The organism is Maribacter sp. ACAM166 (assembly GCF_005771495.1).
Taxonomy (GTDB): Bacteria; Bacteroidota; Bacteroidia; order Flavobacteriales; family Flavobacteriaceae; genus Maribacter.
In genome coordinates this window covers 1-56645 of the sequence record NZ_VAUW01000002.1, presented here as the reverse complement: position 1 = coordinate 56645, position 56645 = coordinate 1, and the positions used below count along the sequence as shown (strand labels likewise).

Below are 56645 nucleotides of genomic sequence, written 5' to 3'. Positions count from 1 at the left end.
TTTTTGAAAAGAATTTAATAAGTAATAATTAATACAAATAAATATGTCTGGGTTAATAGGAAAGAAAGTAGGCATGACCAGTATTTTTGACGAGAATGGAAAGAATATCCCATGTACCGTTATTCAAGCTGGACCATGTGTAGTTACCCAAGTCAGAACCGAAGAGGTCGACGGGTACAGTGCCCTTCAACTTGGTTTCGATGACAAGGCAGAAAGTCGTGCTAATAAGGCTGAGTTAGGCCATTTTAAAAAAGCAGGTGCTTCTCCTAAGAAAAAAGTCGTTGAGTTCCAAGATTTTGAAGGTGAGTTTAAATTGGGTGACACCGTAGGTGTTGATGTTTTTGTTGAAGGTGAATTCGTAGATGTTATTGGAACTTCTAAGGGTAAAGGTTTTCAAGGTGTTGTAAAGCGTCACGGTTTTGCTGGGGTTGGTCAAGCAACACATGGTCAGCACAATAGACTTAGAGCTCCTGGCTCTATTGGTGCGGCATCGTATCCGGCAAGGGTATTTAAGGGCATGAAGATGGCTGGTAGAATGGGGACGGATCGTGTTACGGTTCAGAATCTTAGAGTTTTAAAAGTAGTTCCAGAAAAGAATCTTTTAGTAGTAAAAGGTTGTGTTCCGGGCCATAAGAATGCTTATGTAACTATACAAAGGTGGATGTAATGAAAATAGCAGTTTTAGATATTAAAGGAAAAGACACAGGTAGAAAGGCAAACCTTTCTGATGATGTTTTCGCTATAGAGCCTAACGATCACGCGGTTTATTTGGATGTTAAGCAATATTTGGCACACCAAAGACAGGGAACGCACAAGGCTAAAGAAAGGGCCGAAATTGCGGGAAGTACTAGAAAGATTAAAAAACAAAAGGGTACGGGTACAGCAAGAGCTGGTAGTATTAAATCACCAATCTTTAGAGGTGGTGGTAGAATATTTGGACCTAGACCTAAAGATTATAGCCAAAAATTGAATAAGAATTTGAAGCGTTTGGCTAGAAAATCTGCACTTACTTTGAAGTCAAAAGAAAATGCAATTATAGTAGTTGAAGATTTTGATTTTGATACTCCAAACACTAAAGATTTTATTGGAGTTTTAAAGACTTTCGGTCTTGAAAACAAAAAATCTTTAATTGTGTTGGGTGATTCAAATAAAGGTGTATATTTGTCTTCGCGTAATTTCAAAGGGTCTGAGGTTATAACTAACTCAGAATTAAGCACTTACAAAATACTTAATGCAAATAGCGTTGTATTGTTGGAAGGCTCTCTAGAAGGAATCGAATCGAATTTAAATAAACAATAATAGCATGAGTGTGTTGATAAAACCAATTATAACGGAGAAAATGACTGCTGATAGCGAGTTGAATAACCGATATGGTTTCGTAGTTAACCCTAAGGCCAACAAGTTGCAGATTAAAGATGCAGTTGAGGCTACTTATGGTGTTTCAGTTAAAAAGGTTCGTACTATGAATTACGGACCCACCAGAAAATCCAGATTTACAAAAACTGGGGTGCAGCATGGTAAGACAAATGCTATTAAAAAAGCAATTGTTGATGTTGTTGAAGGTGATATCATCGATTTTTACAGTAATCTATAAAGACAAGAAATGTCAATTAGAAAATTAAAACCAATCACTCCTGGACAGCGTTTTAGAGTAGTAAACGGATTTGACGCCATTACTGCTGATAAGCCGGAAAAAAGCTTGCTTGCTCCGTTAAAAAAGTCGGGAGGCAGAAACAGTCAGGGAAAGATGACAATACGCCAAAAAGGTGGAGGTCATAAGAGAAGGTATCGTGTAATAGATTTTAAAAGAGATAAGCAAGGTGTGCTTGGAACTGTAAAATCTATTGAATACGATCCAAACAGAACAGCATTTATTGCTCTTTTAGAGTATGCTGATGGTGAAAAGCGATATGTTATTGCTCAAAATGGGTTACAAGTTGATCAGCAAGTTGTCTCTGGAAGCGCTATAGCTACCGAGATAGGTAATGCGATGCCTTTGAGTGAGGTTCCTTTGGGAACTATTATATCGTGTATTGAATTAAGACCAGGGCAAGGCGCTGTAATGGCAAGAAGTGCTGGTACGTTCGCTCAGTTAATGGCTAAAGATGGTAAGTTTGTTACTGTTAAGATGCCGTCTGGGGAAACAAGGTTAGTGCTTTCAGGTTGTTTAGCAACTATAGGAGCTATATCGAATTCTGATCATCAATTATTGGTTTCTGGTAAAGCTGGTAGAAGTAGATGGTTGGGTAGAAGACCTAGAACAAGACCAGTAGCAATGAACCCTGTCGATCACCCAATGGGTGGTGGTGAAGGTAGAGCTTCTGGTGGTCATCCAAGATCGAGAAATGGTATACCTGCGAAAGGATTCAGGACTCGTTCTAAGACCAAGAGCACCAATAAGTATATAATAGAACGTAGAAAGAAATAAAAAAGTAGAAAGAAATGGCACGTTCACTAAAAAAAGGACCATACGTTCACTATAGTTTGGAGAAAAAAATCCAACAGAGTGCATCATCCGGTAAGAAATCCGTAATCAAAACTTGGTCAAGGGCATCTATGATAACTCCTGATTTTGTAGGAATGACTATAGCGGTTCACAACGGAAAACAATTTGTACCAGTTTTTGTAACCGAAAATATGGTTGGACATAAACTTGGAGAATTTTCACCAACTAGATCTTTTAGGGGTCATATAGGTGCGAAAAACAAAGGAAAAAAGTAAGCTATGGGAGTTCGTAAAAAACAGATGGCCGAAAGAATAAAGGCTGAGAAAAAGAAGGTAGCCTTCGCTAAGTTAAATAATTGTCCTACTTCGCCAAGAAAAATGCGACTTGTTGCTGACTTGATTAGGGGGGAGAAAGTAGAAAAAGCTTTAGCGATATTGAGGTTCAATTCAAAGGAGGCCTCTAGAAAGTTGGAAAAGTTGCTATTGTCTGCTTTAACTAATTGGCAAACGAAGAATGAAGATGCAAATTTAGAAGATGCAGATTTGGTTGTTGCTGAAATTAGAGTTGATGGTGGTGCAATGTTAAAAAGATTGCGTCCTGCTCCACAGGGTAGAGCGCATAGAATTAGAAAACGTTCAAACCATGTAACTTTGGTTTTAGGGTCTAAAAATATAACAGAAAACTAGAATGGGACAGAAAACAAATCCAATAGGAAATCGTTTAGGAATCATCAGAGGTTGGGAGTCTAACTGGTACGGTGGAAACGATTATGGGGATAAATTGGCTGAGGATGATAAAATACGAAAGTATATTCACGCCAGACTTTCTAAAGCTAGTGTTTCTAGAGTTATTATAGAACGAACACTTAAATTGATAACTGTAACTGTAACCACTGCTAGGCCAGGTATTATTATTGGTAAAGGTGGTCAGGAAGTAGATAAGTTAAAAGAAGAGTTAAAGAAAATCACCAATAAGGAGGTTCAAATTAACATCTTTGAAATAAAAAGACCTGAGCTCGATGCGAATTTGGTTGGTGCAAGTGTTGCTCGTCAGATAGAAAGTAGAATTTCTTTTAGAAGAGCTATTAAAATGGCAGTCACTGCGGCAATGCGTATGAATGCTGAAGGTATTAAGATTCAAATCTCTGGTAGATTGAACGGTGCTGAAATGGCGCGCTCTGAGACTTATAAAGATGGTAGAATACCATTGTCCACTTTTAGAGCTGATATCGATTATGCTATACAGGAAGCTCAAACAACATATGGTAAACTTGGAATTAAAGTTTGGATTATGAAAGGTGAGGTTTATGGTAAAAGAGATTTATCACCTTTGGTAGGAATGCAAAAAGGGGATTCTTCTAAAGGAGGTAAGCAAGAAGGTGGTAGAAAACAACGTCGTAGAAAGTAATTTTTTAAAGAACTAAAGTAATGTTACAACCGAAAAGAACGAAGTTCCGTAAAATGCAGAAAGGCCGTATGAAAGGTCTAGCAGGAAGAGGACACCAACTTTCAAATGGTATGTTCGGTATAAAGAATGTTGATGATGCAACATTCTTGACTTCACGCCAAATAGAGGCTGCTCGTATTGCTGCAACAAGATTTATGAAGAGGGAAGGCCAGTTGTGGATAAAAATATTTCCAGATAAGCCTATTACTAAGAAACCTTTAGAGGTTCGTATGGGTAAAGGTAAAGGTGCTCCCGAGTATTTCGTAGCCGTGGTTAAGCCAGGCAGAATAATGTTCGAAGTAGCTGGTGTTCCAATGGAAGTAGCAAAAGAAGCTTTAAGATTAGCGGCGCAAAAACTTCCTGTTAAAACAAAATTTATTGTAGCTCGAGATTACGAGGCCAAAAATTAAACGTAAGGAATAATGAAAAAACAAGAGATTAAGGAATTGTCTGTCGAAGGACTTACGGATAAATTTGCCGAGTACAAAAAGCAGCATGATGATTTGAAAATGGCACATTTTGTAACTCCGTTAGAAAATCCACTTCAGATTAGAAAAGTAAGGAGAACGGTAGCAAGATTAGCCACTGAATTAACTAATAGGGAAAACCAATAATTGGTTCGGCTTTATGGAGAAAAGAAACTTAAGAAAAGAGAGAGTAGGAGTTGTCACAAGTAATAAAATGGAGAAATCTATTGTTGTTGCCGAGGTGAATAGAGTAAAGCATCCTATGTACGGTAAATTCGTTTTGAAGACAAAGAAGTATGTTGCGCATGACGAAAAAAACGATTGCAATATTGGTGATAAAGTAAAAATCATGGAGACTCGTCCTATGAGTAAAACCAAATGTTGGAGATTAGTAGAAATCTTAGAAAGAGCTAAATAAGTTATGTTACAGCAAGAATCTAGATTAAAGGTAGCGGATAACACAGGAGCAAAGGAAGTATTGACTATCCGTGTTCTTGGTGGTACCAAAAGAAGATATGCATCTATAGGTGACAAGATTGTTGTTACTGTTAAAGATGCGGCTCCTAACGGAGGTATCAAAAAGGGAGCGGTTTCAACTGCTGTCGTTGTACGTACTAAAAAGGAAATCAGAAGACCTGATGGGTCATATATTAGATTTGACGACAATGCTTGTGTTTTATTGAATCCTACCGGTGAAATGAGGGGAACCCGTGTTTTTGGGCCCGTCGCAAGGGAGCTTAGGGATAAGCAATTCATGAAGATTGTATCATTAGCCCCAGAGGTATTATAATATAACGACAAGATGAAAAAGTTAAAGATAAAAACAGGAGATACAGTAAGAATTATCGCTGGTGACCATAAGGGAACTGAGGGTAAGGTAATGCGTGTTAATCTTGAAAAGAATAAAGCCATTGTTGAAGGTGCTAATATGGTATCTAAACATGAGAAGCCAAGTGCAAAAAATCCTCAAGGTGGTATTGTAAAAAAAGAAGCTTTAATCGATATCTCTAACCTATCTTTAATCGACGTTAAATCCGGAGATAATACAAGAGTTGGGTACGAGGTAAAGGATGGTAAAAAAGTTAGGGTTTCCAAAAAATCCAAAGAAGTAATTTAGTTATGGCATACGTTACAAGATTAAAGAAAGAGTATAAAGAGCGGATCGTTACTGCACTTACGGAAGAATTTGGTTACAGTAATGTAATGCAGGTTCCTAAGTTAGAGAAAATAGTGATGAGTAGAGGAGTAGGTGCTGCTGTCGCTGACAAAAAGCTTATTGATCATGCGCTTGATGAAATGACGATGATTACCGGTCAAAAAGCAGTCCCTACGTTATCTAAAAAAGATGTTGCTGCCTTTAAGTTAAGAAAAGGTATGCCAATTGGTGCAAAAGTAACCCTTAGAGGGGAGCGTATGTATGAATTTTTAGATCGTTTGGTTACTTCTGCTTTACCACGAGTACGTGATTTTCAAGGCATTAAGGCTACTGGTTTTGATGGTCGCGGAAATTACAATTTGGGAGTAACAGAGCAAATTATATTTCCTGAAGTTAATATTGATAAAATTAATAGAATTAACGGTATGGATATTACTTTTGTAACTTCAGCAGAAACTGATAAAGAAGCAAAATCATTATTAACGGAATTAGGTTTACCTTTTAAAAAGAACTAGTATGGCTAAGGAATCAATGAAAGCCCGAGAAAGAAAAAGGGAAAGAACTGTAGCAATTTATGCTGAAAGACGTAAGGCTTTGAAAGAAGCCGGAGATTATGAGGGCTTGCAGAAATTGCCTAAAAATGCATCTCCTGTTCGTTTACATAATAGATGTAAACTTACTGGAAGACCTAAAGGTTACATGAGAACTTTTGGTATTTCTAGGGTAACGTTTAGAGAGATGGCGAACGCAGGGTTAATACCAGGTGTTAGAAAAGCGAGTTGGTAAAAAATTGAATTTTTAATGGTCTCAGGTTTAGCTAAAAGTTAAAAACCGTCACCGAATTATATATAAATGGTAACAGATACTATAGCAGATTACCTAACGAGAGTTAGAAACGCAAGTAGAGCGGGTCACAGGGTTGTTGAAATTCCTGCGTCAAATCTAAAAAAAGAGATAACTAAAATATTATTCGATCAAGGGTATATTTTAAGTTATAAATTTGAAGACAATAAGGTTCAAGGTTCTATTAAGATAGCTTTGAAGTATGACAAGCTTACAAAGGAGCCTGTTATCAAGAAAATACAGCGTATAAGTAAGCCTGGCCTTAGAAAATATACAGGTAATGAAGATTTGCCACGTGTATTGAATGGTTTGGGTATTGCTATTGTGTCTACATCGCATGGTGTAATGACTAGTAAGCAAGCAAAGGCAGAAAAAGTTGGTGGTGAAGTTTTGTGCTACGTTTATTAATTGATTAAAGAATTAGAAAATGTCTAGAATAGGTAATAATCCAATCGCAATTCCTGAAGGAGTTACAATTGAAATCAGTGACAATATCATTTCCGTAAAAGGAAAGTTAGGGGAATTGACTCAAGAGTTTTCTGGTGTAGCGATTAAAATAGAAGACGAGCAGGCTTGGGTGACAAGACCATCGGATTCTAATGAGCATAAAGCAAAACACGGTTTATATAGGTCTCTTATAGTTAACATGGTTGAAGGTGTTTCGAAAGGATGGACCAAAGAGTTAGAATTAGTAGGGGTAGGCTATAGGGCTATTAATCAAGGTCAAAAACTTGAGTTAGCTTTAGGGTTTTCACATAATATTGTTTTTAATTTAGCCTCTGAGGTTAAAGTGGAAACAATTTCTGTAAAAGGTAAGAACCCTATAGTAAAGCTAACATCTCATGACAAACAATTGGTAGGTCATATTGCTGCAAAGATTAGATCATTCCGTAGACCTGAACCGTACAAAGGAAAAGGTATTAAGTTTGTAGGTGAAATATTAAGAAGAAAAGCTGGTAAGTCAGCTTAATATAAGTGTATTATGGGATTATCAAAAACACAAAGAAAAATTAGAATCCGACGTAGAATTCGTAAGGTTTCTTCAGGAACTGCAGCAAAACCAAGGTTATCTGTTTTTAGAAGTAATAGTGGGATTTACGCACAGGTTATAGATGACGTTAGCGGAGTTACTTTAGTATCAGCTTGTTCAAGAGATAAGGATATCGCAAAAGTAAAAGGAAATAAAACAGAGATTGCGGCTTTAGTTGGTAAGACAATTGCAGAAAAATCTGTTAAAGCAGGTTTAGATAAAGTTGCATTTGATAGAGGAGGAAATTTGTATCATGGAAGAGTGAAATCTTTAGCAGATGGTGCAAGAGAAGCAGGATTAAAATTCTAATAAACTAGTATGTTCCAAAAATATAAAAACGTAGAAACTGTTAAACCTGGTGGTTTAGATTTAAAAGATAAATTAGTTGGTATTCAACGCGTAACCAAAGTAACAAAAGGTGGTAGAGCATTTGGTTTTTCTGCTATTGTTGTTGTTGGTGATGAAAATGGCGTTGTTGGTCACGGTTTAGGTAAATCAAAGGAAGTTGCTACTGCAATTGCAAAGGCAATTGAAGATGGTAAAAAGAATTTAGTTCGAATTCCTTTGAATAAGGGAACTCTTCCGCACGAACAAAAAGGTAAATTTGGTGGAGCAAGGGTGTACATTCAACCTGCTTCCCATGGTACCGGTGTTATTGCTGGTGGTGCTGTTAGATCGGTTTTAGAATCTGTAGGAGTGCAAGATGTACTTTCTAAATCACAAGGTTCTTCAAATCCACATAATGTTGTAAAGGCAACTTTTGATGCTCTTTTACAACTTAGGGATGCAAAAACAATTGCAAAGCAAAGAGGTGTTTCTTTAGAAAAAGTATTTAAAGGCTAAGAACAGAATTATGGCAAAAATTAAAGTTACACAATTGAAAAGTGGAATTAAGAAACCTCAAAATCAGAAAAGAACACTTGAGGCTCTTGGTTTAAAAAGAATTGGACAGGTAGTAGAACATAACAATACTCCTAACATTCTTGGAATGATAAATAAAGTTAAACATTTAGTTTCCACAGAGGAAGCTTAAAGAAAGAATATAATGGGTTTACATAATCTACAGCCTGCAGAAGGTTCAGTGAATAGAGACGGTAAGCGTCTTGGAAGAGGTCAAGGTTCTGGAAAAGGAGGAACTGCTGCAAGAGGACATAATGGAGCAAAATCAAGATCTGGATATTCGAAGAAAATAGGGTTCGAAGGTGGTCAAATGCCTTTGCAACGCCGTGTTCCTAAATTTGGTTTCACCAATATAAATCGTAAGGATTATAAAGGTATCAATATTGAAAAGCTACAGGAGCTAGTTGATAATAAGGTTATTTCAAATGAAGTTTCTTTAGACCTTTTGATTGAAAATGGGTTGGTTGGTAAAAATGATTTAGTGAAAATTTTAGGCAATGGTGAGTTGAAGTCACCACTAAAAATTTCAGTACATAAATTTACAGCTTCTGCCAAAGCAGCTATTGAGGCAGCAGGTGGTGAAGCAATAAGTTTGTAAGCATAAACGAGAGCATGAAGAAATTTATTGATACATTATCCAATATTTGGAAGATAGAAGAGCTAAGGAATAGAATTCTTATTACTTTGGGTCTTTTGTTGGTTTACCGTTTTGGTTGCCAAATTGTACTTCCAGGTATAGATTCAACTCAGTTAGGTGGATTGGCTGATAGTACCGACCAAGGTATTTTTGGTCTTTTAAATGCATTTACGGGTGGGGCGTTTGCAAATGCCTCTGTTTTTGCATTAGGTATTATGCCTTATATTTCTGCTTCAATTGTAGTGCAATTAATGGGTATTGCAATACCATACCTTCAAAAATTACAGAAAGAAGGAGAAAGCGGGCGTAAAACTATAAATCAAATTACTAGATGGTTAACAATTGGTATTTGTATAGTTCAAGCTCCAGCTTACTTGTATGGTTTAGAGGCTTTTGGTGTAAGAGATAGTGCTTTTATATTGGGTAAAGGATTGGATTTCATGGTTCCTGCCGTAATTATATTGGTGACCGGTACTGTTTTTGCAATGTGGCTCGGTGAAAAAATCACTGATAAAGGTATTGGCAATGGTATTTCTTTGTTGATTATGATTGGAATAATCGCAACAATGCCGCAATCTTTTGTTCAAGAATTTATTTCAAGAACTACCGATAACAATGGAGGTCTAATGTTTATCCTTATTGAAGTGATTATTTGGTTCTTAGTGATATTGGCTTGTATCCTTTTGGTTATGGCAACACGACAGATACCTGTTCAATATGCAAGACGTACAGCTTCTGGTGGTTATGAAAAGAACATCATGGGGTCTAGACAATATATACCGTTGAAGTTAAATGCTTCTGGTGTAATGCCAATTATTTTTGCCCAAGCTATAATGTTTGTTCCTGGAATGATTGGTGGTGCTTTTGATGATACAGCATTCGGTCAATGGATGCAGGTTCAGTTTAGCGATATTTTTGGCTGGGCGTATAATTTACTATTTGCCTTATTGATTATCATCTTCACTTATTTTTATACAGCAATCACTGTTCCAACTAATAAAATGGCAGATGACCTTAAAAGAAGCGGAGGTTTTATACCGGGAGTTCGTCCAGGGAAAGAAACTGGGGATTTTTTAGATAAGATTATGTCATTAATAACATTACCTGGATCAATTTTCTTAGCTTTGCTCGCTATTTTGCCAGCTATTGTAGTTAAGTTGATGGATGTTCAGGCTGGATGGGCCTTGTTTTATGGAGGTACATCGTTGTTAATTATGGTAGGTGTAGCCATTGATACTGTGCAACAGGTAAATTCTTATTTGTTGAATAGGCATTATGATGGTTTAATGAAAAGCGGTAAAAATAGAAAAGTAGCATAATTTATGGCTAAGCAGGCAGCAATAGAACAAGATGGGTCTATCATAGAAGCATTGTCAAATGCAATGTTTCGGGTGGAATTAGAGAATGGGCATGTAGTAACAGCACATATTTCAGGTAAGATGCGTATGCACTACATTAAATTATTACCTGGAGATAAGGTTAAACTGGAAATGAGTCCGTATGACCTTACGAAAGCAAGAATTACATATAGATACTAAGATACAAGATGAAAGTAAGAGCATCAGTTAAAAAAAGAAGTGCCGACTGCAAGATTGTTCGCAGAAAAGGCAGGTTGTACGTAATCAACAAAAAGAATCCTAGATTTAAACAAAGACAAGGGTAATTATGGCAAGAATCGCAGGTATTGATATACCAAAACAGAAGAGAGGCGTAATTGCCTTAACCTACATTTTTGGAATAGGAAGAAGTAGGGCTCAAGAAATTTTGAGTAAAGCCCAGGTTAGTGAAGATACAAAGGTTTCTGATTGGAATGATGATGAAATAGGTCGTATCAGGGAAGCTGCATCTGGTTTTGTGATAGAAGGAGAATTACGTTCCGAAACTCAATTGAACATTAAGCGTTTAATGGATATTGGATGTTATAGAGGTATACGTCATAGGTCAGGTTTGCCTTTAAGAGGTCAACGTACTAAGAATAACTCTAGAACTAGAAAAGGGAAGCGTAAAACAGTTGCGAACAAGAAGAAAGCAACTAAATAAAAATTAGGTATGGCAAAGGCAAGTTCTAAAGTTACCAAGAAGCGTAAAGTAATAGTTGATTCAGTTGGAGAAGCACACATTAGTGCCTCTTTCAATAATATCATTATCTCTTTGACAAATAAAAGAGGAGATGTTATTTCTTGGTCGTCTGCAGGTAAATTAGGTTTCAGAGGGTCTAAGAAAAACACCCCTTACGCTGCTCAAGTTGCAGCTGAAGATTGTTCTAAGGTTGCTCATGAAGCAGGTTTAAGAAAAGTTAAGGTATACGTAAAAGGGCCAGGTAATGGTAGAGAATCTGCCATTAGGTCATTGCATAATGCTGGTATTGAAGTAACAGAAATTATTGATGTTACACCTATGCCACACAATGGTTGTAGACCTCCTAAAAGAAGAAGAGTTTAATTAAGTACTAATATATTTCACCGAGGGTGTAGTTACGATTATCGAAGGATAAGCCTTAATTCATAATCTCACCTTCAAATTAAAAGAAAATGGCAAGATATACAGGACCAAAATCAAAAATCGCCCGTAAGTTTGGCGAAGCAATTTTCGGAGATGACAAGTCTTTTGAAAAGAAAAATTACCCACCAGGACAACACGGTAACAATAGACGTAGAGGTAAAAAATCTGAATACTCTGTTCAATTGATGGAGAAGCAAAAAGCTAAGTATACCTATGGTATTTTAGAAAAGCAATTCAGAAATTTGTTTGCAACTGCTAAAAGAAAAGAAGGAGTAGCTGGTGAAATTTTACTTCAATTATGTGAATCACGTTTAGATAATGTTGTCTACAGAATGGGAGTATCACCTACTAGAAGTGGTGCTAGACAGTTAGTATCGCACAGGCACATAACAGTTAATGGTGAGTTGGTAAACATACCATCGTATTCATTAAAAGCTGGAGATGTTGTTGGTGTAAGGGAAAAGTCTAAATCACTGCAAAGCATACAAGATTCATTAACTGCCAGTAGTGCGGTTTATGAATGGATTTCTTGGAATACTGAGAAGAAGGAAGGTACTTATGTATCGATTCCTGAAAGATTACAGATTCCAGAAAACATCAAAGAACAATTAATCGTGGAGTTATACTCTAAATAAACAATACCGATCTAATTATGGCATTATTTAATTTTCAGAAACCCGATAAAGTAATAATGATCGATTCCTCTGATTTCGAAGGGAAGTTTGAATTTCGCCCTTTGGAACCTGGTTATGGATTAACTATTGGGAATGCATTAAGACGTGTATTGCTATCTTCATTAGAAGGGCATGCTATCACGTCTGTTAGGATAGATAAGGTTGAGCATGAATTCTCGGTTATTTCGGGCGTTGTAGAAGATGTTACTGAAATAATTTTGAATTTGAAACAAGTACGTTTTAAAAAACAAATTGAAGATTCTGAGGCGGAAGTTGTTTCGATTTCTGTGAGTGGTAAGAACCAATTGACGGCTGGTGATTTCCAGAAATTTATTTCTGGTTATCAGGTGTTAAATCCGGATTTAGTTATTTGTAATATGGATGCTAAAGTAAGCATCAATATGGAAATTACTATTGAAAAGGGTAGGGGTTATGTGCCTGCAGAGGAAAACAAAAAATCTGGTACTCCATTAGGAACAATAGCTGTAGATTCTATTTTTACACCTATTAAGAATGTAAAATATAGTATTGAAAACTTTCGTGTAGAGCAAAAGACCGATTATGAGAAATTGGTTTTTGAAATTTCTTCAGATGGTTCAATTCATCCTAAAGATGCATTAACTGAAGCGGCAAAAGTTCTTATACATCACTTTATGTTATTCTCTGATGAACGTATAACATTAGAAGCAGATGAAATTGCACAAACTGAGACGTACGATGAGGAGTCTTTACACATGAGGCAATTGTTGAAAACTAAATTGGTAGATATGGACCTTTCGGTTCGTGCGCTCAACTGTTTAAAAGCAGCTGAAGTCGATACTTTAGGAGATTTGGTTTCATTCAATAAAAATGACTTAATGAAATTCAGAAACTTCGGTAAAAAGTCATTGATAGAGCTTGAGGAACTTGTTATCAATAAGGGTTTAAGTTTTGGAATGGATTTATCAAAATACAAATTAGATAAAGATTAAATAATCATATTTTGCTCCTCGGTCTAACGAGTTTGGTAGCAAGATGATAAAATTGAAATATGAGACACGGTAAAAAAGTCAATCACTTAGGTAGGAAAACGGCGCATAGAAAAGCTATGTTAGCGAACATGGCTTGTTCTTTAATTGAGCACAAAAGAATCAATACTACGGTTGCTAAAGCGAAAGCTTTAAAGCAATTTATTGAACCTTTGGTTACTAAATCAAAAGCAGAAAATAATAAAACTGTTGAGAAAGGAACTCATAATAGACGTGTGGTTTTTAGAAATCTACGGGACAAATATGCTATAACTGAATTGTTCAGTGTAGTTTCTGATAAGGTTGCTGATAGACCAGGAGGTTATACTAGAATTATCAAATTAGGTAATCGTTTAGGGGATAACGCAGATATGGCTATGATTGAGTTGGTTGATTTCAACGAACTGTACAACGCCGGTAGTAGTAAGCCTAAGAAGAAATCTACTAGACGTAGTAGGAGGTCCGGTGGTAGTGAAGCTGAGTCTGAAACTGCAGAAGTGGAAGTTAAGAAAACTGAGGGTGTAGAGGAATCTAAGCCAGAAACTGAAGCACAATCTGATAATGAGGTTAAGACAGATGATTCTAAGGAGTAAATTGTCAATACATAGGTATAATTATAAAGGGATAAGCTTTTTAGCTTATCCCTTTTTTATGTTTTTTAGTTAATGAATAAATTTTAGGTAAAATGAAATATCAAGCAAAGAGAAGAGCTTTAATATTACTTGCAGATGGGACTATTTTTCACGGTAAATCTGTTGGAGACAAAGAGGGAACTGCCTTTGGTGAAGTTTGTTTTAATACTGGTATGACCGGTTATCAAGAGATATTTACAGACCCATCATACTTTGGGCAAATATTGGTAACTACAAATGCTCATATCGGTAATTATGGTATAAACAAGGAAGAGGTAGAATCTGAATCAATTAAAATAGCGGGCCTAGTTTGTAAAAATTTCAGCTATGAATATTCTAGACCCTTAGCTAATGATAGTCTACAAGGTTTTTTGAATGATAATAATCTTTTTGCAATATCAGATGTAGATACAAGAGCTCTTGTTGGCTATATTAGAGATAATGGCTCCATGAACGCAGTAATTTCTACCGACGTTGATAATATAGAGAATCTTAAGAAACGTTTAGGTGAGGTGCCAAGTATGGAGGGGTTAGAATTGGCTTCAAAAGTATCCACTAGTGAAGCATACTTTATTGGGAATGAAAATGCTTTAATTAAAATAGCGGCACTTGATATTGGTATTAAAAAGAATATTCTCCGAAACTTGGTGAAGCGTGATGCTTACGTAAAGGTATTCCCATATAACACCAAATTTGAAGAAATAGCTGCTTGGGATCCTGATGCTTATTTTATTTCAAATGGACCTGGAGACCCAGAACCTTTGGTTGATGCTATTGCAACTGCTAAAAAAATGATTGAAACCGATAAACCACTTTTTGGTATCTGTCTTGGTCATCAAGTATTAGCATTAGCCAATGGAGTATCGACGTATAAAATGCATAATGGACACCGTGGTATTAACCATCCAATACTCAACTTACTAACTGGTAAAGGTGAGATTACTTCCCAGAATCATGGTTTTGCTATTAATAAAGAAGAGACGGAGGCCAATGAAAATTTAGAGATAACCCACGTACATCTAAATGACAAGACAGTTGCAGGAATTCGGATGAAGAATAAAGATGTATTTTCAGTTCAATACCATCCAGAAGCAAGTCCTGGACCTCATGATGCGGATTATCTTTTCGATGATTTCTTTAAATTAATTGAGAAAAATAAAAAACATAACGTAATAGTTTAAATAAACATTAATTAATTGGAAATGTAAAGAGCAAACAAACCTTGTGAAAACTTGGTTTTGTATCTTTACTTTTTTATTATCAATCTAAAAAAAATAAATTAAATGAGTATCATATTAAATGTCCACGCAAGACAAATATTAGATTCAAGAGGTAACCCAACCGTTGAAGTAGATGTAGTTACCGAAAATGGGGTTATGGGAAGAGCTGCTGTACCTTCTGGTGCTTCAACTGGAGAGCATGAGGCTGTTGAGCTTCGTGATGGAGGTAAGGCCTTCATGGGAAAAGGTGTCAGCAAAGCGGTAGACAATGTAAATAATATTATTGCTGAAGAGATTTTAGGAATGTCAGTTTTTGATCAGAATCTTTTAGATCAAACTATGATAGATTTAGATGGTACGCCAAATAAATCTAAATTAGGAGCCAATGCTATTCTTGGGGTTTCATTAGCTGCTGCGAAAGCTGCTGCGAATGAACTAGGTCTTTCACTTTTTAGATATGTTGGAGGGGTGAGTGCAAATACACTTCCTGTACCTATGATGAATATTATCAATGGTGGTTCTCACTCAGATGCGCCAATAGCTTTTCAAGAATTTATGGTAATGCCTGTTAAAGCGAAGAGTTTTTCTCATGCTATGCAAATGGGTACAGAGATTTTCCATAATCTAAAAAAGGTATTACATGACCGTGGTCTTAGCACTGCAGTTGGTGATGAAGGAGGTTTTGCGCCTAACTTGGCCGGAGGTACAGAAGATGCTTTAGAAACAATAGCTATTGCTGTAGAAAAGGCTGGGTATACGTTGGGTGATGATGTTATGATTGCATTAGACTGTGCTGCGGCGGAGTTCTTTGTAAACGGAAAATATGATTATACTAAATTTGAGGGAGATAAAGGTGTTATTAGAACATCAGAGGAACAAGCTCAATATTTAGCTGATTTAAGTGCCAAATATCCTATTATCTCAATTGAAGATGGTATGGATGAAAATGATTGGGATGGTTGGAAATCATTGACTGATAAAATTGGAGATAAAGTTCAATTAGTTGGTGATGATTTATTTGTAACCAATGTTGAGCGTTTAGCTACAGGAATTGAAAAGGGTATAGCGAATTCAATATTGATTAAAGTAAATCAAATTGGTACGTTAACTGAAACTATAGCGGCAGTAAACATGGCGAAAAATGCAGGTTATACTTCTGTAATGTCTCATCGATCAGGTGAAACAGAAGATAATACTATTGCAGATTTGGCAGTTGCTTTGAATACTGGTCAAATAAAGACGGGTTCTGCATCTAGATCAGATCGTATGGCTAAATACAATCAACTACTACGTATTGAAGAGGAATTGGGCAGCATGGCTTACTATCCACAAGAAAAAGCCTTTAACATCAAGTAGTTTTTATAAGAAAATTTTAAAAAAGCCCTTCCATTTGGAGGGGCTTTTTTTTTTGGCTTACTCCTAAACTTTAACTATCTTTTGTGAATATTCAATTAATAAACCCACTTTATTAGCATATGAGTAATTTTCTTTTCGTTTCCGCAGAAAATGATGCCATCCCAGATTGTAAAGCGGGGGGAATGGGCGATGTAGTTAGAGATGTGCCTCGGGAAATTTCCAAACGTGATGATATCGTGCATGTGGTAGTGCCTGCATATTCCAGGTTACATAAAAACGGAATATTTAAGACTAAACTAGAATTTAGTCTTAGGGGAGTGCCTTATACGGCAGAATTATATGAGGTCATTCCGAAGAAGGTTTACAAGAATATTACGCATTATGTTATTCATCATCCAGAGATAATCGAAGGTGGAATTGCGCATATTTATCATGATGATCCAACAGAGCCTTTCTACAATGATTTTGTGAAATTCATAATTTTCTGTACTGCAACAGCAGAAGCTATAAAGATTGGTGCTTTTGGGGAATTGGATATAGTGCATATGCATGATTGGCATTCGGCTGCGCTTTTATTTATCAAAAAATATCACCCTCAGTATCAAGATTTAAAAAAGATGCGCTACGTGTATACGATACATAATTTGGCTATTCAAGGTATTCGGCCTTTTTATAATAATCATGCATCAGTCAATAATTGGTTTCCAGAGGTACAATTAGATCATAAGGCCTTAATGGATTCCCGATATCAAGATTGTATAAATCTTATGGCAGTTGGCATACGATTAGCAGATGCAGTTCATACGGTTTCTCCTTCTTATAAAGATGACGTTCTTTTACCGAGTAGGAGGCCTGAATTTATTGGTGGAGAGGGTTTAGAGCATGATTTACAAAAAGCTGATGACGAAGGAAGGTTGTTCGGTATTTTAAATGCCAGTAATTATGATAACATTCGCGTAGCAGAAAAGGGATTGCTTTACAGGAATACTGTTAAGGCTCTTTTTAGATGGCTTCAAGATACTTCAAAGAAATATAAGGCTGACTTTTTAGCACATACCGGAGAAAAAATAATGCAGTATGTTGGTAATAGGCCAAAGTTCATAGTTTCTAGTGTAGCGAGGTTAACGGAACAGAAATTTTATTTCTTAATGCGTTCACCTGAGGCTTTCGGGAAAATGCTTGCTCGTTTAGATGAAATTGAGGGTATTTTTATGTTGTTAGGAACTGGTGACCCAGATTATGAAGAGTTTTTTCGTGAAATGAGTTACAAGCATAAGAACTTTATTTTTACCAATGGGCAATCGGAAGATTTAATAGATTCGATGTATTTGGAGACCGATCTTTATTTTATGCCTAGTTTATTTGAACCTTGTGGTATAAGTCAAATGTTGGCTATGAGAAATGGTAATCCATGTTTAGTTCATCATACAGGCGGTCTGAAAGATACGGTCGAGCATATGAAGACTGGGTTTGCTTTTGATGGAGAAACGTACGATATGCAAATCAAAAACATGGTAGAGCGTTTTGATGAAGCTTTAACCGTTTGGGAAAAGGATAAGCCTACTTGGAAGAAAATTCAAACCAATGCCAAGAAAGCACGTTTTACGTGGGATAAATCATTAGATGAATATTACAAATCTTTATATATGTTGTAAGTGATGTAATTAACAGTACTTATTGTTAATTTTAGGCCAAACAGAATTTTGAAATTGTTAAAACAAACCTGTTTTGTTAACTTTACGAGGAGTATTAAAACGTAAAAATTAAAAATGTCAGATAAAGCTACTTTAGAATATAATGGTGAAAAATATGAGTTTCCTGTAATTAAGGGAACAGAGGATGAACTTGCGATTGATATTAAATCTTTGCGTTCAATAACCAAAGGAATTATTACGATAGACCCAGGTTTTAAAAATACAGGTTCATGTGAAAGTGCGATTACTTTTTTGGACGGGGAGAAAGGAATATTACGATATAGGGGGTATTCTATAGAGGAGTTAGCTGAAAAAGCAGATTTTCTAGAGGTAGCATATTTATTGATTTTTGGAAATTTACCGAATACTGATGAGCTTGCAAAATTCCACAAAGACATTAAAGATGAATCTCATGTAGATGAGGAAATGAAAAAGATTTTGGATGGTTTTCCGAAGTCAGCACACCCTATGGGTGTTTTATCTTCCTTAACTAGTGCATTGATTGCATTTAACCCATCGACGGTAGATGTCAGTTCAGATGCAGATATGTATCATTCAATTGTACGCATTTTAGCAAAATTCCCTGTTTTAGTAGCTTGGACTTTACGTAAAAAGAAAGGATTGCCGTTAGATTATGGCGATGATAGCTTGGGTTATGTTGAAAACATTCATAAAATGATGTTTAAACGTCCTAATCAAGAATACAAGAAGAATAAAATGGTTATAGATGCTTTGGACAAGCTGCTAATACTCCATGCGGATCATGAACAAAATTGCTCAACGAGTACGGTTCGTATCGTAGGTTCTTCTCATGCTGGTCTTTTTGCATCTTTGTCTGCTGGTATTTCGGCACTTTGGGGTCCACTTCATGGTGGAGCAAACCAAGCTGTTCTTGAAATGCTAGAGGCTATAGAAGCAGATGGTGGTGATACTAAAAAGTACATGGCAAAAGCAAAGGACAAATCAGACCCATTTAGGTTGATGGGATTTGGACATAGAGTTTATAAAAACTTTGATCCTCGAGCAAAGATTATCAAAAAGGCGGCCGATGATGTGTTAGCTGATTTGGGTATAGATGATCCTATTTTGGAAATTGCCAAAGGTTTGGAGAAAGAAGCACTTGAGGATCAATATTTTGTTGATAGAAAATTATACCCCAATGTTGATTTTTATTCAGGTATTATTTATAGAGCGTTGGGTATACCAACCGAAATGTTTACTGTAATGTTTGCATTAGGAAGATTACCAGGATGGATAGCTCAATGGAGAGAAATGCGTTTGAATGGAGAACCTATTGGGAGACCAAGACAAGTTTATATTGGAGAAAAATTAAGATCTTTTGTCGAACTGGACAAAAGGTAGATTGCTACCGATAATAAAAAAAACAAAAAGCTCTTTTAATTTTTAAAGGAGCTTTTTTTTTATACCAATTTTTAAATCTTTATTTAAACCGAGACGTATGTTACACTTGAATATTAATAACGAAATAGCACCATTAAAAGCTGTTGTGTTAGGTATTGCTGAAAGTTCTGGACCAGTCCCAACACCACAAGAAGCATATGACCCAAAATCGCTAGAGCATATTTTGGCGGGTACATATCCTAAAGAATCTGATATGATTTTGGAAATGGAAGCTTTTAGAAAAGTATTTGAGAAATATGATGTAAAGGTTTTTAGACCTGAGGTGTTAGAAAATTGTAATCAAATATTTTCTAGAGATATTGCTTTTGTAATAGGGAATAAATTGATAAAGGCAAATATATTACCAGATAGAGAAAAGGAAGTTGATGCCATATTACATGTACTTGATAAGATAGATGATGACCAGATTCTTCAACCTCCTGCAGAAGTACATGTAGAGGGAGGGGATGTAATGCCTTGGAATGAATATATATTTGTTGGTACGTACTCAGCATCCGATTATCCTAATTATATTACTGCTAGGACGAATAAAGCTGCAGTGGAGTATTTAACACAGCAGTTTCCAGATAAAAAGATAAAATCATTTGAACTTCGAAAGTCAAATACGATAGCCAAGAATAATGCCCTGCATTTAGATTGTTGTTTTCAGCCATTAGGAAGGGGCAAGGCTATTTTACACAAGAATGGATTTTTAGTAGAAGACGAATATCAATGGTTGGTAAATTATTTTGGCAAGGAAAATATATTTGAAATTGATGCACTTGAAATGTATACCATGTTTAGTAATGTGTTTTCAATTTCTCCGAATGTTGTTGTTTCTGAACGTAATTTCACCCGTTTAAATAAATGGTTGCGTGAACAAGGTTTCACGGTAGAGGAAATTCCGTATGCAGAAATTTCGAAACAAGAAGGGCTTCTTCGTTGTAGTACATTACCACTTATAAGAGAATAAGTAATAAGTTTTAATATTTAGGGATAAACGCATTAAATCATAACGCTGCTATGCAAATCACCAATACGATACTCATGATTCGTCCCGTATCATTTAGGATGAATGAACAGACCGCTGTCAATAACTATTTTATGGAAACTATTGATATGAAGAATCATGCCATTAATCAAAAGGCGCAAGAGGAATTTGATACCTTTGTATCCATATTAAAAGATGTAGGTGTTACCGTAATTGTTGTTGAAGACACCAAAGAGCCGGATACTCCTGATAGTATCTTCCCGAATAATTGGATATCCTTTCATTTAGACGGTTCCGTTGGTATATATCCTATGTTCGCTGAAAATAGAAGGAATGAACGTAGGGAGAATATTTTAGAAATATTAGAAGAAAACGGTTTTCAAATTGAAACGGTAGTAGATTATACTACTGCAGAAGAGGAGGGTGTGTTTTTAGAAGGTACAGGAAGTATTCTGATGGATCGGGTGAACAAAAAAGCGTATTGTGCTTTATCTCAAAGAGCAGACGAAGGTTTATTTATAGAATTTTGTGAGGATTTTGATTATTTTCCTGTAATTTTTACAGCGAATCAATCCGTAGGTGGAAAAAGAATGCCTATTTATCATACGAATGTTATGATGGCATTAGCAGAGGATTTTGCAATAATCTGTACAGATTCTATAGATGATAAGAAGGAACGTAAAAATGTAGTAGACCATCTTAAAAAAGATGGGAGGCAAATTATTAAGATTACTGAAAATCAAATGCATCACTTTGCAGGCAATATGCTGCAGGTATTGGGAAGTAAGGACAAAAGGTATATGGTTATGAGTACTGCTGCTTTTACTAGTCTCACGTCAGAGCAGATAGTACATATTGAAAATCACTGTCAAATATTGCATAGTTCTTTAAGCACTATTGAAACATGTGGAGGCGGTAGCGCACGATGTATGATGGCTGAAGTATTTCTTCCGAATTTGTCATGACTACATTACAACGGTTGATTAAGCGCATAAACAGTTCTAATGGATTAACATAATTGTAAGGCATTTATTATCTTCAGGAAGATATATGATTCTAATAGTAGAATCTTAATGAAGAAAGATGAAACTCAAGACTATCTATACTCTTTTGGCCATCAGCACAGTGGGTTTAATGCTTGCATTGGGCAAGAGCCCTAACGTGTCTAGTTATGTAGTATTGAATATGCCGGAATCCAAGATGATTGAATCTGAGGAAGCGTATGGTCAAATGATGGACGTGCTTACCCATCAACGATGCATGAATTGTCATCCTAATGATAATATTCCTAAGCAAGGAGATGATCGTCATGCACATTATTTTGGACTGGCGAGAGGCAAAGATGATACGGGGTTCGAGGCAACTAACTGTACTACTTGTCATCAATCTGAAAATAATGATTACTCAGGTGTACCGGGAGCGCCACATTGGTCCCTGGCGCCAGCTTCAATGGGTTGGGAAGGACTAACTAGAACGGAAATAGCCGAACGTCTTTTGGATAAAAGCACAAATGGAAATAGAAGCCATGAAGAGCTTGTGGAACATATGACCGAAGATGAATTGGTTCTTTGGGCTTGGACTCCAGGAGTAGATGCCAATGGTGAACCACGTGAATTACCACCAGTTTCAAAAGATAAGTTTAAAAAAGCCGTCAAATCTTGGTTCGAAAACGGAGCGGTAGTCCCAACTAAATAATAAAGTATATGGAAATTTCCTTTACAGTAAACGGAACTTCTCAATCGGTAGAGGTAGCAGATGAAAACACACCTTTACTTTGGGTCATTAGGGACGTTCTTGATTTAAAAGGGACAAAATTTGGCTGTGGTAAAGCGGCATGTGGAGCATGTACATTACTTGTTGATGGAGAAGCGGTTCGTTCTTGTTCTTATCCTGTAAAATTTGCTATTGGAAAGAAGATTACCACTATTGAAGGTTTGGGTACCCAAGATAATCCTCACCCTGTTCAACAGGCTTGGATAGATGAGGTAGTTCCGCAATGTGGCTATTGCCAACCAGGATTTATGATGGCGACGGCCGCACTTCTAAACAAAGTGCCAAACCCAACGGATGATGATATAGATGAAAATATTATCAATATATGTAGATGCGGAACATATTATCGCATGCGTAAAGCCATACACAAAGCAGCGAAGTTGCGTGCCGAAAGTGAAATGAATATATCGGAAAAAGTTTAATTCATGGCAGAAGAAGACAATCATTCTAAACAGGTATCTAGACGTAAATTTCTAGTGAGAGGAGGATTGGGAACTATAGGTGTGCTAGCTATAGGAACCTATATTTTTAGAAATAATATCCGTAGGGAGTTATTGCGTATGGTAAATACTCTAGAAATGCCTTATGCTGATAATACTGACAAACCAATGATTTGGTTTGAGGTAACCTCTGAAAACACGATACTCTTACACTCTCCTAAGGTTGAGATGGGGCAAGGAACATTTACAGGTATTGCCCAAATGGCTGCAGACGAACTTTCTGTATCAATGGACCAAATTTATGTTGTTCATGCAGCTTCTGCTACTGGAAATGTTGATAGTGTTGCTACGGGGGGTAGCACTTCTATAGCAAGTTTGTGGCAACCCTTAAGGGAGCTTGCTGCTTTATTACGTGAAATGTTATTAGAGGAAGCAGCACGTAAAATGAATGTAGCAGTTAATCAGCTTACAATAGAAGACGGTGTTATTTCTGGTGGCGGAAAATCATTGACGTATGCCCAAACAACAGAGGGCGTTGAGGAATGGAAAGTTCCTGACAAACCCGTTCTCAAAAATCTCAAGGAGTATAAATATGTAGGAAAACCTATAGCGAGGGTAGATTTAAAAGCTAAGGTTTATGGTGACCCCATTTTTGGGATGGATGTGCAAATGCCAGGTATGTTATATGGCGCTGTTGTGAGGCCTACTAAAATAGGCGCTTCATTTATAAGTGCAGACACTACAGATGCAGAGAATATGCCCGGTGTGGTGAAAATTATTAGCGAAGATGATTTTGTAGGTGTCGTAGCTCATTCCATGATTGAAGCAGAAAATGCAAAAGAGGCCATTAAAGTAACTTGGGAAATTTCTAATGAAATAAATACGGGAGCAATTATTGAAATGATGACCGTCGGTAATGGTAAATCTACTGTGATACAAAAAAGTGGAGAAGCGCTTGAAGTTGAAGATGACTTTGTTTCCTTAGAATTTAGAAGTCCAATCGGGGCACATGCCCAGATTGAACCAAATGGCGTTGTAGCTTCTGTTGAAGGAGATAGTGCAATTATAAAAATTTCTACTCAGGTCATAGGCATAACGAGAAAAGAAGTAGCGAAACGATTAGGTTTTGATGTTGAAAAGGTGAATGTCGTACCCACATATTTAGGTGGAGGTTTTGGACGAAGACTTCATACACCACATGCCGTACAGGCAGCTGTAATGTCTAAAGCAGTAGGAAAACCGGTAAAATATTTTTTTACGAGAAAAGAAGAGTTTCAGCATGATATGTTTCGACCACCAACGCATCATGTAGTTAAAGGAAAGCTAAGTACTGAAGGTTGGTTAACAGACTTGGAACACCATTTTGTAAGTGGAGATGTTGGTAATAATTCTGCACTAATTCCTGGGTTTCTTCCTCCAATAATAGGGGCGGACATTGGGGCAATTCGTGGTGGATTTATTCAATATACAAAGGTTCCAAATTATAGGTCTGTTTATTGGCATGTCGATTTACCATTCGCTACAAGTTGGTGGCGTAGTCTTGGTCTGTTGGCCAATACTTTTGCTATGGAAAGTTTTATTGATGAAATGGCTTTAAAGGCTGGTAAAGATGCGGTTGATTTTAGACTACAGCAAATAGGAGATGAAGTAATAGATGTCCGTTTAAAAAATGTAATTAAGGCTGCTGCAGAGAAAGCGAATTATTCGGAAGAAATTACCAATGGCAGAGCTATGGGCTTTGCGGCTTCTATAGATGCAGGAACACCATGTGCTCAAGTTGCTGAGGTTTCAATTGTAGATAATGAAATTGTAGTACACAAGGTGACCGTTTCATTAGATCCGGGTTTAGCTGTAAATCCTGATCAGATACGTGCTCAGTGCGAAGGTTGTGTAATTATGGGTTTGAGCGCAGTGCTATATGAACAGATGTTCATTGAAAATGGAGAATTATTACCTACCATTTATGGACCTTATCAAATGGCTTTAATGAAGAATGCGCCTAAAGAAATAGACGTAATTTTGCTTCAAGGTAAAGATACGCCTGGTGCGGTAGGGGAGCCGCCACTTGGGCCTATTGGAGCAGCAATCGCAAATGCTGTAAGACGATTGACAGGAGAAAGGCTGGCTGAACTTCCTTTAAAGCTTCCAAAAACCACATAGATTTAATATGATATTTGTCTACTTAAAGATTTTTTATACTTCATTCAAATCAGAAGTTGATACCTATGATTAAATCAAGATATAGCATCTTATTAGTACGTTTTGAAAATGAAACTCTGTTTATGAAATCTCAGTTTATTGATTGGCTATATTCTTAATCATACCCCCGAATATAAAGTAATGTAAGGGGACTATACTATACCAATAAAGCCTTCCGCTTAAGCCTCGCGGCCTAAATGTAGCGGTTTGGTGAAGTATGTTATTTTCATCAATCTTGAATTCTAGCCAAGCTTCACCAGGAAGCTTCATTTCAGCAAAAAGTAATAAACGTTTTGCTTTTTTATCAGCTAAAAGAACTCTCCAGAAGTCCAACGCATCACCGGCAAATATACGGTCAGGATTTGTTCGACCACGTCTAAGACCTACACCTCCAGAAAGCTTATCCAAAAATCCGCGAATTTTCCAGAGCCAATTGCCATAGTACCACCCAGTTTCTCCGCCAATACTCCAGATACGTTCTAGAACTTCATCAGGATTATTGATTTTAAGTTGTTTAGAATCCTTTAGCACCCCGTATTTAGGTACTTGAATATGTTTTTCTAAATTCTCATTGAACCTACCACTAATCAAACTGTCTTTCCAGCTACTGATGACTAAATTTTGCTCTATTTTTTTAAAAGCCATGTCAATAGCCTCCTTGTAGGTATGGGGTTCAATATGTAATAATTCTTGTAATCGAGTATCTTTCGCTATCACCTCAATTTTCATGCTATCTACCAAATTTAAAGCTAATTTATACGAGGTTGAGGTGACAAAATATAACCAATACGACGATAGCTTTGGGGTCATTATGGGTACGGTCAAAATCCAATTTTTAAAACCTCGGGCTTTCGCATATTGGTGAAGCATTTCTTTATACGTCAGCACATTAGGTCCGGCAATATCAAATGAATCATTGTACGTTCTTTCATCACCTAACACCTTGGTCAGGAATGTAATGACATCACGAATAGCAATTGGCTGTGTTTTGGTCAACACCCATTTTGGCGTAATCATAAAGGGTAGTTTTTCGCATAAATCACGAATAATCTCAAAAGAGGAACTTCCTGATCCAACAATAATTCCTGCTCTTAAAACGGTTAGTTTAAAATTTCCTTTATAGAGTATGTCTTCAACATTCTTTCGGGATTTAAGATGTTTTGAAAGGTTCTCGTCATTTACGATTCCGCTTAAATAAATTACCTGTTGAATAGTAGTGTCGGCTACGTATGCATTAAAATTACGTGCGGTTGTAGCCTCCATTTCATCAAAATCGTGAGTGGAAGTACTCATGGAATGTATTAAAAAATAGGCAGCATCAATATCTCGTGGAAGTTTATTAGCTATGGGTTCTTCTAAGAAATCAATTTCTATCACCTCAATCTGTGACCTCGTCTCTTTGTCAACAGATAGTCTAGTTTCATCACGTACGGCACAGATTACACTATGGCCCATTTCTAAAAGAAGGGGCAGTATACGCATGCCTATATAGCCATTTGCACCAGTGAGTAGTATTTTCATAAATCTTCTATAGCGGTTGGAGTAGTATCGGCCTTATAGCCTAATATTTTTTTAAAAAATTTCTGAACAGCTTTTGTATCCGACTCGACTTTAATAAAATGATGGTCACGATAAATGGAATATACAGAGGCTTCACCTTTGTAAAGTGATAATTTATAATAGGGTATGACCAAAGCAAACGTTTCTAATAAGGAGCGAAATCGCACAATAATTCCTTTGGGCCGTAATTCAATATTGCAGGTATCCCGGTTGATATCTAGAATTAATAAATTTCTGATTTCGATACTAGTTTCTGTGATGATAAGTTTAGGTGAACCAATTCCATCCAATGCCCATCGTTCTTTAAGCGTGAACGGTTTGCCAACCTGATCATCTATTTTTCTAGTGATATCTTTATTAGTATAGGAGACGTTTACGAGCATAATCGCTTTATTCAGCAGTTTTGATTAAAGTTAATCAAATCAAAAATGAATGCCGAATCTGTTTACTCTTAAAGTCTAAAAAATGATTAGTTTTGCAAGCTTAATTAAACGTTTTGATGAATATTCAAGAGGTACTATTACATAAAGTTAAAGAAGCAGTACATACGATCTATGGTCAAGAGTTACCATCAGTAGAATTTCAACCTACCCGAAAGGATTTTGAGGGCGATGTTACTATTGTGGTATTTCCCATGTTGCGTGTAATAAAAGGTAATCCTGTGCAAATAGGAGAACAAATTGGTGCTTTCTTAAAAGAACATGTTGATGAGGTATCAGACTTCAATGTTATTAAAGGCTTCTTGAACATTGTGCTAGATGATAACTTCTATTTAAGTTTTTTCAATTCGATTAAATCGGAAAGTAACTTTGGTTTCTTAAAGGAATCAACCGATGCGATTATGGTCGAGTATTCTTCACCGAATACCAATAAGCCATTGCACCTCGGACATATTAGAAATAATTTATTAGGCTATTCAGTTGCTGAGATTTTAAAGGCTTCTGGGAGAAAAGTATATAAAACCCAAATTATAAATGATCGTGGAATTCATATTTGTAAAAGTATGGTTGCATGGCAGAAGTTTGGAAATGGAGAAACACCATCAAGTACTGGTTTGAAGGGGGATAAGCTTGTAGGTAATTATTATGTTGCTTTTGACAAGATTTACAAAGAGCAAATAGCTCAACGTATAGCCTCTGGGATTGATTTTAAAGATGCAGAAAAAGAAGCTCCGATTTTATTGGAAGCTAAAAAAATGCTTTTAAAATGGGAAGCTGGCGATGCTGAAACTGTTGCGCTTTGGAAAACCATGAATGGTTGGGTGTATAAGGGTTTTGAGGTTACCTATAAAAACTTAGGAGTTGATTTTGACACGCTTTATTATGAGAGTGATACGTATCTGTTAGGAAAGAATGTTGTTGCTGAAGGACTTGAAAAGGGAGTATTCTTTAAGAAAGAAGATGGCAGTGTTTGGATTGATTTAACCGAAGATGGTTTAGATGAAAAAATAGTGCTTCGTTCTGATGGAACGGCTGTTTATATGACCCAAGATATCGGTACTGCTATTCAGCGCGTTAAGGACCACCCAGATGTAAACGGAATGGTATATACCGTTGGTAACGAACAAGACTATCACTTTAAAGTGCTTTTTCTTATTCTTAAAAAACTTGGATTTTCTTGGTCAGATAAATTGTACCATCTTAGTTATGGTATGGTAGATTTACCTAGCGGTAAAATGAAAAGTAGAGAAGGTACCGTTGTTGATGCTGATGACCTTATGGCTGATATGACTCAAACGGCTGCCACGATTTCTGAGGAGTTAGGTAAATTGGAGGAATATACAGATGAGGAAAAGGGAGCCTTATACCAAATGATTGGGTTGGGAGCGTTGAAATATTATATCCTAAAAGTTGACCCTAAAAAACGAATTTTGTTCGACCCTGAAGAGTCTGTGGATTTTCAAGGAAATACAGGTCCTTTTATTCAATATACTTACGCAAGAATTCAATCTATTTTGAGAAAAGCAGATAGTATGGGTATTGATATTTCTGAGTCTACCGCCTCTGTAGAACTTCATATTAAGGAAAAGGAACTGATTAAACAAATTCAATTGTTCCCAGACACCATACAATTGGCGGCTGAAAATTACAGTCCGGCATTAATTGCCAACTACACGTATGATTTGGTGAAAGAATTTAATTCTTTTTACCAGCAGGTTTCTATACTTGGAGAAGCCAATGAAGAAAAGCGCATACTACGGGTGCAACTATCTAAAAAGGTGGCTGATGTGATTCAAGATGCTTTTAGGCTCTTAGGTATTGAAGTGCCTGAGCGTATGTAATAAGAAAAGACCGCCGAAGCGATCTTTTCTATAAGCAACTGTACTAATTAACCAACTAAATTAGGTTGCTAAAAGGTTATGCAGTTTTCTTAGCCGCAACAGCTGCACCATATACAACGAGTCCAAATCCAATTTTGTTAATGGCGTCTCCGATGTTGTAAATAACATCCATATTAAGACCTAAATCTCCAAGTCCTTCATACCAGCCAGGTGTGCCTGCCATATATCCTAATGGGTAAATCGCCCATCCTACGAGTACGAACCAACATAGTGTCTTGTGTGCTGTTAAAACGGCTCCACCTGCTTTTTCTGCTAGTTTTTTTGCGGTTCCAAACCATATTTCATAAACAATGTAGAAATATGCCAATCCTGAAATTAAACCCCAAACCGCTGGTCCACTTCCAGTATTGTAGATAGCTTCTCCAAAGTACCCAGTTACTAACATTACCACAGATGCAAAAATTAGTTTCCACATGAGGGATTTTTTTGCGCCAGCTACTTTTAGAATAAGGTAAAATTCAACACACATTAAAGGAACTGTGAGTACCCAGTCTACATATCTAAAGAAGGTTGGAGATTCACCTACCGTTGCCCAATAATCTCGCATATACCAATAATGGACTGCAGCAATAAAGGTGATAAGTCCAGATACCAGAATAGAGGTTTTCCATTTAGTATCAAAATCGTTCATAGATAGGAAAAAGAAAGCAGAAGCCGCCATCATAGCCATGCATCCTACAAAGAATGTGAATCCTACATAGTCATTGGATGCCATTTTGGTGACCAATGAGATTGAAGTAATAAAATGTTCCATAGTACAAGTTTTTATAAATTGTTTAAGTAAATTTACAAATAGTTAAACAATGTTTGTTTAATTTATTTGTTAAAATATTGAACAAAATAAAAAATAGGTATATTGATTTTGTGAAGTTGGAAAGCGTGATCCTTGTGGGTACCTTCTTTTCCCTATGGTTGGCTGTCATTTTTGAAGATGTGATAGAGCAGTATATAGCCTATGTATTTATTCTTTCTTTTGGAATTTTACATGGAGCAAATGACCTTACGCTTCTTCAAAAGACTGAAGCTAAAAACAAATCGACTAGAAATTACCTAAATATTCTGTTGTATTATATACTTTTTGTGTTGGGTAGTGTATTGGTTTTTCACCTAGTACCAAGCTTAGCATTGGTCATGTTTGTGCTATTTAGTGGATATCATTTTGGGGAACAACATTTTATTTCCAAGACTAGTATATCATCTTTAAAAACTAGTGGGCTTTATATTGCATACGGTATTTTTATTCTCTTTCTTCTTTTTGATGCAAATGCAATGATAACATCTAATATTGTTGAAACCATAATTGGATATTCGATTCCCAAATCTGTATATGAAGTTGGATTACTAATAAGTGGGATACTTACGCTTGTGTTCGGCTTTATTTTGGTTTTGATTAATGATATAAAAATCAATCCTTTAAAGGAGGTGTTTTTTATAGGGGTCTTTTTTGTAGTGTTTAAAACGGCCTCCTTATTATGGGGTTTTGCCATTTATTTTATATTATGGCACTCCATTCCCTCTTTATATGACCAAATATTTTATTTGCATGGACATATTAATAAAGGCTCCTTCAAATCATTTTTGATGGCTTCACTTCCCTATTGGTTAATTTCTGTTCTAGGATTTCTAGTGTTACTTTTTGTGTTCAGGGATAACTTGGAAACATCATTGGCATTCTTTTTTTCATTTTTGGCCGCTATTACTTTTCCCCATGTTTTGGTAATCAAAAAACTGAACCAAGGTCAGAAATGAATTCTAAAACTAGCATTTGGAGTAACGCCTAATGAAACACGTTCAATAGTTTCTATGGTATTATCTTCTTGTATTCTATAATAGGTATTTAAAGTATTCTTTCTATCTGTAATATTAAGAATTGATGCGCCTATTGTTCCCTTGGTACTTTCACCCAATCTAAACGTGTAAATTGCGGAGGCGTCTGCCCTTATGTATTCGGGTAATCGACTACTATTCGGGTTTTCGTAATTTATTTCGTTTGGGAATACAGCAGTATCAATTGGTTTATTTTCATCTGGTTTGGTGTACGGTTTCCCAGATGTATAATTAAGTCCAGCTCCTAATTTTAGATTGCCAATTGTATAATTCGCAGCTAGGGTTACCGAATTTCTTATATCTAAATTATTAGGGAACGATGCTGGTATCAATGCATCAAACGTATACTCATTCTTATTATAAGTGTAACTAAGCCAAGCACTATAATCGTTGTTCTTTGTGTTGATTAAAAATTCCAATCCTTTCACGGCATATGAGCCGATTTCGCCATCAAATTGATTCTGATTCTGAAAACCTTGGGTATATACGTTAATTCCATTTATCGTTTTGTAAAATCCTTCTACGCTTAGGTATAACTTAGAAGTGTCATAATTAAACCCTACAGAACCTTGTTTGCTTTTTGTTATAGGTAAGGTAGTACCATCTGATAGAATCCATCTTCTTTTTTCAATGCCAAGAAAGTTTTGTTCTAGGTCTATAATCTGATTTGTGACCTGACTTTTAAATTCTCCTAAAATCTCAGTTTTAAAATTTGATAACAGTTCATATGAAAGATTGATTCGTGGTTCAAAAATTAACTCTTTGAACGTGTCGAGATTTTCAACATAATTTAATCGACCACCGAATAGACCAAAGAATTTATTGTTTTCTGAAGTAAATTGCACTTCAGAAAATAGGGCATGTTTACGAATAACGCCCTTTATGTTGCTAATAAATGGAGGTTGATTAATATTGGTTCTGTTTTCTATACCGGTTTCCGTAAGTTCATAACCATTTCTCCAATCTAAATTTTCCTTCAGTTTATAAGTAGTAATCAGTTTTATACTTGATTCCTTTACTAAATTTTCTTGCTTTAATTGTTGTGTTTCGTTATTTGAAATAGTTAAGGCATCAAGGCTGTATTGCGTATAATAAAAGTGTAAATCAGAACTGAAGCTATCGGTCCAATCGCTTTTTAGTTGGGCTCCTACGGAAATATTATCTTGGTTTAAATTACTTCGGTTTGGGGAATTATTACCTTCTTTAGTTTCCAAGTAATTTAGGTTATTACTCATGTTGACCAAGCTGATGTGAAGATTTTGATCAGGATTGATTTCGTAGATAAGCTTTGCCGTAAAATCATAAAAATAGAAGTCACTTTCACTATTGACTTGGCTATCTTGAAAAGCCTTTTCAGAAAATACTGTGTAAGTAGGTGTACTTAAAAAATCGGTATAAGACCTGCGAGCAGAAACTTGTAATGCTAAATTTTTCTGAATTGGAATTTGCCCAAAAACATCCCCAGATATTAAATTGAAACCTGCACCACCGTTAAAAGTTAAGGGAATATGATTTGATGTTTGTAAATCTAATGTTCCACTGAGTCCGCCGCCATACACTGCAGAAGTACCATTTTTTACAACCTTTACTTTTTCCGTTATATACGGATTGAAGGCAGAAATTAAACCAAAAAAGTGTCCTGTTTGATACATTTTAATACCGTCCCAAAGAATAAGATTCTGGTCATTTGTACCACCTCTAATATTGATGTCTGATACAGTTTCATCAACACTTTTTATGCCGGGAAGTGCTTGTACAGTCTGTAATATATCTGGTTCGCTTATTCCCGGTAATATTCCAAACTTAGCCAGATTGAGTTCGATACTGGCATCAATTGATTTATTTAGGCCTGTGGTCAAAAATTGAGAAACGATAACTTCATCTAATTTTTGATAGCTTAGTCCCATCGCAATTGTTTTGCATTCTGCAGCATTGGCCAATTCTTTAGCTTCAATAAATAAGGGTTTGAAACCTAAATGTTTTATGAGGATTAAAGAAGTTTTGGGTACGTTATCAAAATAAAATTCACCGTTCAAATTGGTGATACGTGCGGTATTTGATTCTATAATTTCTACCGTCGCTCCTGGAATGGTGTTGTTTTCAAAATTATCCAAAACAATACCACAAACCGAAATGGTTGTGGTATTAGTTAACGTGTAATAACGGTTATTTAGTTTTGTGATCGTTAAGTCTGTAGTGCTACGAATATGATCAAGTATAGATTCAAGTGTAGATGACGTTGATTTTATAATTTTTATGTCATTAATATCATTGTCGGCAAACGAAAATTTTACTTCGTACTCCGTTTCCAATTCTAGCAGGTAATTGGATAATACAATCGATTTTTTTGTGACCTGTTGCGCCAAGCCATTTGTACTACAAAACAGCAGTAAAAAACAGATTAGAAAATAATTAATGTGCTTTTTCGTCATAGAATAGCACTTTATCCCCATCTAAATTAAACTTAATTTGTAAAGGAACGCTAATACTCTTAAGCGCAAGTTCTAAATTTTCGTTACTAAAGGAACCAGTGTATAATTGGCCTTTGTCAATGTTTTTCGTGATGATTTTAATATTGAACTGTCGTTGTAACTCGTCCATCACAAAATGTAAGGGTATACTTCTAAACGAACTTTCTTTGGTTAGCCATGAAGGTTTACCGTTGACAGTAGCTTTCGACATCGTACGTTTACCATTAATTGCCAAGAGTGAATTACCTGCTGAGAGTTTTGTTTCTTTTCCGTTAATAGTTACACTTACTAAACCTTCAAAACAAGTGACTTCCAAGTAGTCCTTACGATTCTCTACATTAAATTGAGTTCCCAAAACGGTCACAAGGCCTTGTGCAGTTGCCACCGTAAATTTCTTTCCCTTAGCTACTTTGAAATATGCTTCACCTTCTAGGTTAACATTTCTGTTGTCGTCCCATTGTTTTTCACTGAAAGTCAATTTAGATTCAGCATTCAAGATAACTTCAGAGGTGTCTGGCAGAGTAATAGTTTTATTTTCAGCATATTCAGTAGTAAAGGATTCGTTCAGTGTACTGAGGTAAAAGAATGACCCTGCAAGTAATACTGCTATGACGGCAGCAATTCGTATAAAAGCTTTGAATGGAGTTAAAGTAAATACTTTGGGCTGTTCCTTTGATTTAGTTTGTTCAAGAGAACTCCAAGCTTTATCTATATCAAATTTAGGACCCTCAAGTATTGATGCTGATTCCTTTATTTTTTGATAGGTGGCGAAGTCTTCTGATTTTTTGAACTCAACCATTTCAGCTTCGGTTAATTCATCAGTAAGCCATTTTGCTAAGTAATTTTCTTGCATTTCTTTTCAGCTTTATATAGTAGTAACAATTAAGTTGTAAAATACCCTACTTTAGTATATGTTATTCAGTTGTCGGTTTTCACTAATTTATAATCGTGCAACACTGTTAAGTGAATAATTATTGAAATCTATAACTTTTTACTGCAAACTTAGTGCGTTTTAAGAATAGTCATTTTGTTATGAACCAGCAACCCTTTATATTCCATCAATTCTCTCTCTAAGACTTTTTAGGGCAAGATGCATCCTTTTTTCAATTGCCTTGACGCTTACATTTTCCATTTTTGCAATTTCAGCATATTTTTTACCGTCAATCCTATTTAACAAAAATGTGATACGCTGATTTTCTGGTAGGCTGTTTAATGCGTTGTCCAGCTTTTCCTTGAACTCGGCTTCTTCCATGATAAATTCGGGAGACTCATTAGTGGTCTTCAATGTTTTGTCAGCATACTTTAAACGTACTTTTTCCGCTTTTAAAACATTGAGGTATAAATTGTTGGCTACGGTATATAAATAGGATTTCGCCTTATCCGGACTAACCTTAGCACAGTTTTCCCATAATTTAACAAATGCCTCCTGTACAGCATCATTCGCTTTTTCTTCGTTCCCAAATTTGTAATAGATGTAATTGAAGATAGTTTTTGATGTTTCATTAAAAACCCTTCTGTAAACGGTCTCTTCGCATATATTTTGCTGATGTTCTAAATTCAAGAGGTATATTTTTATCAAGGATATTTTAAAAAAAATAAAAAAGGAGGTAGGGTATTCTGAAAGTAAATTGTTTTAAGGATATAGTAACAAATAACACCAAGTCATTATGAGAAAGTTTCTTAGTTATACCATGTATATTAGCTTGCTAACGATTGTATTAAGTTTTACATCCTGTCAAGATGAATTTGAAGAAATAAATACGGGTGAAGAGCCACAGGCAATTACCGCAAATTCCTCTACTGCAGAATTAATTAAACGTACATCTACCAACGATGGTTCTTATGATAATATCGTAGATGGCACAAGTTGTTTCGATATTAAATTTCCGTATACCGTTGAGGTAAATGGACTGGAACTTACTATAGATTCTCGAGAGGATATTCATCAAATAGAAGAAATCTTTGACGCTATTGATGATGATGTGAATTTCTTGGAAATTTTATTTCCCATAACCATTACTGCCGGCGATTTTACGGAAATTACCATAAACGGATTACAAGATTTAAGGGAATTGGCTGCCGAATGTGAAGAGGGTGGTGATGACGATGATATAGAATGTGTAGACTTTGTATATCCCACGACCTTATATACGTTCAATGTTAGCTTAGAGCAAACAAGTTCTGTAGTTGTCAAAAGTGATCGGGATATGAGAATATTCTTCAAGGAATTAGGGGAGGATAATTTGATCAGTTTTGATTTTCCAATTTCATTAAAATTATATGATGAAACTATTATTACAGTAGCAAGTAATGAAGAATTGGCTGGGACCATTGAAAATGCAAAAGATGATTGTGATGAAGATGATGATGATGACTATAACGATGATGATTTTGACGAAGATGACTTTAATGAAGAATTAGTGGAGTGTGTTTGGTTCGTAAAAGAATTCAAAAGGAATAATATTGATCAGACTGTGCAATACGTAGACTATATCTTAAATTTTAAAGATGATGGTACGGTGGTAACTGGCTTTAGAGGAGCTACAACTATTGAGGGTACTTGGAGTACAACAGTTGGTGACGATGGAGCCAAATTGAACATGGAATTTGATGCTTCTGTAGATTTTAATTTGGAATGGAATGTATATGATGTTGGTGATGATAGAATTAAATTATTTAACGGTGAAAGTAATCGTATCATCATGAAGCAAATCTGTGAAGAAGACCTTCCGGAGATTAATCTAGAAACTATTCGTGAAATTTTAAATGAATGTAGTTGGGTTATCAAAAGAGTGAAGAACAATGGTGAGCAAATCGATAGACTATTAGGAAGTGAATTTGAATTTAAGGCAGGTGGTGTCATTACATTGACTAATGAGAATAATATATCTGAAGGTACTTGGGCAATCACTACAAATGTAGAAGGCCGTTTTATAGTAGCCATAACAATGGGAGATGAACAAGCGGTTAGCTTTGACTGGTTATTGTCAGATCTAAAGGACAGGTTCATTAAGTTTAATGTAGAAGGTACAATGTATGAACTTATGATTGTCAGAAATTGTGGAGATGATGACAATGAGGAAGATACAGTTGATATCAAAAATTTATTCAATGATGTGGAGTGGGACATTGCCTATTTTGCAGAGAATGGAGATGAAACTACAGAAGGATACGTCGATGTAAAACTATATATCGATAATGATGGAAGCTTAGAAATAAGAAACCTTAACGGTGAGGTTTTTAGCACGGGTAGATGGTTTGCCTATAAAAATACATTTAGCGGTCAATTAGAATTGATTATAGCTTTTGCCCCAGGCAGCAATTACTTGCCGTTGGCTAATGATTATCAAATTTTGGAAATCATGGAGAATAGAATCGAACTTAAGCATGAAAACGAAACTGGCGGTTATGATAAATTAATTTTAGAGAAAGAATAAAAATAAAACATCCAGAAATATACTGCCAACAGTAAAGAGTTGGGCCTCGTTGGCGGTATTGATGGAGGTTTTAGTTTGGGAATATATGAAAGTGTAAACCCTTTTTTGCCCCACAAGCAACGTTTGAGCATCCATTTTTAATGGGTGCTCTTTTGTTTTGCAGATTTTGAGATACTTGCGACGGAATTAGCATTGATATTGTTAAATTTGTAACCCCTTTAAAAAGAAAAGAATGTTCGATAATTTAAGCGATAAGCTAGATAAAGCTTTACATGTACTAAAAGGACATGGTCAGATTACAGAAATAAATGTTGCGGAGACCACCAAAGAGGTACGCCGTGCCTTATTGGATGCGGATGTTAACTTTAAAATAGCAAAGGAATTTACCAATAGGGTAAAGGAAAAGGCATTGGGGCAAAATGTTTTAACGACCTTACAGCCAGGTCAGTTAATGGTTAAAATCGTAAAAGATGAGTTGATCCAATTAATGGGCGGTGAATCTGAAGAAATAAACCTGTCTGGAAATCCATCGGTCATCTTAATGTCCGGCTTACAAGGTTCTGGTAAAACTACCTTTTCAGGAAAGCTTGCGAATTACCTAAAAACAAAAAAATCTAAGAATCCATTATTGGTTGCTTGTGATGTGTATCGTCCTGCAGCTATAGACCAGTTACAAATAGTCGGTGATCAGATTGGTGTACCTGTCTATTCGGATCGTGAAAGTACAGATCCTGTTGCTATTGCAAAAGCAGGTGTTGCCAAAGCAAAAGCAGAGGGTCATAATGTGGTAATTATTGATACGGCTGGTCGTTTAGCAGTAGATGATAAAATGATGGCGGAGATATCTGACATTCATAAAGCAATAAAACCACAGGAGACGTTGTTCGTTGTTGATTCCATGACAGGGCAAGATGCGGTAAATACCGCCAAGGCCTTTAATGATATATTAAATTTTGACGGGGTTATACTTACCAAATTAGATGGTGATACCCGAGGTGGTGCAGCGATATCTATTAAGTCTGTAGTTGATAAGCCTATTAAATTCATCGGTACAGGTGAAAAGATGGAGGCGATAGATGTCTTCTATCCGTCGAGAATGGCCGATCGTATTTTGGGTATGGGAGATGTTATTTCTCTAGTAGAACGTGCTCAAGAACAGTTTGATGAAGAGGAAGCTAGGAAAATTCAAAAGAAAATTGCGAAGAACAAATTCGGATTTGATGATTTCTTAAGCCAGATTCAACAAATTAAGAAAATGGGGAATATGAAGGACCTTATGGGGATGATACCTGGTGCAGGTAAAGCTCTAAAAGGGTTGGATATTGATGATGATGCCTTTAAACATATAGAAGCAATAATACATTCGATGACCCCAGAAGAACGTTCCACGCCTTCAAAATTAGATGCAAGTAGAAAAAAGAGAATTGCCAAAGGTGCAGGCAGAGAAGTTCAAGAAGTAAATCAGTTATTAAAGCAGTTTAATCAAATGAGTAAGATGATGAAAATGATGCAAGGTGGTGGTGGTAAAAAGATGATGCAGATGATGGGAGCCATGAAAGGAATGAAGTAGTAAACGATTAACGTTAATTTAAAACATACGGATATGGAATTATTGGATGGTAAAAAAGTATCCAATCAAATAAAGGAGGAAATCAAGGCTGAGGTTGCCAAGATGAGGGAAAGAGGAGAAAAGGTGCCTCATTTAGCGGCTGTAATTGTAGGTAATGATGGCGCAAGTTTAACCTATGTAGGCAGTAAAGTACGTTCTTGCGAGCGTGTAGGATTTGAATCTACCCTTGTGCAAATGCCCAGTACAACTTCTGAACAAGAGTTGTTGAGGAAAATAAACGAGCTGAATAAAGATGATAATATTGATGGCTTTATCGTTCAATTACCGCTACCTGAACAGATAGATACCCAAAAAGTAATCATGGCCGTGCACCCAGATAAGGATGTAGACGGTTTCCACCCTACCAATTTCGGTAAAATGGCTTTGGATATGAGCACCTTTATACCTGCGACCCCATTTGGTATTCTTGAACTTTTGGAACGTTACAAAGTAGATACAAAAGGAAAGCATACGGTGGTAATAGGTCGTAGTCACATTGTAGGTAGGCCAATGAGTATTTTGATGGGTAGAAAAGGGTGGCCAGGGAACTCAACGGTTACGTTAACACATAGCCATACAAAAAATATTACACAAATCATTTCACAGGCAGATATTGTGATATCTGCCCTGGGCGTTCCCAATTTCCTTAAAGCTGAAATGATTAAAGATGATGCCGTTGTTATCGATGTAGGTATTACAAGAGTACCCGATGATACTAAAGAAAAAGGATATTATATTACAGGAGATGTTGATTTTGAAAACGTAAGTAAAAAGGCATCCTTTATAACGCCGGTTCCGGGTGGTGTGGGGCCAATGACAATTGCTATGCTGTTGAAGAATACACTTTTGGCAAGGGAACGTCATAGAAATAGACAATAAAATTCCGAAAGAACTTTTTTTAATTCCTATTTAACTTAAAATATTGTAACATGACCATATCATTCTAGTCTAATGTTGACAAAGATTTAAGCAAACCAATATGAACAAATCAAGGATTTTAAAATTAGTATGCTATCAGTTATCGTGCTAACAACGGCCTGAAATACGGAGACTAAAGAAATTCCAGAAAAAGAATTGATTTCAGGTATCTTAAAGGAATATATGGACACTTCAGTGCATCCGGGTGATGATTTTACGTCGTATATAAATGGTACTTGGGTGAAAAACACAAAAATTACTGCTGATAAATTATCTTATGGGGTAGGGTATATCGTTCACGAGGAATCGGAAGACAATGTTAAAAAGATTGTTGAGGAATCTGCTTCCGGTGATTTTGCTAAAGGTTCGGATGAGCAGAAAGTTGGAGACCTTTTTAAATCCTATATGGATATTGAAAAAAGGAATGAATTAGGAGTTGCTCCTTTAAAGCCAGAGTTTGATAAAATAGATGCCATCAAGAGTTACGATGAGTTGGTAACTTATTTGCTTACGCGAATAAATACGGTATAAACACTCCGCTGGGCCTATTCGTTTACCAAGATTTTAAAGACCCAACGATTTATACGGTATACACGTGGCAAGCCGGATTGGGATTACCCGATAAAGAATATTATCTAAAAAATGATGCTCGTTCAAAAGAAATCTAGAACAAATATGTTGCTCATATAGAAAAAATGTTCGATTTGGCAGGACTTCCTGATGGAACTAAAGCAGCAAAGGCGGTAATGAATTTGGAGACTAAAATAGCTTCAAAGCATTTAGACAAGGAGAAAACAAGAGATTTGTTAGGGTTGTACAACATGTTTCCATTAGATACCTTGTCCACTATTATGCCTAAATTCAATTGGACCAACTTTTTAGCTGAAGCTGGATTGTCTAAGCAGGAAAATTTAGGGGTTTTGATGCTAGACTATACTAAGGATTTGGATGGTATTATTACATCTACAGATTTGAATACGTGGAAAACGTATTTAAAATGGAGTGCTTTAGATGCTAGTGCATCACGTTTAAACGATGCTTTGGATAATCAGAACTGGGAGTTTTACAGCAAAGAATTAAGAGGTACCCAAGAACAACGGCCTATGTGGAGAAGAGGTGTGTCTACCGTAAACGGGACTTTGGGAGAGGTGGTTGGTAAAGTATATGTGAAAAGACACTTTCCGCCAGCAGCGAAGGAACATATGGAAACACTTGTTGAAAATCTACTTAAAGCGTATGAAGTAAGTATTAAGGATTTGGATTGGATGAGTGAAGCAACCAAAGAAGAAGCTTTGGACAAGTTAGGTAAGTTCACACCCAAAATTGGATATCCCGATACATGGAAATCCTATGATTTTGAAATAGAACCAGATGATTTGTATGGTAATCTTCATAGGTCGGCATTAATGGAATATAATAGGGAATTGGCTAAATTAGGGCAGCCCGTAGATAAGGATGAGTGGGGTATGACTCCGCAGACGGTTAATGCCTACTATAATCCGACCTTGAACGAAATCGTATTTCCTGCAGCTATTTTACAACCTCCATTCTTTGATTTAAATGCCGAGGATGCTGTTAACTATGGTGCTATTGGTGCGGTAATCTGACATGAAATAGGATATGGATTTGATGACACGGGTAGCACATTTGATGGGGACGGTGCCATGCGTAATTGGTGGACAGATGCCGATAAGGAAGAGTTTAAAAAGCGAACCGGTGCCTTGGTGGGACAATTTAATGGTTTTGAAGTATTGCCCGATTTGAATGTAAACGGAGAATTTACTCTTGGCGAGAATATTGGTGATTTAGGCGGGCTCACTATAGCACTTAAAGCTTACAGGATGTCTTTGGGAGAAAAGGATGCTCCAGTTATGGATGGCTTTACTGGAGAACAACGCGTATTTATTGGATATGCACAGTCTTGGAGAAATAAAATGCGAGACGAAGCACTGCGAGTACAGATTAGTACGGATTCACATTCGCCAGACAATTTACGCGTTAATGGAATTGTACGCAATATTCCCGAGTTCTATAGCGCTTTTGATGTTAAGAAAATGGACTCACTTTACTTGGCTCCCGAAGAATGGGTTAAGATTTGGCAAGAAAAATAATACGTAGCAAAAAAACCTTCAATCTTACGATTGGAGGTTTTTTTGCTTTGGTTCGTCGGAAATTGTTATTCCCGTTTCGGTAGAATCATTTGGTTTTATAATATCAATATCATTGCTGTCGTCATAATCACAGCTTGATATAGTCGTAATGAGACTTACTATGAATAAAATCAATACAATTTTTTTCATGATACTTTGTTTTGATGTGTTTAATAAAATGGTCCAATACAGGTTATATGTTTAGTAAGGAACGTTTTTATAGTGTAAATGGTATTTTTTTTGTGAAAAACCGTTAGATTTATTTTATGATTCATTCCTATATTAGAGAGAGATTTTGAGGTTGTAAGGATTATTTAAAATACGTGTGAAAAAGTGCTGCCTTTTTTGGTGTAAAAAATACGGACAAATCATTTTGCATCATGAATGAGTTCGTACGTTTTTTAAAATTTTAAATGTGGAATCGTTTATTTGGTAGTGATATTGATTAGAATAAATAAAAACTATGAGCTTAAAGCAATTTTTTGAATCATCTGTAGATATGCTTTGTATAGCAAATTTTGATGGTTATTTTGTTGACGTAAATCCAGCTTTTATAACGTTATTAGGCTATACCAAAGAAGAAATTTTATCAAGGAAAATAAATGATTTTGTATACAAGCACGATAAAAAATCTACCCAAGATATTCGGGAGGGAATTTATAAAAATGAAAGACTTCTTAATTTTAAAAATAGGTACGTAACAAAATCTGGAGAAATCGTTTGGCTTTCATGGAGCGCTGTGCCTGTTGAAGATGATAATATGGTTTATGCTATCGCTAAGGATATTACACAAGAAATGCGACTTAAAGATGAGCATGTAGCAGAGTTCACGAAGCTTAAAAGTGTAAATGAAGATTTAGTTCGGTTAAATTACACCACTTCACATGACTTAAGGGCTCCAGTTAATAATTTGATATCTCTTTTTGATTTATTAGATTTTAACACCATTAATGATGAGGATACCACGCAAATATTACGTTATATGGAAATTTCAGCCAAGGGTGTGAAAGAATCTCTAGAGAACTATTTAGATTTAATCGATAATGCAGGCAAGAACTCCAATAATCTTAGTGAAGTTTTTTTTAATAAGATACTATCTAAAATAGAGAATAATTTGGGGTCTATAGTTAGCGGTTCCAATTCGCAAATTACAAGTGATTTTTCAAAATGTGAAAGTGTGTATTTTGATAATGCCTTTATGGAAAGTATTCTTTTAAACTTAATAACTAACTCCATTAAATATAACCAACCAGGTATTTCTCCGAAAATTGAAATACAAACACAGATTAAGGATGGTCATAAGCAATTACTATATAAAGATTACGGAAAAGGCTTTGATCTAGAAAAAAATGGAGACAAGATATTTGGTCTCAATCAGCGTTTCGATGTATCTCAAGAAGGTAAAGGGGTGGGGCTCTATTTAATTCAAAATCAGTTAAACAGTTTGGGCGGTGTTATATCGGTGGAGAGTGAACCTAATAAAGGAGCAACTTTTTGTATTACATTTCCAGTCTAGTTGATTAGAATTTACAACGCAACTTTTTATTTTAAAATAAACTTTTCTCAAAGTTTAGGATAGCCAAATGAATATTTATCTTTAATGGAATAATCAACATCCATCATGAAAAAACAAATATTCGTTTTAGGACTTCTAAGTTGTCTACTACTTAGTTGTGAAAAGGTAGTTAAACCTGTTTATGATATCAATATCACATTTAATGATGATGTAGATGAAACGCCGAAAGATGGTAGACTTCTATTAATGCTTTCTACAGATGACAGCGATGAACCTCGATTTCAAATCAACGATGGTCTTAATACCCAGCTAATTTTTGGACTTAATGTGAATGATTGGGAACCAAACACTTCAATAACTTTTGATGGGTCAACTTTTGGGTATCCTTATGCCAGTTTAAAAGATGTGCCGCCCGGGGAATACAATGTGCAGGCGCTGTTAAATGTGTATGAAACCTTTAATTTATCAACAGGGCATACCGTTAAATTACCGATGGATAATGGAGAGGGACAACAATGGCAGCGTTCTCCAGGTAATTTGTACAGTAAGCCATTTAAAATAAGGGTAGCAAGCAATGGTATTGAAAATGTTTCAGTAGTTCTTGATCAGGTAATACCACCAATAGCAGAACCAGAGGATACTAAATGGATCAAGCATATAAAAGTAAAGTCTGAAAAATTATCTGAATTTTGGGGACGGGATATTTATTTAGGAGCTCACGTCTTACTTCCTAAAGGGTTCGAAGAGCATCCAGAAGCAAAATACCCTCTTATGGTATTTCAAGGTCATTTTCCATCAGATTTTAGTGGCTTTAGAACAACCCCTCCAGACCCTAAAATGAAACCTGAATATTCAGAACGGTTTAATTTAGAAGGATACAATATCATTCAGCAGCAAGAAGCTTATGATTTTTATAAACGATGGAATGAGCCTGATTTTCCTCGCTTTATAATCATAGAGATTCAACATCCAACGCCTTATTATGATGACTCTTACGCTGTAAATTCAGCTAGCCAAGGTCCTTATGGTGATGCGTTAACCTATGAATTGATTCCTGAAATAGAAAAGCAGTTTAGGGGAATGGGTGAAGGCTGGTCTCGTTTCTTATATGGTGGTTCGACTGGTGGTTGGGAGGCACTTGCGGTTCAAGTAAAATATCCAGAGGAATATAATGGTTGTTTTGCCGCTTGTCCTGATCCAATTGATTTTAGGGCGTATGCCTTGACGAATATTTATGAAGATGCTAACGCGTATTATTACCCAAGCACTCACAAGAAATTAGAGGTGCCATCACATCGTAATTACCTAGGTCAGATACAATCAACGTTAAGACAAGGCAATCATTTAGAATTAGTGTTGGGAGATAAGTCAAGATCAGGTCAGCAATGGGATATTTGGGAAGCTACCTACTCGCCTCAAGGTAAAGATGGATATCCGGTTAGAATATGGGATAAAATGACCGGAGAGATAGACCATAAAGTGGCCGAGTATTGGAAAGAGAATTTTGACCTTAGACATATTCTAGAACGTGATTGGGATAAATTAGGTCCTAACCTTAAAGGGAAAATTCATATTTACTGTGGTGATATGGATAATTACTATTTGAACAATGCAGTGTACCTAATGGAAGATTTCTTAGAAAGTACAACGGAGCCTTATTATGATGGAGAAGTGTTGTATGGTGACAGAGCTGAACATTGTTGGAACGGTGATTCAGAGCAACCAAATGCTATAACTCGTTTACGGTACAACAGTATGTATGTGCCAAAAATCATGGAGCGTATCGAGAAAAGTGCGCCTAAAGGGGCTGATTTAACGAGTTGGAGGTATAGGTAAGTATGAAGAATATACGAAGTAAAGTGGGATGGTTCTTTTTTGCTTTTTTCGCAATCGGGGTAGGGCTATACCCGCTTATTTATGTGCTTATAGACCGTAAATTAGGCCTGTTAGCGTCTAAAACAGAAGCGTTATTGGGTGATGTCTTTTGGAATGTCGGCTTCTATGGTCATATTTTTTTTGGTGGTTTGGCCTTAATAGTCGGCTGGGTACAGTTCAGTAAGCGGATAAGAAAGTCGAATTTAAGATTGCATAGAACCGTTGGTAAAATATATATAATAGCAGCTTTAATCAGTGGCTTCTGTGGACTTTTCATCGCTATGAATGCCACGGGTGGTCTTATCCCAAAGGTGGCATTTGTAGGTTCGGCGCTGATTTGGTTGTATACCACAAGTAATGCATTTTTAGCCATAAGAAAAGGAAATGTTCAATCACATCAGGCTTTTATGATTTTCAGTTATGCTGTTTGTTTCTCGGCGGTCACTTTGCGATTTTGGCTACCGCTTTTGACCATGGTATTTCAAGATTTTATTGTAGCCTATCGTATTACATCGTGGTTATCTTGGGTGCCCAATATATTTGTCGCTTATTATATTGTAAGGAAGAAAGGTTTGTTGCTTGTTTAACTTGAAAGTCAAAATTTCTATTATTATGGTATTCTAAAATTCAAGCATTATCAGTATCTTGTTTTTTATAAATAAACTTCATTTAAAATGAAAAAAGCAGCTCTCTTGCTCGTTATTTGTTTCGGGATAACGTTAAGCCTTGTAGCCCAGAGTGGTAGGGTTAAAGATAACCTTTCCATGACCAGCAAAATTTTAAAAATGGAGCGTAATTATGCCGTTTACCTTCCACCGGATTACGAAACTTCTGAGCGCAGTTATCCGGTTTTGTATTTGTTACATGGGGCTACAGATGACCATAGAGGTTGGGTGCAGTTTGGTGAAATTTTACGTATTACAGACAAAGGAATTAAAGACGGTAGTGCGACACCAATGATTATAGTTATGCCAGATGCTGATACTGGTAAAATGGGTTATTTCAATCAAGGAAAAGATTGGCGGTATGAGGATTTCTTTTTCGAGGAATTTATGCCCTATGTTGAACAGAAATACAGAATCAAAGGAGAAAAACGATATCGAGCGGTTGCCGGACTATCCATGGGTGGCGGTGGATCTTTTATGTATGCTTTACACCACCCAGAATTGTTTTCTTCCGCTTGTCCGTTGAGCGCATATGTTGGTCCTTTGACTATTGAGGATTTAAAAAAAAGATTGGAACAAAATGATGTTAAATATTCTGAAGTTGAGATTCAAGAATATTTTAAAAAACACAATGCTATAGAATTATTGAAAACTGTTTCTGTCGAAGATGTAAAATCTGTTCGGTGGTATATTGATTGCGGAGATGATGATTTCCTCTACGAGGGAAATAGTTTGGTGCATATCGCCATGAAGAAAAAAGATATTCCACATGAATATCGAGTGAGAGATGGAAGACATAGTTGGACATACTGGCGAGAAGCATTGCCAGCGGTTCTAAGTTTCGTGTCAGATGCCTTTCATCAATACTAATAATAAATTTAGATAGAAATGAAATATAGAAGATTTGGGCGTACTGATTGGCAAGTAAGTGAAGTAGGATATGGCATGTGGGGGATGGCCGGATGGACGGCTAGTGATGATGAGCAATCCGCTAAGTCATTAGATTTAGCCGTTGAGAACGGAGTTAATTTTTTCGATACTGCTTGGGGGTATGGCGAAGGGCATAGTGAAGAATTATTGGGTGAGCTTGTTCGAAGACATCCTTCTAAAAAATTATATACGGCAAGTAAAATACCACCAAAAAACTTTCAATGGCCAGCTAAACCTGAATATGGATTTGAAGACTCCTATCCAACGGAGCATATTATGGACTATACCCATAAAACTTTAAAAAATTTAGGGTTAGAACAATTAGACTTAATGCAATTCCATACATGGGATGATGTTTGGAGCGACCGTGAAGAATGGCAACGTGCTATTGAAGATTTAAAGACCTCTGGCAAGATTGCTGCCATGGGTATAAGCATGAATCGTTGGGAACCAGAAAACGGCATTAAAGCTTTAAAAACGGGTATGTTAGATGCTGTTCAAGTCATTTATAACATATTTGACCAAGCGCCTGTCGATACGCTGTTTCCATTGTGTAAAGAAATGGATATCGCCACCATTGCACGGGTGCCTTTTGATGAAGGAACTCTTACTGGAACAATTACCAAGGAAACTACTTTTCCTGAGGGAGATTGGCGCGGGACTTATTTTGTGCCAGAAAATTTAAATTCTTCTGTGGAACATGCAGATGCATTACGACCGTTAATACCAGAAGGGATGACCATGGCAGAAATGGCATTGCGTTTTATATTGATGAACGATAACGTGGGCACTACCATACCTGGTATGCGTAAACAGCGCAATGTTTTGGCTAATACGGCAACAAGTGATGGTAATGGTTTAGCTGCTGAATTGTATGAAGAGCTTAAAAGGCACAGATGGGATAGAGTTCCTACCTCGTGGTCTCAATAGTATTTTTAGTGAAATTTAATTGTCTTTTGAGCTTAAAAAAATCAACTCTTTATTAGAGTTGATTTTTTTATGTATTGTTTTAATTTAGATAGTAGCCCAATTGTAACGAAATACCGAAATCTTTCTAGTTATTTGGCGAATAGTTGTGTCTTATCCTTAAAGGCTTTGAATTCTAATGCATTACCTGCAGGGTCTAAAAAGAACATAGTAGCTTGTTCCCCGACTTGCCCTTCAAATCGAATGTAAGGTTCAATAACAAAATTAACCTCCTTTGATTTTAGCTCTTCAGAAAAGCTTTGAAAAGTGTCCCATGGTAGTACGACCCCGTAATGAGGTACGGGAACATTGTGCCCGTCCACAGGATTATGGTGTATATTTTCAGTTTCTAATTTTGGTTTATAATGTATAACCAGTTGATGTCCAAAAAAATTGAAATCGACCCAATGGTCGCTACTGCGACCTTCTTCGCAATTAAGTACCTCTCTATAAAATGTTCTGCACTCGGCTAAATTATGAACGGGTATGGCAATGTGAAATGGTGAAACGTTTTGCATAATAAGGTGTTTTTTAAAGTCGACATTAATGCGTTCATATACCTTTATGAACGCCCCGTGCTATTTATTTTATTACGTGTTCGGAAAGTTACTGTTTAATACATTCCTTTATATTGAAACTAATGACAAATTGGAATTTTACAGTGATTTACATTTTACCCATCACAGCTTTAAAAAGGTGATAATCTTGTCGTTCACCTCATCTTGATGCATTGAATGCCCAAAACCTTCAGTGCTTATTAGTTCGCTTCCCTTCCAATGTTTATTTACCTCTACAGATGCATGATAAGGAGTTACCTTGTCCAGCCTGTCATGAAAGAGTAAACCTTTTTTCGAATTATTTAAAACAAATTTAGAGCTGGAGAATTCTTTTGAGGTGAAACCAAATCTAGAATAAATATAAGACTCCAACGTTTTCATCACCTTTTTATTCAAACCTAATAGATTTTTATAATGGGTTAGGATTTCGTTGAATTCTGAAGGAGAGCCTATAGTCACTATTTTTTCTATAAATGCATTTGAATGTTTATACTCATTATACAAAACGGTCATCCCACCTACGGAATGACCAATAACCGTTTTAGGTCGGTATTTCAATGCTATTGCTTGCAAAGCTTCGGCATAGATTGGGACATATAACAATTTTCCCGTTGAATATCCATGAGCAGGGGCGTCAAAGGCTATAATGTTATAATCGGCTTCTTGTAGTTTTTCAATTAGTCTGTGCCATCGCCATGCATTACTTTCCCAACCATGTACCAGTACTACCGTTTCTTTAGTGCCTGGCCATCTATATAACTGAATTTGATTGTCGCCTACGTTTAAAACTTCGAGTTTTGCACTGTCTAAATACTGCTTTTGATTAGGTAACACACGACCTTTTCGAACGGTAGCGAATACTTCGAATGCTTGTTTGGCAATTTTGTTTGATTGAAGCCAGACAAAGAGATTGAAATAAAGTCCGTATAATTTTGGTATGATTTTTTGAAATAAAATGGGCACGAGAAGATTGCTGTTAAATGATTTGAAAAATAACCATTATCAACTGAATTTTCAGTTTCCGTTAATGGCTACTAATATGGTGTATTGGTCTGACAGAATTAAATGTGTGGCCTTCAATCATTAATTGCTTGGCCAATTACAGATAATCAGTCCCAACCGACCATCATGTATTTTACCTTTGCCTTATCTGGTATTTGGACTTCTTCAATTTTAGAATTAGCGTTGTATCTTAGGCTGCCTGGCAATTCTTTCTTGTCAATAGTAAAATAGAGATCGCTGTCTTTTAATAATACTACCACATTGTTTAAAGAAGTAATGATTTTCTTTATTGAATAATTCTCTTTAATATCTTTAAACGTACAATTTTTGGTAATGCCTTTCTCCGTAATAAAACGACCATCATTAATTTGCACATTTTGAATGGTTGCAATGCTATCTGTATTTGGAGTAAGTGTAAGTAGAAGTTCGCCTCCTTTTTCAAATATCATGATTTTACTTGCACCACTCCCAAAATGTAATTTTACCGTATCCTGTACGACCGAATCTTTCTCAAAAATAAGGTCAATATCTCTTGCTAGACTTTGTTTACTCAATCTGCCTACTTGGTCTCCAGATATTTGAAAATCATTCGTTTTAACGCTTTCGCAATTATAAAATAGACAGCTGCTTAAAATTAATACTAGTGTATAACTCGTTTTCATATTTCCTATCGCATTACTTTTTTTAATATTCCTAGTACGCCTCTAATAAATGTAGCACTTGTCAATACCTTTATTATCGGATTTTGCCTTGTACTTTGTCTACTGGTGGTTCTTCTTGGTGTTGGTTTGTTCTTTTCTTTTTCTGCAAGTTTTTCGGCCTTCTCAATCTTTTCGTTTAGGATTTCGTAAGCACTTTCTCGATCTATAATTTCGTTGTATTTTTTCACCAACGTAGAGCTGTCGATAACGTCTTTCAATTCCTTATTTGTTAGCACATCCATTCTGCTCATGGGTGCTCGTAACAATGTGGCCGCAAGTGGTGTCGGTCTCCCTTTTTCGTCCAAAGCTGAAATGAGTGCTTCACCAATACCTAAAGATGTAAGCACCTCTTTGGTATCATAGTATTCAGATTCAGGATAGTTTTCTGCCGTCATTTTTATCGCCTTTCTATCTCTAGCGGTAAATGCTCTTAATGCATGCTGTACTTTCAGACCTAATTGAGCTAATACCTCATTTGGTACGTCAGTTGGGTTCTGAGTCACAAAATAAAGACCTATGCCCTTTGAACGGATCAGTTTTACGATACTTTCAATTTGGTCTAATAATGCTTTCGATGCTTCCTTGAAAATAAGATGTGCTTCGTCTATGAAAAGTATGAGCTCTGGTTGGTCACTATCACCCTGTTCCGGGAACGTTGAGTAAATTTCTGCCAATAAACTTAGCATAAATGTTGAGAACAACTTTGGTCTATCTTGTATATCGGTCAACCTTAGAATATTAATATAACCACGTCCTTTTTCATCTATTCGTGTTAAGTCATTAACATCAAAAGACTTTTCGCCAAAGAACAATTCTGCACCTTGTTGCTCTAGTTCAATAATTTTTCTAAGTATCGTACCGGTTGAGCTCGTTGAAATTCTACCATATTCTTTAGCGAACTCCGCTTTTCCAGCTCCTGTTGCGTATTGTAATACTTTTTTGAAATCTTTTAAATCTAATAAAGGCATTTTATTATCATCGCAGTATTTGAAAACCACGGCAACGATGCCTTCTTGAGTTTCAGAAAGGTCAAGAATTCGAGATAAGAGTACAGGTCCAAATTCAGATACTGTTGCCCTTAATTTGACACCATCTTGTTCTGATAAAGAAAGTATTTCAACAGGAAAACTACTAGCTTCAAATGGGATACCGATTTTAGCATGTCGCTCGTCTATTTTAGCATGACCAGGACTTGGTTGTGCTAGTCCGCTCAAATCACCCTTTAAATCCATTAAAAGAACGGGTATTCCCTTTTGGGATAGATTTTCTGCTATTATTTGAAGTGTTTTAGTCTTTCCAGTACCTGTAGCACCGGCAATTAGCCCATGCCTATTCAGTGTTTTTAGTGGAATTTTAACCAAGGCATCCTTTACGGCTTCACCATTTAACATGGCCGCACCCATTACAATGTAATCGCCTTTGGTGGTATATCCCTTTTCGATATGGTTAAAAAAATCTTTGGTACCAGCCATTATATGAATTTTGGATAAAAATAAGGGATTTTTAAGCAAACCAAAAGCGAAGACCTATCTTAAATACTACTTAGTTTTCAACAGGTGAAGCGCTATGACGAATAGGTTCGGTGGTATATATTCTGGACCTGACTGGCTATAGGAATTAGGAACTAAAACGTATCTTTGCCAGATGAAAAATGTAGAGGTACTTGAGAAGGTGAATCAAGGGGTGTTTTTGCCCTTAATGGAAGAATTTTACACCATACAGGGCGAAGGTTTTCATAAAGGAACTGCTGCCTATTTTATTCGAGTTGGAGGTTGTGATGTTGGTTGTCATTGGTGTGATGTTAAGGAAAGTTGGAATGCGGAAACCCACCCACCCACAGATATTGAAAAAATTGTCACAAATGCCGTGGCCTATTCTGACACGATTGTAGTTACAGGTGGTGAGCCTTTAATGTGGGATATGAGACCGTTGACCAAAGCGTTAAAGGATAAAGGTTTAAAAACACACATTGAAACTTCAGGGGCGTATACGCTAACTGGCGATTGGGATTGGATTTGTCTTTCTCCCAAAAAAAATAAATTACCTGAAGGTAGAATCTACGATGAAGCTCATGAACTTAAGGTGATTATTTTTAATAAGCACGATTTAATTTTTGCAGAGGAACAAGCGGCTAAAACAAACTCGAACTGTATTTTGTACTTACAGCCAGAATGGAGTGTTAGAGATAAAGTCGTTCCGATGATTGTAGATTATGTGATGAAAAACCCAAAATGGAAAGTTTCATTGCAAACACATAAGTATTTGAATATCCCTTAGAGTTTGGTAAGGCGTTCAATAAACTTTGTTTTTAGAGAAAATTGATTTCTATAGCATCGAGAATTAGCGTCCTCCATTGGCGCGAATATCCAATATACATTCTGGGTCAAGTTCAACAGTTGCGGCACTTCCCTTTGCTGATTTTTGCTGTAAAAGGCCTAAGACAGTATTTCCAGAAAGCGTACAGGCTGATTTTATGCCATCTTCGTACAGTTCTTTTGAAGTTGCTTGATGAGATTTTCCGCTTACCGGACCACCAAATTGCAGTTCTGATCGCATAAGACAACCATTTTGGTTACAGTGGTTGTCACCGGCCATTTCACCATCACTATTTTCAGATTCTGATTGATGGTCGTTTACCATATCGGTGCCTAAATTGACTAAGCCGAAAAGGTGGCCAAACTCATGGTTTAAGGTAGTGGTTTCTACATCTGCATCACTAATTGAAAAGCTTCTCGCCGCTAATTTTCTAACCGTTACTTCATGAATAATCATTGAAGTATTTTGAAAAACAGCTCCTAAAGTGACCAAGCCATCCTCTAAATCATCACCTTCTGCAGGTGAATCTGCAAAATAGATATAGATAGCTAAAGTGCTACCGGTATTAAATGCTGTTCTATTTTTTGTTTCTAGATCTGAAATTTCTTTTAAAGTGAGTTCGTCTTCTGCAGGACTAGGTAATTCATTATAAATAATTTCTATGTCTTCTTTGAACGTGTGTTGGCGCAAATAATCTGTAAACTGAGTCATTGCAGATGTTGTAGGTTTGAAGCCTGTTACATATCCAATTTCAATTAAAATTTTATCAAAATTATCAGTAGATAGAATATCATTGGCAGAATCTCCAGCTGCTAACAAGTTAGCTTTTTTGTCTACTGTGGTAGATGTTGCTTCGTCATCTGAACCAGAAGCACTTTTCGAACAGGAAATGGTGAAAGCAATTAGTAGTACTAATAATAATCTTTTGAATATATTCATCATCTTGGTTTGTCTGATAGCATAACGAAAAAATCGGGATGCTATTATTTGGCATGCGTCAATCTTGCTAAATAGTCGTAATGTTCACCTTCCATAAGTAGTTCACAACTTAAATGATTGAAATTCGCTGCACGCTGTAGCGTATTATAATCTACGTATAACCACTGAAATGGTTTGGTTTTTTTATTTTTATATTTTATGGTGAAGTTAACTTCACCATAATAGGTCGTTTCATCAGGAATCCAATATCCGCCATCTTCGTCATTTTCGAACATGTAAATGATATCAGATGAATCCAAGAGAATTTGACCTCCTTTTTTTAACAGAGATTTTAATTTTGAGAAGAATTTCTCAAGCTCCTTTAAGGTTCCAGCTAATCCTACACCGTTCATTAAAATTAAAAGTGTATCAAAAGTTTCACCTTCGTAGTCTAAAATATTTTGGTGAATGTTATTTTTTACGCCTCTTTGTTTGCATACTTGAATCGCACCTTTTGAAGAATCAAGGCCAGTAACTGTAAGCCCTTTTCTTTGGAGATAAAGACTATGACTCCCTGCACCACAACCAATATCCAGAACGTTGCCTTTACAGCTTTTTAGTGCCTTTTGTTCAAGTGCAGGCATATCTTTAAAGCTTCTGAACATATAGGGTATTGGTAAAACATCTTCTTCGTTCAATGAAGAATACGTTAAAATATCTTCAGTATACCTACCTTCTTGGTAGTCTAAAAGTGCAGTGCCTAATATATCGTCGTTCAAAATAGATGTATTTCTAAGTGCAAAAATCTCTCTTTTTATTCCTACTTTCCTAGTTTTGACTAATAATTTTAGAATATGGAGGAGGTTTTACGTCAGTTGTCGAAAAAAGCTAAGGAAAAACATAGTGAAAACAAAAAGTTCTTTGTCAAACTTAGAAAGAAGCCGCCCAAGAATTTAGACTATATAATGCAAGAGCTGCATGAGACCGAATTTGAACGCACCGACTGTCTTACCTGTGCGAATTGCTGTAAAACTACGGGACCGCTTTTTACCAATGCCGATGTAGAACGTATTTCTAAGTCGTTTAAAATGAAGCCCCAAAAGCTCATTGACACTTATTTACGTGTAGATGAGGACAATGATTTTGTTTTGCAACAGGTGCCCTGTACTTTTCTAGGGGCTGATAATTATTGTTCAATTTACAATATACGCCCAAAGGCTTGCCGCGAATTTCCCCATACAGATCGAAAAAAATTTCAACAAATAAGTAACCTTACTCTTAAGAATGTTGAAATATGCCCTGCAGCTTATAATATTGTTGAGGAGATGAAGAAGTTGATGAAGTAAATAGGTGACAGTTCGTAGTTTTAGGAATTATCTGATACCTGTTTTCACCGTGATTGTAAAAACAGTAGTGACAAAATCGGTTTACATTTAATTAAAAGAATAGTAACTTGAACTTATGAGTGGGGTATCATCAATGATGCTATCTAAATTGTGACCTGCAAGCTCAAAAACTAATGAAAAAATATTTACCAATAATTTTAATTCTTTCTTTTGTTAAACTATTAATACAATGGTTTGGGAATCAGAATTATGGTTTTCATCGTGATGAATTACTTCATTTATCCGCAAGTGAACACCTTGATTGGGGATTTATGGAATTTCCACCCTTTATTGCACTAATTGGAAAATTATCTTATTGGTCTTTTGATTATTCTCTTTGGGGGGTTAGGTTATTTCCAACATTAGCAGGTGTTGGAATTCTAATTTTATGCTGTTTAATAGCCAAAGAACTCGGTGGAAAATCAAAGGCGATTTTATTATCTGGAATATGTATCCTTGCATTTCTACCATTTTACCGAAATCACACTTTATTCCAACCAGTTGCATTTGACCAATTATTTTGGACATTAGGTTTTTACTTCATTATTAAGTTTATAAACTCAAAGAACAAAAAGTTTTTAATTTTATTGGGAATTGCTTTGGGATTAGGTTTAATGAATAAGTACACCATATTAGTATGGGCTTTTGGACTTTTTATTGGTTTGTTTTTCTATGAAAAAAGAACTATTTATAAAAATAAATGGCTCTATATTTCTGCTTTAATTTCACTATTGATTTTTTTGCCTAATATCATTTGGCAAATGCAAAATGACTTTCCTCTTTTAAAACATTTACGGGCTTTAAACGAAAATCAATTAAACAGTACAAATCCAATGGAATTTGGGTTAGAACAATTAAATTTCCCTTTTACATTAATTATAAGTCTCTTTGGTTTAGGAGCATTAATAATAGATAAAAATTTAAACAAATACAGAGCAGTTGGGATTGCCGCCATAATTATTTTCTGTACAATGTGGTTGCTAAATTCTAAAGCATATTATGTCTTTGCCATTTATCCGGTTCTTTTTGCTAGCGGAGCAGTTAAAATAGAATCTTTACTTTCTAAAAAGCCAATTTGGGTGTATGTAATAGCTATAGTAACTTTAGTTCCTTCCATTTATTTCATTCCAGAACTTACACCAATTCTACCAATCGAAAAATATGTCAAGTATGCCCAATTTGAAGAGGAAAATGGACGGATTGAATTAACAGGAGATTATGCAGATATGTTCGGGTGGGAAGAACAAGTAAAGTTGGTAGATAGTGTTTATCAATCTTTAAATCCTATTGAAAAAAATAATTATGTTCTGTGGGCAGAAAATTATGGTGAGGCAGGTGCACTTAAAATATTAGGAAAGAAATACAACCTTCCAAATCCAATAAGCAGACACGGAAGTTTTTGGACTTGGGGATATGGTACAAAAGAGGCATTGGTTTGGATTAGTATAGGAAACGAGAAAGCATCCGTAGAACACGTTTTTAAAGAAGTTGAATTGATTAAAATAATAACTCACAAATATGCGATTGGAGAAGAAAACGGGATTCCTTTATACATTTGCAGAAAACCAAAAATTGATATTGAGAACTGGTGGAAAGATTATAAAGCGCATATTTTCGATTGAAAAAAGCCAGTAGGTAATAACGTGTAATAACCGTTGGACATAAATGGTTAGATTATATTTATAGAAAAAAATAAAATTTACTATAAATTGAAAATTAAGTGTTTCGAAATGTCCAACGCTTCATACACGAATCGTTGGCAAACCTTAAGAAGAATATGATACAATGATAGAAATCAGACCACTTAATAAATTATCGGTACACTTAGAGCACTTAATAAAAGGTCGCTTATGGCTTAAGGTTATTATTGGGTTGATTTTAGGAGCTGGACTGGGAATGCTTCTTAACCCATCTACAGGGCTGATATCAGAGGATTTAAGTTTATGGTTAGCCACTTGGCTAGACTTACCAGGTCAAGTATTTATGAGACTGGTACAAATGATTATGATACCCTTGATATTTGCCTCCATTATATCTGGAATTGTTGGCAACACATCAGAAAACCTTAAAACATTTGGATTAAGACTACTGTTGTATTTTGTTTTCACAACTGCTATTTCCATTATAATAGGTCTGACCGTAACGCTCATTATGAAACCTGGTGAATATATCTTTAAGCTGGGTGGTTTTCCGAATAGTAGTGAAGAACAATCGATAGCTACAGAAGCTCCTAATCTTATGGAAAACATCCCAAATGCGATTTCCAACCTTATACCAAATAATCCGTTAGAATCTATCTTGATGGGAGAAATGTTGGGTGTAGTCATTTTTACCATCATAATAGGCGTAGCCATTACCCAATTAAAAAAAGAAACTGCAAAACCCATTATTCGTTTTACTGAAGCCATTCAAAAAATTTGTATGATTGTGGTATCATGGGCAATGATTCTTGTACCATATGCCGTATTTGGGTTAATGGCGGCTTTACTATCTAGAACAGGTCTAGATATATTCCTTGGTTTAGGGTACTATATGGTGGTAGTGATTACAGGCTTGCTTCCAATAGCGTCCTAAACGATTAAAAAAGAGAAAGGGAATTCTGTTCCTCAAAGTTACCTTTGTGGTGCACTCAAAACCACACCTTTCTCTTATGTTAAATATAACCTTGTTTTCCCAAATCATCTCGA

General features: G+C 36.1%; 64 protein-coding genes and 1 pseudogene. 52 read left to right on the top strand and 13 right to left on the bottom strand.

What is annotated here, in order from left to right; genetic code table 11:
- Window positions 1–43: 43 nt before the first annotated feature.
- From rplC to ES765_RS01490, 37 genes are all read left to right on the top strand, one after another.
- Window positions 44–667, top strand: a complete 624-nt coding sequence (gene rplC, locus ES765_RS01670; RefSeq protein WP_138110863.1) for a 50S ribosomal protein L3 — start codon at window positions 44–46, stop codon at window positions 665–667.
- Complete coding sequence (rplD, locus tag ES765_RS01665) at window positions 667–1299, top strand: 50S ribosomal protein L4 (protein WP_138110862.1); 633 nt, start codon at window positions 667–669, stop codon at window positions 1297–1299. The genes rplC and rplD overlap by 1 nt, the downstream gene beginning before the upstream one ends.
- 4 nt (window positions 1300–1303) lie before the next feature.
- Window positions 1304–1594 (top strand): 50S ribosomal protein L23, encoded by a 291-nt coding sequence (rplW, locus tag ES765_RS01660; protein WP_138110861.1) that lies wholly within the window; start codon window positions 1304–1306, stop codon window positions 1592–1594.
- 9 nt (window positions 1595–1603) lie between these two features.
- Window positions 1604–2428, top strand: a complete 825-nt coding sequence (rplB, locus tag ES765_RS01655) for a 50S ribosomal protein L2 (RefSeq protein ID WP_138110860.1) — start codon at window positions 1604–1606, stop codon at window positions 2426–2428.
- Window positions 2429–2442: 14 nt separating this feature from the next.
- Complete coding sequence (rpsS, locus tag ES765_RS01650; protein ID WP_138110859.1) at window positions 2443–2721, top strand: 30S ribosomal protein S19; 279 nt, start codon at window positions 2443–2445, stop codon at window positions 2719–2721.
- Window positions 2722–2724: 3 nt separating this feature from the next.
- Window positions 2725–3132: a 50S ribosomal protein L22 gene (rplV, locus tag ES765_RS01645; protein WP_138110858.1), complete on the top strand. Its 408-nt coding sequence runs from the start codon at window positions 2725–2727 to the stop codon at window positions 3130–3132.
- Window position 3133: 1 nt separating this feature from the next.
- Window positions 3134–3853 carry a 30S ribosomal protein S3 gene (gene rpsC, locus ES765_RS01640; protein WP_138110857.1) on the top strand — a complete coding sequence of 240 codons (720 nt, stop codon included), beginning with the start codon at window positions 3134–3136 and terminating at the stop codon, window positions 3851–3853.
- Window positions 3854–3873: 20 nt separating this feature from the next.
- Window positions 3874–4302 (top strand): 50S ribosomal protein L16, encoded by a 429-nt coding sequence (rplP, locus tag ES765_RS01635; RefSeq protein ID WP_138110856.1) that lies wholly within the window; start codon window positions 3874–3876, stop codon window positions 4300–4302.
- Between the two features lie 12 nt (window positions 4303–4314).
- Complete coding sequence (gene rpmC, locus ES765_RS01630; RefSeq protein WP_138110855.1) at window positions 4315–4506, top strand: 50S ribosomal protein L29; 192 nt, start codon at window positions 4315–4317, stop codon at window positions 4504–4506.
- A gap of 13 nt (window positions 4507–4519) precedes the next feature.
- Window positions 4520–4777 (top strand): 30S ribosomal protein S17, encoded by a 258-nt coding sequence (rpsQ, locus tag ES765_RS01625; RefSeq protein ID WP_138110854.1) that lies wholly within the window; start codon window positions 4520–4522, stop codon window positions 4775–4777.
- 3 nt (window positions 4778–4780) lie between these two features.
- A complete protein-coding gene (gene rplN, locus ES765_RS01620) occupies window positions 4781–5149 on the top strand; it encodes a 50S ribosomal protein L14 (RefSeq protein ID WP_138110853.1) in 369 nt (122 codons plus the stop codon).
- A 12-nt stretch (window positions 5150–5161) separates the two neighbouring features.
- Window positions 5162–5476, top strand: coding sequence for a 50S ribosomal protein L24 (gene rplX / locus ES765_RS01615; RefSeq protein WP_138110852.1), 315 nt, complete (start codon window positions 5162–5164; stop codon window positions 5474–5476).
- 2 nt (window positions 5477–5478) lie between these two features.
- On the top strand, window positions 5479–6030 hold the full coding sequence (rplE, locus tag ES765_RS01610; protein ID WP_138110851.1) for a 50S ribosomal protein L5: 552 nt from the start codon (window positions 5479–5481) through the stop codon (window positions 6028–6030).
- A 1-nt stretch (window position 6031) separates the two neighbouring features.
- Window positions 6032–6301 carry a 30S ribosomal protein S14 gene (gene rpsN, locus ES765_RS01605; RefSeq protein WP_138110850.1) on the top strand — a complete coding sequence of 90 codons (270 nt, stop codon included), beginning with the start codon at window positions 6032–6034 and terminating at the stop codon, window positions 6299–6301.
- A 66-nt stretch (window positions 6302–6367) separates the two neighbouring features.
- On the top strand, window positions 6368–6766 hold the full coding sequence (rpsH, locus tag ES765_RS01600; protein ID WP_138110849.1) for a 30S ribosomal protein S8: 399 nt from the start codon (window positions 6368–6370) through the stop codon (window positions 6764–6766).
- Between the two features lie 19 nt (window positions 6767–6785).
- Window positions 6786–7328 (top strand): 50S ribosomal protein L6, encoded by a 543-nt coding sequence (rplF, locus tag ES765_RS01595; protein ID WP_138110848.1) that lies wholly within the window; start codon window positions 6786–6788, stop codon window positions 7326–7328.
- A gap of 12 nt (window positions 7329–7340) precedes the next feature.
- Complete coding sequence (rplR, locus tag ES765_RS01590; protein WP_138110847.1) at window positions 7341–7697, top strand: 50S ribosomal protein L18; 357 nt, start codon at window positions 7341–7343, stop codon at window positions 7695–7697.
- Between the two features lie 9 nt (window positions 7698–7706).
- Entirely contained in the window at window positions 7707–8231 is a 525-nt protein-coding gene (gene rpsE / locus ES765_RS01585; protein ID WP_138110846.1) for a 30S ribosomal protein S5, read from the top strand.
- 10 nt (window positions 8232–8241) lie between these two features.
- Window positions 8242–8421, top strand: a complete 180-nt coding sequence (gene rpmD / locus ES765_RS01580) for a 50S ribosomal protein L30 (RefSeq protein ID WP_138110845.1) — start codon at window positions 8242–8244, stop codon at window positions 8419–8421.
- Between the two features lie 12 nt (window positions 8422–8433).
- On the top strand, window positions 8434–8886 hold the full coding sequence (gene rplO, locus ES765_RS01575) for a 50S ribosomal protein L15 (RefSeq protein WP_138110844.1): 453 nt from the start codon (window positions 8434–8436) through the stop codon (window positions 8884–8886).
- 14 nt (window positions 8887–8900) lie between these two features.
- Window positions 8901–10244, top strand: coding sequence for a preprotein translocase subunit SecY (gene secY / locus ES765_RS01570; RefSeq protein ID WP_138110843.1), 1344 nt, complete (start codon window positions 8901–8903; stop codon window positions 10242–10244).
- Window positions 10245–10247: 3 nt separating this feature from the next.
- Window positions 10248–10463 carry a translation initiation factor IF-1 gene (gene infA / locus ES765_RS01565; RefSeq protein ID WP_013305172.1) on the top strand — a complete coding sequence of 72 codons (216 nt, stop codon included), beginning with the start codon at window positions 10248–10250 and terminating at the stop codon, window positions 10461–10463.
- 8 nt (window positions 10464–10471) lie between these two features.
- The gene (gene ykgO, locus ES765_RS01560) at window positions 10472–10588 is read left to right on the top strand and encodes a type B 50S ribosomal protein L36 (RefSeq protein ID WP_013305171.1); all 117 of its coding nucleotides are present in this window, start codon (window positions 10472–10474) and stop codon (window positions 10586–10588) included.
- Between the two features lie 2 nt (window positions 10589–10590).
- On the top strand, window positions 10591–10965 hold the full coding sequence (rpsM, locus tag ES765_RS01555; RefSeq protein WP_138110842.1) for a 30S ribosomal protein S13: 375 nt from the start codon (window positions 10591–10593) through the stop codon (window positions 10963–10965).
- Between the two features lie 9 nt (window positions 10966–10974).
- Window positions 10975–11367 (top strand): 30S ribosomal protein S11, encoded by a 393-nt coding sequence (rpsK, locus tag ES765_RS01550; protein WP_138110841.1) that lies wholly within the window; start codon window positions 10975–10977, stop codon window positions 11365–11367.
- Window positions 11368–11456: 89 nt separating this feature from the next.
- Window positions 11457–12062, top strand: coding sequence for a 30S ribosomal protein S4 (gene rpsD, locus ES765_RS01545; RefSeq protein ID WP_138110840.1), 606 nt, complete (start codon window positions 11457–11459; stop codon window positions 12060–12062).
- 17 nt (window positions 12063–12079) lie between these two features.
- Complete coding sequence (locus ES765_RS01540) at window positions 12080–13072, top strand: DNA-directed RNA polymerase subunit alpha (protein WP_138110839.1); 993 nt, start codon at window positions 12080–12082, stop codon at window positions 13070–13072.
- Between the two features lie 59 nt (window positions 13073–13131).
- Window positions 13132–13701: a 50S ribosomal protein L17 gene (gene rplQ / locus ES765_RS01535; protein WP_138110838.1), complete on the top strand. Its 570-nt coding sequence runs from the start codon at window positions 13132–13134 to the stop codon at window positions 13699–13701.
- Window positions 13702–13793: 92 nt separating this feature from the next.
- Window positions 13794–14921 (top strand): glutamine-hydrolyzing carbamoyl-phosphate synthase small subunit, encoded by a 1128-nt coding sequence (carA, locus tag ES765_RS01530; protein ID WP_138110837.1) that lies wholly within the window; start codon window positions 13794–13796, stop codon window positions 14919–14921.
- Window positions 14922–15023: 102 nt separating this feature from the next.
- On the top strand, window positions 15024–16316 hold the full coding sequence (eno, locus tag ES765_RS01525) for a phosphopyruvate hydratase (RefSeq protein ID WP_138110836.1): 1293 nt from the start codon (window positions 15024–15026) through the stop codon (window positions 16314–16316).
- 119 nt (window positions 16317–16435) lie between these two features.
- Entirely contained in the window at window positions 16436–17971 is a 1536-nt protein-coding gene (locus tag ES765_RS01520) for a glycogen synthase (protein WP_138110835.1), read from the top strand.
- Window positions 17972–18085: 114 nt separating this feature from the next.
- Window positions 18086–19372 carry a citrate synthase gene (locus tag ES765_RS01515; RefSeq protein ID WP_138110834.1) on the top strand — a complete coding sequence of 429 codons (1287 nt, stop codon included), beginning with the start codon at window positions 18086–18088 and terminating at the stop codon, window positions 19370–19372.
- A gap of 97 nt (window positions 19373–19469) precedes the next feature.
- A complete protein-coding gene (locus ES765_RS01510) occupies window positions 19470–20384 on the top strand; it encodes a dimethylarginine dimethylaminohydrolase family protein (protein WP_138110833.1) in 915 nt (304 codons plus the stop codon).
- Between the two features lie 50 nt (window positions 20385–20434).
- Window positions 20435–21367, top strand: a complete 933-nt coding sequence (ctlX, locus tag ES765_RS01505; protein WP_138110832.1) for a citrulline utilization hydrolase CtlX — start codon at window positions 20435–20437, stop codon at window positions 21365–21367.
- Window positions 21368–21485: 118 nt separating this feature from the next.
- Complete coding sequence (locus tag ES765_RS01500; protein ID WP_138110831.1) at window positions 21486–22097, top strand: hypothetical protein; 612 nt, start codon at window positions 21486–21488, stop codon at window positions 22095–22097.
- Window positions 22098–22105: 8 nt separating this feature from the next.
- On the top strand, window positions 22106–22597 hold the full coding sequence (locus tag ES765_RS01495) for a (2Fe-2S)-binding protein (RefSeq protein ID WP_138110830.1): 492 nt from the start codon (window positions 22106–22108) through the stop codon (window positions 22595–22597).
- Between the two features lie 3 nt (window positions 22598–22600).
- A complete protein-coding gene (locus tag ES765_RS01490; protein WP_138110829.1) occupies window positions 22601–24775 on the top strand; it encodes a xanthine dehydrogenase family protein molybdopterin-binding subunit in 2175 nt (724 codons plus the stop codon).
- Between the two features lie 135 nt (window positions 24776–24910).
- Here ES765_RS01490 and ES765_RS01485 read toward each other — a convergent pair whose 3' ends face one another.
- Both ES765_RS01485 and ES765_RS01480 read right to left on the bottom strand, forming a co-directional pair.
- Window positions 24911–26335: an SDR family oxidoreductase gene (locus ES765_RS01485; RefSeq protein WP_138110828.1), complete on the bottom strand. Its 1425-nt coding sequence runs from the start codon at window positions 26333–26335 to the stop codon at window positions 24911–24913.
- Entirely contained in the window at window positions 26332–26757 is a 426-nt protein-coding gene (locus tag ES765_RS01480) for a hypothetical protein (RefSeq protein ID WP_138110827.1), read from the bottom strand. The genes ES765_RS01485 and ES765_RS01480 overlap by 4 nt, the downstream gene beginning before the upstream one ends.
- Before the next feature lie 116 nt (window positions 26758–26873).
- On the opposite strand from ES765_RS01480, the gene argS reads away from it, so the two are divergent.
- Window positions 26874–28655: an arginine--tRNA ligase gene (gene argS / locus ES765_RS01475; protein WP_138110826.1), complete on the top strand. Its 1782-nt coding sequence runs from the start codon at window positions 26874–26876 to the stop codon at window positions 28653–28655.
- Window positions 28656–28731: 76 nt separating this feature from the next.
- Here argS and ES765_RS01470 read toward each other — a convergent pair whose 3' ends face one another.
- The gene (locus ES765_RS01470; RefSeq protein ID WP_138110825.1) at window positions 28732–29469 is read right to left on the bottom strand and encodes a bacteriorhodopsin-like; all 738 of its coding nucleotides are present in this window, start codon (window positions 29467–29469) and stop codon (window positions 28732–28734) included.
- Between the two features lie 77 nt (window positions 29470–29546).
- Between ES765_RS01470 and ES765_RS01465 the strand changes: the two genes are divergently transcribed.
- Complete coding sequence (locus tag ES765_RS01465; protein ID WP_171017204.1) at window positions 29547–30464, top strand: Brp/Blh family beta-carotene 15,15'-dioxygenase; 918 nt, start codon at window positions 29547–29549, stop codon at window positions 30462–30464.
- Here ES765_RS01465 and ES765_RS01460 read toward each other — a convergent pair.
- The 3 genes from ES765_RS01460 to ES765_RS01450 all read right to left on the bottom strand — a co-directional run bounded on the left by ES765_RS01460 (window position 30455) and on the right by ES765_RS01450 (window position 34574).
- On the bottom strand, window positions 30455–32974 hold the full coding sequence (locus tag ES765_RS01460) for a TonB-dependent receptor plug domain-containing protein (protein ID WP_138110823.1): 2520 nt from the start codon (window positions 32972–32974) through the stop codon (window positions 30455–30457). The genes ES765_RS01465 and ES765_RS01460 overlap by 10 nt on opposite strands.
- Complete coding sequence (locus ES765_RS01455) at window positions 32955–33866, bottom strand: FecR family protein (RefSeq protein ID WP_138110822.1); 912 nt, start codon at window positions 33864–33866, stop codon at window positions 32955–32957. Before ES765_RS01455 ends, ES765_RS01460 begins: the two co-directional genes overlap by 20 nt.
- A gap of 195 nt (window positions 33867–34061) precedes the next feature.
- Complete coding sequence (locus ES765_RS01450) at window positions 34062–34574, bottom strand: RNA polymerase sigma factor (protein ID WP_138110821.1); 513 nt, start codon at window positions 34572–34574, stop codon at window positions 34062–34064.
- 106 nt (window positions 34575–34680) lie between these two features.
- Here ES765_RS01450 and ES765_RS01445 point away from each other — a divergent pair, with 106 nt between their 5' ends.
- The 4 genes and pseudogenes from ES765_RS01445 to ES765_RS22200 all read left to right on the top strand — a co-directional run bounded on the left by ES765_RS01445 (window position 34681) and on the right by ES765_RS22200 (window position 41088).
- Window positions 34681–36450, top strand: coding sequence for a hypothetical protein (locus ES765_RS01445; protein ID WP_249356189.1), 1770 nt, complete (start codon window positions 34681–34683; stop codon window positions 36448–36450).
- A gap of 232 nt (window positions 36451–36682) precedes the next feature.
- Window positions 36683–38020 (top strand): signal recognition particle protein, encoded by a 1338-nt coding sequence (gene ffh / locus ES765_RS01440; RefSeq protein ID WP_138110820.1) that lies wholly within the window; start codon window positions 36683–36685, stop codon window positions 38018–38020.
- Between the two features lie 33 nt (window positions 38021–38053).
- Window positions 38054–38938: a bifunctional 5,10-methylenetetrahydrofolate dehydrogenase/5,10-methenyltetrahydrofolate cyclohydrolase gene (locus tag ES765_RS01435; RefSeq protein WP_138110819.1), complete on the top strand. Its 885-nt coding sequence runs from the start codon at window positions 38054–38056 to the stop codon at window positions 38936–38938.
- Between the two features lie 222 nt (window positions 38939–39160).
- A pseudogene (locus ES765_RS22200) lies at window positions 39161–41088 on the top strand (M13 family metallopeptidase).
- Window positions 41089–41112: 24 nt separating this feature from the next.
- Here the strand turns inward: ES765_RS22200 and ES765_RS21600 are convergent.
- Complete coding sequence (locus ES765_RS21600) at window positions 41113–41277, bottom strand: hypothetical protein (protein WP_171017203.1); 165 nt, start codon at window positions 41275–41277, stop codon at window positions 41113–41115.
- A 313-nt stretch (window positions 41278–41590) separates the two neighbouring features.
- Between ES765_RS21600 and ES765_RS01425 the strand changes: the two genes are divergently transcribed.
- The 5 genes from ES765_RS01425 (at window position 41591) to ES765_RS01405 (ending at window position 47043) form a co-directional block, all read left to right on the top strand.
- On the top strand, window positions 41591–42643 hold the full coding sequence (locus ES765_RS01425; protein WP_138110818.1) for a sensor histidine kinase: 1053 nt from the start codon (window positions 41591–41593) through the stop codon (window positions 42641–42643).
- Between the two features lie 105 nt (window positions 42644–42748).
- Window positions 42749–44479, top strand: coding sequence for an alpha/beta hydrolase-fold protein (locus tag ES765_RS01420; protein WP_138110817.1), 1731 nt, complete (start codon window positions 42749–42751; stop codon window positions 44477–44479).
- 2 nt (window positions 44480–44481) lie between these two features.
- Window positions 44482–45105, top strand: a complete 624-nt coding sequence (locus ES765_RS01415) for a DUF2306 domain-containing protein (protein WP_138110816.1) — start codon at window positions 44482–44484, stop codon at window positions 45103–45105.
- A gap of 87 nt (window positions 45106–45192) precedes the next feature.
- The gene (locus ES765_RS01410) at window positions 45193–46053 is read left to right on the top strand and encodes an alpha/beta hydrolase (protein ID WP_171017202.1); all 861 of its coding nucleotides are present in this window, start codon (window positions 45193–45195) and stop codon (window positions 46051–46053) included.
- A gap of 18 nt (window positions 46054–46071) precedes the next feature.
- Complete coding sequence (locus ES765_RS01405; RefSeq protein ID WP_138110815.1) at window positions 46072–47043, top strand: aldo/keto reductase; 972 nt, start codon at window positions 46072–46074, stop codon at window positions 47041–47043.
- A gap of 128 nt (window positions 47044–47171) precedes the next feature.
- Here ES765_RS01405 and ES765_RS01400 read toward each other — a convergent pair whose 3' ends face one another.
- From ES765_RS01400 to ES765_RS01385, 4 genes are all read right to left on the bottom strand, one after another.
- Entirely contained in the window at window positions 47172–47597 is a 426-nt protein-coding gene (locus ES765_RS01400) for a VOC family protein (RefSeq protein ID WP_138110814.1), read from the bottom strand.
- A gap of 162 nt (window positions 47598–47759) precedes the next feature.
- Window positions 47760–48599: an alpha/beta fold hydrolase gene (locus ES765_RS01395; protein WP_138110813.1), complete on the bottom strand. Its 840-nt coding sequence runs from the start codon at window positions 48597–48599 to the stop codon at window positions 47760–47762.
- Between the two features lie 146 nt (window positions 48600–48745).
- Window positions 48746–49300 carry a hypothetical protein gene (locus tag ES765_RS01390; RefSeq protein ID WP_138110812.1) on the bottom strand — a complete coding sequence of 185 codons (555 nt, stop codon included), beginning with the start codon at window positions 49298–49300 and terminating at the stop codon, window positions 48746–48748.
- A gap of 5 nt (window positions 49301–49305) precedes the next feature.
- Entirely contained in the window at window positions 49306–50811 is a 1506-nt protein-coding gene (locus tag ES765_RS01385) for a helicase HerA-like domain-containing protein (protein WP_138110811.1), read from the bottom strand.
- Between the two features lie 172 nt (window positions 50812–50983).
- On the opposite strand from ES765_RS01385, the gene ES765_RS01380 reads away from it, so the two are divergent.
- Window positions 50984–51616 (top strand): 7-carboxy-7-deazaguanine synthase QueE, encoded by a 633-nt coding sequence (locus ES765_RS01380; protein ID WP_138110810.1) that lies wholly within the window; start codon window positions 50984–50986, stop codon window positions 51614–51616.
- Window positions 51617–51679: 63 nt separating this feature from the next.
- Here the strand turns inward: ES765_RS01380 and ES765_RS01375 are convergent, their stop codons facing one another.
- Window positions 51680–52597, bottom strand: coding sequence for a hypothetical protein (locus ES765_RS01375; protein ID WP_249356188.1), 918 nt, complete (start codon window positions 52595–52597; stop codon window positions 51680–51682).
- A gap of 41 nt (window positions 52598–52638) precedes the next feature.
- Complete coding sequence (locus ES765_RS01370; protein ID WP_138110809.1) at window positions 52639–53352, bottom strand: class I SAM-dependent methyltransferase; 714 nt, start codon at window positions 53350–53352, stop codon at window positions 52639–52641.
- A gap of 75 nt (window positions 53353–53427) precedes the next feature.
- Between ES765_RS01370 and ES765_RS01365 the strand changes: the two genes are divergently transcribed.
- The 3 genes from ES765_RS01365 to ES765_RS01355 all read left to right on the top strand — a co-directional run bounded on the left by ES765_RS01365 (window position 53428) and on the right by ES765_RS01355 (window position 56532).
- Entirely contained in the window at window positions 53428–53919 is a 492-nt protein-coding gene (locus ES765_RS01365) for a YkgJ family cysteine cluster protein (protein WP_138110808.1), read from the top strand.
- A 173-nt stretch (window positions 53920–54092) separates the two neighbouring features.
- Entirely contained in the window at window positions 54093–55580 is a 1488-nt protein-coding gene (locus tag ES765_RS01360; protein ID WP_138110807.1) for an ArnT family glycosyltransferase, read from the top strand.
- 163 nt (window positions 55581–55743) lie between these two features.
- Complete coding sequence (locus ES765_RS01355; protein ID WP_138110806.1) at window positions 55744–56532, top strand: dicarboxylate/amino acid:cation symporter; 789 nt, start codon at window positions 55744–55746, stop codon at window positions 56530–56532.
- Window positions 56533–56645: the final 113 nt, after the last annotated feature.

Bases quoted from the DNA above. Each gene is read 5' to 3' on its own strand.
- rplC (WP_138110863.1), top strand. From the start codon at position 44: ATGTCTGGGTTAATAGGAAAGAAAGTAGGCATGACCAGTATTTTTGAC.
- rplD (WP_138110862.1), top strand. From the start codon at position 667: ATGAAAATAGCAGTTTTAGATATTAAAGGAAAAGACACAGGTAGAAAG.
- rplW (WP_138110861.1), top strand. From the start codon at position 1,304: ATGAGTGTGTTGATAAAACCAATTATAACGGAGAAAATGACTGCTGAT.
- rplB (WP_138110860.1), top strand. From the start codon at position 1,604: ATGTCAATTAGAAAATTAAAACCAATCACTCCTGGACAGCGTTTTAGA.
- rpsS (WP_138110859.1), top strand. From the start codon at position 2,443: ATGGCACGTTCACTAAAAAAAGGACCATACGTTCACTATAGTTTGGAG.
- rplV (WP_138110858.1), top strand. From the start codon at position 2,725: ATGGGAGTTCGTAAAAAACAGATGGCCGAAAGAATAAAGGCTGAGAAA.
- rpsC (WP_138110857.1), top strand. From the start codon at position 3,134: ATGGGACAGAAAACAAATCCAATAGGAAATCGTTTAGGAATCATCAGA.
- rplP (WP_138110856.1), top strand. From the start codon at position 3,874: ATGTTACAACCGAAAAGAACGAAGTTCCGTAAAATGCAGAAAGGCCGT.
- rpmC (WP_138110855.1), top strand. From the start codon at position 4,315: ATGAAAAAACAAGAGATTAAGGAATTGTCTGTCGAAGGACTTACGGAT.
- rpsQ (WP_138110854.1), top strand. From the start codon at position 4,520: ATGGAGAAAAGAAACTTAAGAAAAGAGAGAGTAGGAGTTGTCACAAGT.
- rplN (WP_138110853.1), top strand. From the start codon at position 4,781: ATGTTACAGCAAGAATCTAGATTAAAGGTAGCGGATAACACAGGAGCA.
- rplX (WP_138110852.1), top strand. From the start codon at position 5,162: ATGAAAAAGTTAAAGATAAAAACAGGAGATACAGTAAGAATTATCGCT.
- rplE (WP_138110851.1), top strand. From the start codon at position 5,479: ATGGCATACGTTACAAGATTAAAGAAAGAGTATAAAGAGCGGATCGTT.
- rpsN (WP_138110850.1), top strand. From the start codon at position 6,032: ATGGCTAAGGAATCAATGAAAGCCCGAGAAAGAAAAAGGGAAAGAACT.
- rpsH (WP_138110849.1), top strand. From the start codon at position 6,368: ATGGTAACAGATACTATAGCAGATTACCTAACGAGAGTTAGAAACGCA.
- rplF (WP_138110848.1), top strand. From the start codon at position 6,786: ATGTCTAGAATAGGTAATAATCCAATCGCAATTCCTGAAGGAGTTACA.
- rplR (WP_138110847.1), top strand. From the start codon at position 7,341: ATGGGATTATCAAAAACACAAAGAAAAATTAGAATCCGACGTAGAATT.
- rpsE (WP_138110846.1), top strand. From the start codon at position 7,707: ATGTTCCAAAAATATAAAAACGTAGAAACTGTTAAACCTGGTGGTTTA.
- rpmD (WP_138110845.1), top strand. From the start codon at position 8,242: ATGGCAAAAATTAAAGTTACACAATTGAAAAGTGGAATTAAGAAACCT.
- rplO (WP_138110844.1), top strand. From the start codon at position 8,434: ATGGGTTTACATAATCTACAGCCTGCAGAAGGTTCAGTGAATAGAGAC.
- secY (WP_138110843.1), top strand. From the start codon at position 8,901: ATGAAGAAATTTATTGATACATTATCCAATATTTGGAAGATAGAAGAG.
- infA (WP_013305172.1), top strand. From the start codon at position 10,248: ATGGCTAAGCAGGCAGCAATAGAACAAGATGGGTCTATCATAGAAGCA.
- ykgO (WP_013305171.1), top strand. From the start codon at position 10,472: ATGAAAGTAAGAGCATCAGTTAAAAAAAGAAGTGCCGACTGCAAGATT.
- rpsM (WP_138110842.1), top strand. From the start codon at position 10,591: ATGGCAAGAATCGCAGGTATTGATATACCAAAACAGAAGAGAGGCGTA.
- rpsK (WP_138110841.1), top strand. From the start codon at position 10,975: ATGGCAAAGGCAAGTTCTAAAGTTACCAAGAAGCGTAAAGTAATAGTT.
- rpsD (WP_138110840.1), top strand. From the start codon at position 11,457: ATGGCAAGATATACAGGACCAAAATCAAAAATCGCCCGTAAGTTTGGC.
- ES765_RS01540 (WP_138110839.1), top strand. From the start codon at position 12,080: ATGGCATTATTTAATTTTCAGAAACCCGATAAAGTAATAATGATCGAT.
- rplQ (WP_138110838.1), top strand. From the start codon at position 13,132: ATGAGACACGGTAAAAAAGTCAATCACTTAGGTAGGAAAACGGCGCAT.
- carA (WP_138110837.1), top strand. From the start codon at position 13,794: ATGAAATATCAAGCAAAGAGAAGAGCTTTAATATTACTTGCAGATGGG.
- eno (WP_138110836.1), top strand. From the start codon at position 15,024: ATGAGTATCATATTAAATGTCCACGCAAGACAAATATTAGATTCAAGA.
- ES765_RS01520 (WP_138110835.1), top strand. From the start codon at position 16,436: ATGAGTAATTTTCTTTTCGTTTCCGCAGAAAATGATGCCATCCCAGAT.
- ES765_RS01515 (WP_138110834.1), top strand. From the start codon at position 18,086: ATGTCAGATAAAGCTACTTTAGAATATAATGGTGAAAAATATGAGTTT.
- ES765_RS01510 (WP_138110833.1), top strand. From the start codon at position 19,470: ATGTTACACTTGAATATTAATAACGAAATAGCACCATTAAAAGCTGTT.
- ctlX (WP_138110832.1), top strand. From the start codon at position 20,435: ATGCAAATCACCAATACGATACTCATGATTCGTCCCGTATCATTTAGG.
- ES765_RS01500 (WP_138110831.1), top strand. From the start codon at position 21,486: ATGAAACTCAAGACTATCTATACTCTTTTGGCCATCAGCACAGTGGGT.
- ES765_RS01495 (WP_138110830.1), top strand. From the start codon at position 22,106: ATGGAAATTTCCTTTACAGTAAACGGAACTTCTCAATCGGTAGAGGTA.
- ES765_RS01490 (WP_138110829.1), top strand. From the start codon at position 22,601: ATGGCAGAAGAAGACAATCATTCTAAACAGGTATCTAGACGTAAATTT.
- ES765_RS01485 (WP_138110828.1), bottom strand. From the start codon at position 26,335: ATGAAAATACTACTCACTGGTGCAAATGGCTATATAGGCATGCGTATA.
- ES765_RS01480 (WP_138110827.1), bottom strand. From the start codon at position 26,757: ATGCTCGTAAACGTCTCCTATACTAATAAAGATATCACTAGAAAAATA.
- argS (WP_138110826.1), top strand. From the start codon at position 26,874: ATGAATATTCAAGAGGTACTATTACATAAAGTTAAAGAAGCAGTACAT.
- ES765_RS01470 (WP_138110825.1), bottom strand. From the start codon at position 29,469: ATGGAACATTTTATTACTTCAATCTCATTGGTCACCAAAATGGCATCC.
- ES765_RS01460 (WP_138110823.1), bottom strand. From the start codon at position 32,974: ATGACGAAAAAGCACATTAATTATTTTCTAATCTGTTTTTTACTGCTG.
- ES765_RS01455 (WP_138110822.1), bottom strand. From the start codon at position 33,866: ATGCAAGAAAATTACTTAGCAAAATGGCTTACTGATGAATTAACCGAA.
- ES765_RS01445 (WP_249356189.1), top strand. From the start codon at position 34,681: ATGAGAAAGTTTCTTAGTTATACCATGTATATTAGCTTGCTAACGATT.
- ffh (WP_138110820.1), top strand. From the start codon at position 36,683: ATGTTCGATAATTTAAGCGATAAGCTAGATAAAGCTTTACATGTACTA.
- ES765_RS01435 (WP_138110819.1), top strand. From the start codon at position 38,054: ATGGAATTATTGGATGGTAAAAAAGTATCCAATCAAATAAAGGAGGAA.
- ES765_RS21600 (WP_171017203.1), bottom strand. From the start codon at position 41,277: ATGAAAAAAATTGTATTGATTTTATTCATAGTAAGTCTCATTACGACT.
- ES765_RS01425 (WP_138110818.1), top strand. From the start codon at position 41,591: ATGAGCTTAAAGCAATTTTTTGAATCATCTGTAGATATGCTTTGTATA.
- ES765_RS01420 (WP_138110817.1), top strand. From the start codon at position 42,749: ATGAAAAAACAAATATTCGTTTTAGGACTTCTAAGTTGTCTACTACTT.
- ES765_RS01415 (WP_138110816.1), top strand. From the start codon at position 44,482: ATGAAGAATATACGAAGTAAAGTGGGATGGTTCTTTTTTGCTTTTTTC.
- ES765_RS01410 (WP_171017202.1), top strand. From the start codon at position 45,193: ATGAAAAAAGCAGCTCTCTTGCTCGTTATTTGTTTCGGGATAACGTTA.
- ES765_RS01405 (WP_138110815.1), top strand. From the start codon at position 46,072: ATGAAATATAGAAGATTTGGGCGTACTGATTGGCAAGTAAGTGAAGTA.
- ES765_RS01400 (WP_138110814.1), bottom strand. From the start codon at position 47,597: ATGCAAAACGTTTCACCATTTCACATTGCCATACCCGTTCATAATTTA.
- ES765_RS01390 (WP_138110812.1), bottom strand. From the start codon at position 49,300: ATGAAAACGAGTTATACACTAGTATTAATTTTAAGCAGCTGTCTATTT.
- ES765_RS01385 (WP_138110811.1), bottom strand. From the start codon at position 50,811: ATGGCTGGTACCAAAGATTTTTTTAACCATATCGAAAAGGGATATACC.
- ES765_RS01380 (WP_138110810.1), top strand. From the start codon at position 50,984: ATGAAAAATGTAGAGGTACTTGAGAAGGTGAATCAAGGGGTGTTTTTG.
- ES765_RS01375 (WP_249356188.1), bottom strand. From the start codon at position 52,597: ATGATGAATATATTCAAAAGATTATTATTAGTACTACTAATTGCTTTC.
- ES765_RS01365 (WP_138110808.1), top strand. From the start codon at position 53,428: ATGGAGGAGGTTTTACGTCAGTTGTCGAAAAAAGCTAAGGAAAAACAT.
- ES765_RS01360 (WP_138110807.1), top strand. From the start codon at position 54,093: ATGAAAAAATATTTACCAATAATTTTAATTCTTTCTTTTGTTAAACTA.
- ES765_RS01355 (WP_138110806.1), top strand. From the start codon at position 55,744: ATGATAGAAATCAGACCACTTAATAAATTATCGGTACACTTAGAGCAC.